The sequence below is a fragment of the Nocardioides iriomotensis genome (assembly GCF_004168035.1).
Classification (GTDB): Bacteria; Actinomycetota; Actinomycetes; order Propionibacteriales; family Nocardioidaceae; genus Nocardioides_B; species Nocardioides_B iriomotensis.
This window is the reverse complement of the sequence record NZ_SDPU01000001.1, coordinates 224,862-267,367: the sequence shown is the minus strand read 5'-3', so window position 1 is coordinate 267,367 and position 42,506 is coordinate 224,862. Positions and strand designations below refer to the sequence as shown.

At 70.1% G+C, this 42,506-nt stretch carries 42 protein-coding genes (1 of these 42 only partly in view); 33 read left to right on the top strand and 9 right to left on the bottom strand.

Features of this window, described 5'->3' with window-relative positions; all coding sequences use genetic code 11:
* The 11 genes from ETU37_RS01325 to ETU37_RS22990 form a co-directional block, all read left to right on the top strand.
* Positions 1-627: MCE family protein (locus tag ETU37_RS01325; RefSeq protein WP_206053615.1), on the top strand; the 627-nt coding region annotated here is incomplete at its 5' end.
* Positions 624-1,658, top strand: coding sequence for an MCE family protein (locus tag ETU37_RS01320; protein WP_129985061.1), 1,035 nt, complete (start codon positions 624-626; stop codon positions 1,656-1,658). The genes ETU37_RS01325 and ETU37_RS01320, both read left to right, overlap by 4 nt.
* Positions 1,655-2,668, top strand: coding sequence for an MCE family protein (locus tag ETU37_RS01315; protein ID WP_240755464.1), 1,014 nt, complete (start codon positions 1,655-1,657; stop codon positions 2,666-2,668). The genes ETU37_RS01320 and ETU37_RS01315 overlap by 4 nt, the downstream gene beginning before the upstream one ends.
* 1 nt (position 2,669) lies before the next feature.
* Positions 2,670-3,842, top strand: coding sequence for an MCE family protein (locus ETU37_RS01310; protein ID WP_129985060.1), 1,173 nt, complete (start codon positions 2,670-2,672; stop codon positions 3,840-3,842).
* Entirely contained in the window at positions 3,839-5,305 is a 1,467-nt protein-coding gene (locus tag ETU37_RS01305; protein ID WP_129985059.1) for an MCE family protein, read from the top strand. Before ETU37_RS01310 ends, ETU37_RS01305 begins: the two co-directional genes overlap by 4 nt.
* A complete protein-coding gene (locus ETU37_RS01300) occupies positions 5,302-6,585 on the top strand; it encodes an MCE family protein (protein WP_129985058.1) in 1,284 nt (427 codons plus the stop codon). The genes ETU37_RS01305 and ETU37_RS01300 overlap by 4 nt, the downstream gene beginning before the upstream one ends.
* Before the next feature lie 28 nt (positions 6,586-6,613).
* On the top strand, positions 6,614-7,147 hold the full coding sequence (locus tag ETU37_RS01295) for a hypothetical protein (protein ID WP_129985057.1): 534 nt from the start codon (positions 6,614-6,616) through the stop codon (positions 7,145-7,147).
* A 13-nt stretch (positions 7,148-7,160) separates the two neighbouring features.
* On the top strand, positions 7,161-7,877 hold the full coding sequence (locus tag ETU37_RS22995) for a hypothetical protein (RefSeq protein ID WP_165372348.1): 717 nt from the start codon (positions 7,161-7,163) through the stop codon (positions 7,875-7,877).
* Positions 7,878-8,411: 534 nt separating this feature from the next.
* On the top strand, positions 8,412-11,879 hold the full coding sequence (gene rpoB, locus ETU37_RS01280; protein WP_129985054.1) for a DNA-directed RNA polymerase subunit beta: 3,468 nt from the start codon (positions 8,412-8,414) through the stop codon (positions 11,877-11,879).
* A gap of 97 nt (positions 11,880-11,976) precedes the next feature.
* Positions 11,977-15,858, top strand: a complete 3,882-nt coding sequence (locus tag ETU37_RS01275) for a DNA-directed RNA polymerase subunit beta' (protein ID WP_129985053.1) — start codon at positions 11,977-11,979, stop codon at positions 15,856-15,858.
* Between the two features lie 155 nt (positions 15,859-16,013).
* Entirely contained in the window at positions 16,014-16,778 is a 765-nt protein-coding gene (locus tag ETU37_RS22990) for a lysophospholipid acyltransferase family protein (RefSeq protein ID WP_165372347.1), read from the top strand.
* A 15-nt stretch (positions 16,779-16,793) separates the two neighbouring features.
* Here ETU37_RS22990 and ETU37_RS01265 read toward each other — a convergent pair whose 3' ends face one another.
* Together ETU37_RS01265 and ETU37_RS01260 are read right to left on the bottom strand one after the other, a co-directional pair.
* Positions 16,794-18,749 carry a family 43 glycosylhydrolase gene (locus ETU37_RS01265; RefSeq protein WP_129985051.1) on the bottom strand — a complete coding sequence of 652 codons (1,956 nt, stop codon included), beginning with the start codon at positions 18,747-18,749 and terminating at the stop codon, positions 16,794-16,796.
* Positions 18,750-18,825: 76 nt separating this feature from the next.
* On the bottom strand, positions 18,826-19,953 hold the full coding sequence (locus tag ETU37_RS01260; RefSeq protein ID WP_165372346.1) for an acyltransferase family protein: 1,128 nt from the start codon (positions 19,951-19,953) through the stop codon (positions 18,826-18,828).
* Positions 19,954-20,074: 121 nt separating this feature from the next.
* Here ETU37_RS01260 and ETU37_RS01255 point away from each other — a divergent pair, with 121 nt between their 5' ends.
* From ETU37_RS01255 to trmB, 8 genes are all read left to right on the top strand, one after another.
* Positions 20,075-20,575 carry an NUDIX hydrolase gene (locus tag ETU37_RS01255; RefSeq protein WP_129985049.1) on the top strand — a complete coding sequence of 167 codons (501 nt, stop codon included), beginning with the start codon at positions 20,075-20,077 and terminating at the stop codon, positions 20,573-20,575.
* On the top strand, positions 20,575-21,843 hold the full coding sequence (locus ETU37_RS01250; RefSeq protein WP_129985048.1) for a hydroxyacid-oxoacid transhydrogenase: 1,269 nt from the start codon (positions 20,575-20,577) through the stop codon (positions 21,841-21,843). Before ETU37_RS01255 ends, ETU37_RS01250 begins: the two co-directional genes overlap by 1 nt.
* A complete protein-coding gene (locus ETU37_RS01245; RefSeq protein WP_240755463.1) occupies positions 21,840-24,629 on the top strand; it encodes an FAD-binding and (Fe-S)-binding domain-containing protein in 2,790 nt (929 codons plus the stop codon). The genes ETU37_RS01250 and ETU37_RS01245 overlap by 4 nt, the downstream gene beginning before the upstream one ends.
* Positions 24,630-24,910: 281 nt before the next feature.
* Entirely contained in the window at positions 24,911-25,285 is a 375-nt protein-coding gene (gene rpsL / locus ETU37_RS01240; RefSeq protein ID WP_027860526.1) for a 30S ribosomal protein S12, read from the top strand.
* On the top strand, positions 25,285-25,755 hold the full coding sequence (gene rpsG / locus ETU37_RS01235) for a 30S ribosomal protein S7 (RefSeq protein WP_129985047.1): 471 nt from the start codon (positions 25,285-25,287) through the stop codon (positions 25,753-25,755). The genes rpsL and rpsG overlap by 1 nt, the downstream gene beginning before the upstream one ends.
* Before the next feature lie 107 nt (positions 25,756-25,862).
* Positions 25,863-27,974 carry an elongation factor G gene (gene fusA, locus ETU37_RS01230; RefSeq protein ID WP_129985046.1) on the top strand — a complete coding sequence of 704 codons (2,112 nt, stop codon included), beginning with the start codon at positions 25,863-25,865 and terminating at the stop codon, positions 27,972-27,974.
* 66 nt (positions 27,975-28,040) lie between these two features.
* Positions 28,041-29,234 carry an elongation factor Tu gene (tuf, locus tag ETU37_RS01225; RefSeq protein WP_129985045.1) on the top strand — a complete coding sequence of 398 codons (1,194 nt, stop codon included), beginning with the start codon at positions 28,041-28,043 and terminating at the stop codon, positions 29,232-29,234.
* 181 nt (positions 29,235-29,415) lie between these two features.
* The gene (gene trmB, locus ETU37_RS01220; RefSeq protein WP_129985044.1) at positions 29,416-30,135 is read left to right on the top strand and encodes a tRNA (guanosine(46)-N7)-methyltransferase TrmB; all 720 of its coding nucleotides are present in this window, start codon (positions 29,416-29,418) and stop codon (positions 30,133-30,135) included.
* 94 nt (positions 30,136-30,229) lie between these two features.
* Here trmB and ETU37_RS01215 read toward each other — a convergent pair whose 3' ends face one another.
* The 7 genes from ETU37_RS01215 to ETU37_RS01185 form a co-directional block, all read right to left on the bottom strand.
* Positions 30,230-30,676 carry a VOC family protein gene (locus ETU37_RS01215; RefSeq protein ID WP_129985043.1) on the bottom strand — a complete coding sequence of 149 codons (447 nt, stop codon included), beginning with the start codon at positions 30,674-30,676 and terminating at the stop codon, positions 30,230-30,232.
* 10 nt (positions 30,677-30,686) lie between these two features.
* Complete coding sequence (locus tag ETU37_RS01210) at positions 30,687-31,151, bottom strand: helix-turn-helix domain-containing protein (protein WP_129985042.1); 465 nt, start codon at positions 31,149-31,151, stop codon at positions 30,687-30,689.
* Positions 31,148-32,410, bottom strand: coding sequence for an MFS transporter (locus ETU37_RS01205; protein ID WP_165372345.1), 1,263 nt, complete (start codon positions 32,408-32,410; stop codon positions 31,148-31,150). Before ETU37_RS01205 ends, ETU37_RS01210 begins: the two co-directional genes overlap by 4 nt.
* Complete coding sequence (locus ETU37_RS01200; protein ID WP_165372344.1) at positions 32,407-33,048, bottom strand: ArsR/SmtB family transcription factor; 642 nt, start codon at positions 33,046-33,048, stop codon at positions 32,407-32,409. The genes ETU37_RS01205 and ETU37_RS01200 overlap by 4 nt, the downstream gene beginning before the upstream one ends.
* Before the next feature lie 72 nt (positions 33,049-33,120).
* Positions 33,121-33,531 carry a hypothetical protein gene (locus ETU37_RS01195; protein WP_129985039.1) on the bottom strand — a complete coding sequence of 137 codons (411 nt, stop codon included), beginning with the start codon at positions 33,529-33,531 and terminating at the stop codon, positions 33,121-33,123.
* 43 nt (positions 33,532-33,574) lie between these two features.
* Complete coding sequence (locus tag ETU37_RS01190) at positions 33,575-34,129, bottom strand: GtrA family protein (RefSeq protein WP_129985038.1); 555 nt, start codon at positions 34,127-34,129, stop codon at positions 33,575-33,577.
* A gap of 9 nt (positions 34,130-34,138) precedes the next feature.
* Positions 34,139-35,524 (bottom strand): transaminase, encoded by a 1,386-nt coding sequence (locus tag ETU37_RS01185; RefSeq protein WP_129985037.1) that lies wholly within the window; start codon positions 35,522-35,524, stop codon positions 34,139-34,141.
* Positions 35,525-35,949: 425 nt separating this feature from the next.
* On the opposite strand from ETU37_RS01185, the gene rpsJ reads away from it, so the two are divergent.
* From rpsJ to rplE, 14 genes are all read left to right on the top strand, one after another.
* Positions 35,950-36,258 carry a 30S ribosomal protein S10 gene (gene rpsJ, locus ETU37_RS01180; RefSeq protein WP_008360994.1) on the top strand — a complete coding sequence of 103 codons (309 nt, stop codon included), beginning with the start codon at positions 35,950-35,952 and terminating at the stop codon, positions 36,256-36,258.
* Between the two features lie 23 nt (positions 36,259-36,281).
* Positions 36,282-36,947, top strand: a complete 666-nt coding sequence (gene rplC, locus ETU37_RS01175; RefSeq protein WP_129985036.1) for a 50S ribosomal protein L3 — start codon at positions 36,282-36,284, stop codon at positions 36,945-36,947.
* A gap of 2 nt (positions 36,948-36,949) precedes the next feature.
* Positions 36,950-37,849 (top strand): 50S ribosomal protein L4, sunset domain variant, encoded by a 900-nt coding sequence (gene rplD / locus ETU37_RS01170; RefSeq protein WP_129985035.1) that lies wholly within the window; start codon positions 36,950-36,952, stop codon positions 37,847-37,849.
* On the top strand, positions 37,846-38,151 hold the full coding sequence (gene rplW, locus ETU37_RS01165) for a 50S ribosomal protein L23 (protein WP_129985034.1): 306 nt from the start codon (positions 37,846-37,848) through the stop codon (positions 38,149-38,151). The genes rplD and rplW overlap by 4 nt, the downstream gene beginning before the upstream one ends.
* 26 nt (positions 38,152-38,177) lie before the next feature.
* A complete protein-coding gene (gene rplB / locus ETU37_RS01160) occupies positions 38,178-39,011 on the top strand; it encodes a 50S ribosomal protein L2 (protein WP_129985033.1) in 834 nt (277 codons plus the stop codon).
* Between the two features lie 24 nt (positions 39,012-39,035).
* Positions 39,036-39,317, top strand: a complete 282-nt coding sequence (gene rpsS / locus ETU37_RS01155) for a 30S ribosomal protein S19 (RefSeq protein WP_129985032.1) — start codon at positions 39,036-39,038, stop codon at positions 39,315-39,317.
* Between the two features lie 40 nt (positions 39,318-39,357).
* A complete protein-coding gene (gene rplV / locus ETU37_RS01150; RefSeq protein WP_129985031.1) occupies positions 39,358-39,777 on the top strand; it encodes a 50S ribosomal protein L22 in 420 nt (139 codons plus the stop codon).
* Positions 39,777-40,598 (top strand): 30S ribosomal protein S3, encoded by an 822-nt coding sequence (gene rpsC, locus ETU37_RS01145; RefSeq protein WP_129985030.1) that lies wholly within the window; start codon positions 39,777-39,779, stop codon positions 40,596-40,598. Before rplV ends, rpsC begins: the two co-directional genes overlap by 1 nt.
* A gap of 5 nt (positions 40,599-40,603) precedes the next feature.
* The gene (gene rplP, locus ETU37_RS01140; RefSeq protein WP_129985029.1) at positions 40,604-41,023 is read left to right on the top strand and encodes a 50S ribosomal protein L16; all 420 of its coding nucleotides are present in this window, start codon (positions 40,604-40,606) and stop codon (positions 41,021-41,023) included.
* Positions 41,020-41,256 carry a 50S ribosomal protein L29 gene (gene rpmC, locus ETU37_RS01135; protein ID WP_476703571.1) on the top strand — a complete coding sequence of 79 codons (237 nt, stop codon included), beginning with the start codon at positions 41,020-41,022 and terminating at the stop codon, positions 41,254-41,256. Before rplP ends, rpmC begins: the two co-directional genes overlap by 4 nt.
* Positions 41,253-41,546 carry a 30S ribosomal protein S17 gene (gene rpsQ, locus ETU37_RS01130; protein ID WP_129985027.1) on the top strand — a complete coding sequence of 98 codons (294 nt, stop codon included), beginning with the start codon at positions 41,253-41,255 and terminating at the stop codon, positions 41,544-41,546. Before rpmC ends, rpsQ begins: the two co-directional genes overlap by 4 nt.
* Before the next feature lie 85 nt (positions 41,547-41,631).
* The gene (rplN, locus tag ETU37_RS01125) at positions 41,632-42,000 is read left to right on the top strand and encodes a 50S ribosomal protein L14 (protein ID WP_011757324.1); all 369 of its coding nucleotides are present in this window, start codon (positions 41,632-41,634) and stop codon (positions 41,998-42,000) included.
* 3 nt (positions 42,001-42,003) lie between these two features.
* Positions 42,004-42,366, top strand: coding sequence for a 50S ribosomal protein L24 (rplX, locus tag ETU37_RS01120; RefSeq protein ID WP_240755462.1), 363 nt, complete (start codon positions 42,004-42,006; stop codon positions 42,364-42,366).
* Between the two features lies 1 nt (position 42,367).
* Positions 42,368-42,506, top strand: partial view of a 50S ribosomal protein L5 gene (rplE, locus tag ETU37_RS01115; RefSeq protein WP_129985026.1) — the 5' portion only. 434 nt of this gene lie beyond the right edge of the window; only the first 139 of its 573 coding nucleotides appear in the window; it begins with the start codon at positions 42,368-42,370; its stop codon lies beyond the right edge, outside the window.

Genomic DNA, 42,506 nt, shown 5'->3' with positions numbered 1-42,506 from the left:
TTCGTGGAGAAGGAGCAGAAGATCCAGGCGTTCTTCTCCGACGTGGCCGGCTTCTCCAACACCAGCCGCGACTTCCTCGAGACCAACGGCGACAACATCATCCGGCTCAGCAACCAGGGCGCAGAGCAGCTCCCGCTCTTCGCGAAGTACTCCCCGGAGTACCCGTGCCTGCTGCAGTCGATGGTCGACTGGACGCCCTCGATGGAGCAGGCCTACCGGGGCTACACCCTGCACATCAACCTCGAGACGATCCCCAAGCAGCCGCGCGGGTACGACGCCGGCGACAGCCCGGTCTTCGACGACAAGCGCGGCCCGATGGCGCCGGCCGAGTGCCAGGCCGCCTCGTCGTACAGCCAGGCGAACCTGCCCGGCACCCGCTACGCCCCGCCGATGTCCGACGGCGTCAGCCGTCCGGTCAACAAGCGCGTCGCCCCGTTCAGCGGCAGTGCCGCCGCTGACGCGCCCTCGGTCGACCTCACGTCCGGCTTCGCCGGCACGTCGTCCGAGCGCGCGGTCGTCAACGCCTTCGCCGCCCCCGCGATGGGAGTCCCCTCCGATGACGTACCCGACGTGGCCACCCTGCTGCTCGGCCCGCTCGCGCGTGGGACGGAGGTGAGCGTGCGATGAAGATCCTGGACAAGCGCACCTCCGCCGACGCGACCAAGCTGCTGATCTTCATCGTCGTGACGACGCTGGCCACCGGCCTGCTCGTCGTCACGATCGGCAACATCAGCTTCGGCGACACCCGCGAGTACAAGGCCGTCTTCAGCAACGCCACCGGCGTCGTGAACGGCGACGACATCCGCGTCGCCGGCGTCAAGGTCGGCAACGTCGAGGACGTCGAGATCGTCGACCGCACCAACGCCCTGGTCACCTTCAAGGTCGACAGCACCCACCAGCTGACCGACAGCACGCACGCGACGATCCGCTACCGCAACCTCGTCGGGCAGCGCTACATCGCGCTGACCCCCGGCGTCGGGCCGAACACCCCGATGCAGGAGGACGAGACGATCCCGATCTCGCGCACCCAGCCGGCCCTCGACCTGACCGTCCTCTTCAACGGCTTCAAGCCGCTGTTCGAGGCGCTGTCCCCGGCCGACGTCAACAAGCTCGCCTACGAGATCGTCACGGTCTTCCAGGGCGAGGGCGGCACGCTCGAGAGCCTGCTGGCGCACACCGCCTCGGTGACCACGACGCTCGCCCAGCGCGACAAGGTCATCGGCGAGCTCATCGACAACCTCAACCAGGTGATGGTGACCCTCGGCAACCGCGACGACGAGCTCTCCTCGCTGCTGGTCAAGCTCCGCCAGTTCGTCGGCGGTCTGTCCCAGGACCGCGAGGCGATCCTCGGCTCGCTGGACTCCGTGTCCGCACTGGCCGTGGAGACCTCCGACCTGGTCACCGGCATCCGGCCCGGGCTGACCCGCGACGTCAAGGAGCTGCGCAAGGTCGCCGGCAACCTCGACGCCGGGAAGGGCGAGATCGACCGCGCCCTGCAGGTGCTGCCGATCAAGCTCGAGAAGGTGGGCCGCACCGCGATCTACGGCTCGTGGTTCAACTTCTACCTCTGCAACTTCAACGGGCGGGTCAAGCTGCCGGCCGGGGTGACCCTGCCGGTCGACTACAAGGCCGGCGCGGAGAGGTGTGATCTCCAGTGAGCAAGCCCTTCCGCGAACGCAACCCGGTCGTCATCGGCGCCGTCTCCCTCGCGGTGATCGCGATGATGATCCTCGCGGCCTTCCGGGCCGAGGACCTGCCGCTCATCGGCGGTGGTGACACCTACTACGCCGCCTTCAGCGAGGCCGGTGGCCTCAAGGCCAACGACGAGGTCAGGGTGGCCGGCGTCCGCGTCGGCAAGGTGAAGTCCGTCGACCTCGCCGGCGACCACGTGCGCGTCGAGTTCCTCGTCGACCGTGGAGTCGACTTCGGCGACCAGACGGGTGCCGACATCCGGGTCAAGACGCTGCTCGGCGCCATGTACCTCTCCCTGGTCCCGCAAGGCGGCGGGCAGCTCGCCGAGGGCAGCGAGATCCCGCGCAGCCGCACCACCTCGCCGTACGACGTGGTCGACGCGTTCTCCGGCCTGGCGGAGCGGTCCGAGCGGATCGACACCGACCAGCTCGCGGAGTCGCTCAACACCGTCGCGGACCTGACCCGCAACACGCCGGAGGAGTTCCAGGCGGCGCTGCGCGGCGTCAGCAGCCTGTCGGCCAACATCGCGGCTCGGGACCAACAGCTCAACACGCTGCTCACCAACCTGCACAAGGTCTCCGGCGTGCTCGGCGACCGCCGCCAGGACCTCGTCAAGCTGATGAAGGACGGCGACACGCTCTTCCGGGCGCTCGTCGCCCGGCGCGAGGCGGTCAGCAACCTGCTCGACGCGACCAGCCAGCTCTCGGTGCAGCTCTCCGGCCTGGTGCGTGACACCCGCGCCGACCTCAAGCCGGCACTCGACCACCTCGACGGCGTCGTCGACGTCCTCAACAAGAACCAGGAGAACCTCGACGCCAGCCTCCGGCTGATGGCGCCGTTCTACCGGGTCTTCGCCAGCACGCTCGGCAACGGCCCGTGGTTCGACACCTACATCCAGAACCTCCCGCCGGTGCCCAACCTGGGCAACGGGGGCGGCCTCGGGGTTCCGGGCCTGACCGACCAGGGAGGTCGCTGACATGGCCGCGCGCAGCAGGGGCCGGACCGGGTTCACCCGCGTGCTCTCGATCGTCGCGGTGCTCGCGATCGTCGCGGCGTTCGGGCTCGCCCTGTTCCAGCAAGGACCCGAGCAGAAGACCCTGACGGCGAAGTTCCCGCGCACCGTCTCGCTCTACGAGGGCTCCGACGTCCGCATCCTCGGCGTCCCCGTCGGCACGGTCACCTCGGTCACCCCGACCGGCACCGACGTCACGGTGACGATGGAGTACGACGCGAAGTACAAGGTGCCCGCCGACGCCGACGCGGTGATCATCACCCCGGCCATCGTGGGGGACCGCTTCGTCCAGCTGACACCCGTCTACCAGGGCGGCGAGGTGATGGCCGACGGCGCCGAGCTGACCGTCGACGACACCTCGACGCCGCTCGAGCTCGACGAGATCTACCAGAGCATCGACGACCTGATGGTGGCGCTCGGCCCCGACGGCGCCAACAGCAAGGGCGCGCTGACCAACCTGCTCGACTCGACCGCCGCGAACTTCGCCGGCCAGGGCGAGCAGTTCAACCGGACGCTGAAGAACCTCGGCAGGTTCACCGGCACGCTGGAGAACAACAAGGAGGAGCTGTTCGGCACCGCCCGTGAGATGCAGCGGTTCGTGCACGCCCTCGCCGCCAACGACCAGACGGTCCGCGACTTCAACGACTCGCTGACCGGTGCCGCCGACCTGCTCGACGACGAGCGTGAGGACCTCGCCGCCGCGCTGAGGAACCTCTCGGTGGCGATGCGCGACGTGTCGTCGTTCGTCAAGGAGAACCGCGACTCGCTGTCGGAGAACATCAAGGGCCTCAACCAGGTGTCCAAGATCCTCGTGAAGCAGCGGGCCGCGCTCGACGAGACGCTCAGCGTCGCCCCGGTCGCGCTGTCGAACCTGTACCACACCTACAACCCCAAGACCGGCACGCTCGACACCCGCACCAACCTCGGCGAGAACATCGGCGACCTCGAGAACGACCCGGCGACCGTGCTCTGCTCGATGCTCGCGCAGACGCCGTCCCCCAAGCAGGCGTGCAACCTGATCCAGCAGGCGCTGCCGCGCACCGCGGCGCTACAGGGCTCAGGCCGCAGCTCGACGGTGTCCGACGTCGAGGTCGTCGACCGGTCGCTCGCCGGCATCGTGGAGGTGGAGGACCGATGAGCCTGCGATCCCGGATGGTCAAGGCCGCGACCCTCGTCGCCGTCGGCGCGCTCGCGCTGACCGGCTGCGACTTCGACGTCTACAGCGTGCCGCTGCCCGGCGGCGCCGACCTCGGCGACGACCCCTATGAGGTCACCGTCGAGTTCCGCGACGTGCTCGACCTCGTGCCGCAGTCCGCGGTCAAGGTCGACGACGTCACCGTCGGCCGCGTCGACGACATCACGCTCGACGGCTACACCGCCCAGGTGACCGTCCTGCTCCGCGACGACGTGAAGCTTCCGGACAACGCCGAGGCGCAGATCCGGCAGACCAGCCTCCTCGGCGAGAAGTTCGTGTCCCTCGCCGCGCCGGTCTCCGGTGCGAGCCAGGGCCGCCTCGCCGACGGCGACCGCATCCCGCTCGAGCGGAGCGGCCGCAACCCCGAGGTCGAGGAGGTCCTCGGCGCGATGTCGCTGCTGCTCAACGGTGGTGGTGTCGCCCAGCTCAAGACGATCTCGACCGAGCTCAACAAGGCGCTCGAGGGCCGTGAGAGCAACGTCAAGGGCGTGCTCGACCAGATCGACACCTTCATGGGCCAGATCGACGACAACAAGGCGTCGATCGTCGAGGCCATCGAGAGCCTCAACCGGCTGTCGAAGTCGCTCAACGAGCAGGAGGGCACGATCAAGTCGGCCCTCGACAACCTGCCCCAGGCGCTCGCCTCGATCGACAGCCAACGCGACGACCTGGTCAAGATGCTCAAGGCGCTCACCGAGCTGAGCTCGGTCGGCACCCGGGTGATCCGCGACTCCAAGGCCGCGACGATCCAGAGCCTCGAGTCGCTCGCGCCGACCCTGAACAAGCTGGCCGAGGCCGGCGACGCGCTGCCGAAGTCGCTGCAGGTGTTCCTCACCTACCCGTTCGTCGACGCCGTGGTCGGCAAGAACCCCGCGCAGGCCCGCAACCTGCACATGGGCGACTACACCAACCTCGCGATCCAGCTCGACCTCGACTTCAGCGGGCAGAACCAGCCGACCCTCCCGGAGCCCCCGGACGTGTGCGCGGAGACCCCGCTCGACCCGGTGTGCGACGCCCTTCCCAACCCACCCGAGACGATCTCGGACGTGCAGAAGTGCCTGGAGTCCGGGGACATCACCAGCGACGCCTGCCGGCGGGTGCTGAAGGACATCAACCTGTACGAGCGGTTGAAGAACCAGTGCGCCAAGCCGGAGAACGCCGACAACCCGGTCTGCAAGGTCGTGAACCCGCTGCCTCCGTTGCCGGCGAATCCCGACCCGAGCGACCTGCCGCCGCTCCCGACCCTGCCGACGCCGTCGATGGCTCTCCCGACCATCCCGGGCATCCTCGGCCGGGCGCCGTACGGCGGGGGCGGAGGCTCCGGCGGAGCTGACGGGGTCTCGACCGACAAGCGCTACGACAGCGACCTCGCGCCGCTGCTCGTGTGGGGAATGGTGGACCGATGATCACCCGTCGCACCAAGGTGCAGCTCATGATCTTCGCGCTGATCACGATGGTCGGCGTGGCCTACGTCGGCGCGCGCTACGCCCGCCTCGACCGGCTCTTCTTCGACGACTCCTACCGCGTCGCCGCGCACTTCGCGGAGTCCGGAGGCATCTTCGAGGGCGCCCAGGTGTCCTACCGCGGGGTGACGATCGGCCAGGTCGGGGAGCTCGAGCTCACCGACGAGGGCGTCGACGTGATGCTCGACATCGACAACGACGTCGAGCAGATCCCGGCCGACACCAAGGCCGTCGTGGCGAACCGTTCCGCGGTCGGCGAGCAGTACGTCGACCTCCAGCCGCAGACCAAGCAGGGCCCGTACCTCGGTGACGGCGACGACATCGCGCTGGCGATGACCGAGACGCCGATCCCGACGACCAAGCTGCTGGTGGACCTCGACACCACGGTCAACTCCGTCAACAAGGAGAGCCTGACCACGGTCGTCAGCGAGATGGGCAAGGCGTTCAACGGCACCGGCCGCGACCTCGGTCAGATCATCGACACGTCGAACTCCTTCATCCGGACGGCCAACGACAACTTCGACATGACGACCGCGCTGCTCGAGGACGGCAACACCGTGCTCACGACGCAGCTCGACAAGGCGTCGGCCATCCGCAGCTTCGCCAAGGACCTGTCGTCGTTCTCCGACACCCTGGTGCGGTCCGACAAGGACCTGCGCTCGGTGATCGAGAACGGCTCGGCGACCGCCAACCAGCTGCGCACGTTCCTCGAGGAGAACCAGGTCGACCTCGGCGAGCTGATCAACAACCTCGTCACCACCGGCGAGGTCACCGGCCGCCACATCGACGGCACCGAGATGATCCTGGTCGTCTACCCGTACGTCGTCGCCGGCGGCTACACCGTCGTCGACAAGGACGCCGGCTCCGGCCTGTACGACGCCCACTTCGGCCTCATCCTGACCCAGGACCCGCACGTGTGCACCGGCGGCTACGACCAGGGGGAGCGTCGCCCGCCGCAGGACGGCTCGAACAAGCCGATGAACGAGAACGCCCGCTGCACCGAGCCGGCCTCGACCAGCAACGCCCGTGGCGGACAGCACGCCCCGGGCCGCGCCGGCGCCGCTTACCGGGCCCCCGTGGTGGGCACCTATGACAGGGAGAGCAAGACCGTCGACCTCGGGGCCGACGTACCGAGCGTGACCTATTCGGGGGGTGCCGCGTTGACGTTCGGGGAGGAGTCGTGGAAGTGGCTCCTGCTGGGGCCGCTGTCCAGCGGCAAGTAGTGATGCAAGTCGTCAGAGGGAGGACGATGTGAGTGTGCTCGGAACGGCGAGGCTTCCTCGCCGCCAGGGGAGTCTGGAGTTCAGCCGAGGTGCCGCCGCCACGCTGGCGGTGGTGGCGGTGGTCGCCCTGGTCGCGCTGGTCGTCCAGCTGTTCACGGTCCGCCCCGACTACACGGCCGCGGAGGACCTCGACGCCAACCGGGGAGAGGTCGTCCGGACCGCGGAGCAGTTCACCCTGCTGGTGAACACCTTCGACGCGAAGAACATCGACGCGATGAAGAGCAGCGTCACACCGCTGCTCACCACCAAGTTCCAGGACAGCTTCGAGAAGACCGCCGACGAGCTGCTGACCCAGGTCAGCAGCCTGAACCTGACGTCGAAGGGGGAGGTGCTCCAGTCGGCCGTCGCCAGCCAGGACACCGACTCCGCCCAGGTCCTCGTGGTCGCCGACGCGCGCGCCGAGTCGGACCTCGGGACGAGGGCGCGCCACTTCCGCTGGCAGGTCGACCTCGTGAAGGTCGATGGTCAGTGGCTCGTCGACAACTTCAGCCCGGTGGCGTGAGGAGGGCCTGGCCATGACACAGACACCCACCACGTCCACCCGTCGCCGGCGGATCGCCGGAGAGCGGCGGCCCGCGACCGAGCAGGTCGCCCCGCCGACGAAGAAGCCGTCCGCCCCCAAGCGCCCGGCCGAGAAGGTCGAGAAGGTCGAGAAGGCCGAGCGCGCCCGCCGGGCTCCGGCGCCCGCGCGCACCGAACCGACACCGGAGGCCACCCCCAAGCGCCCCGTCGGCCGCTGGCAGCTCACCGTCCTCGCCCTGGTCGCCGCGGTCGCGGTGACCCTGGCGGCGGGGCCGATCATCCCGGGCGTCGGCATCGCGGCGATCCGGCAGAACTCCGAGCACGACGCGGTCGCCGCCGCCTCCCGCACCGCCCCGGCCGCCGCGGAGCGCGCCGCGGCCGCGATCCTCGCCTACGACTACGAGACGCTCGAGGCCGACCGCGACAACGCGGCCCGGTTCATGACGAGCGACTACCGCAAGGAGTACCTCGACACCTTCGGCCTGGTCCTCGACAACGCCCCCGAGGTGAAGGCCGTCGTGGAGGCCCAGGTCCGCGCCAGCGGAGTCATCCACGCCGACGCCGACCGGGTCGACGTGCTGCTGTTCGTCAACCAGACCACCACCAGCACCGCCAACGAGGGCGAGCCGCAGACCGCGCTGAACCGGGTCCGGATGACCATGGAGCAGCAGAACGGCACGTGGCTGGTCGACGGCATCACCAGCTACTGAGCACGAAAGGCTGGTTACCCGGGCAGAGAGCCAGCTAAGCACGGAGCCACCGCCCCAGCACGATCACGTCGCGGACTCGCGTGGAATGACGACCGAGGGGTCAGTTGTGCACCAACACGCCGACCACGAGCAGGAAGATCTGACCCCGCAGCGCTCCGGCGGAACGCCTCGGGCGCGTGCACAACTGACCCGTCGGTACCAACAGGTCTGACCTCGGGACCGCGCGACAGGGGCTGCGCACCCGGGCAGGGACCCGGCCACGGGGCCAACTCAGCCCCAGAGATCAGGACATTCCACGTGTACGGGGTGGTTTATTGCGGATCTTTCGGAAGGGCGCGAAGTGCTTGACTCCGGTCTCGGGAGCGATCATGCTTCCAGGTGCGGAACGGGGCTGCACTGCTGGGTTGTGCCCTGAAGCCTGAGTCGGTATCGTTGGTCTTTGCGTCTGCCCTCAGATACTTCCAGCCTGCCCGGTGAGCTGGTCTGTGGTGGGCACGCGCTCGAGTCCCCGCGAAGCCCTCGGAAGGACCCCTCTTGGCCGCCTCGCGCAGCACCAAGTCCAGCACTGATCTCCACCCGCACCGCATCTCGTTCGCAAAGATCTCCGAGCCCCTCGAGGTTCCCAAGCTCCTCGACCTCCAGACCACCAGCTTCGACTGGCTGGTCGGCAACGATGCCTGGCAGGCCGCAGCCGCCGCCCGCATCGACTCCGGCGAGGACGTCTCCCTGAAGTCCGGCCTCGAGGAGATCTTCGAGGAGATCTCCCCGATCGAGGACTTCTCCGGCACCATGTCGCTCTCGTTCGAGAACCCGGTGTTCTACGACCCGAAGAACACCGTCGACGAGTGCAAGGAGAAGGACTTCACCTACTCCGCCCCGCTCTACGTCTCCGCCGAGTTCACCAACAACGAGACCGGTGAGATCAAGGGCCAGACCGTGTTCATGGGCGACTTCCCGCTCATGACCGACAAGGGCACCTTCGTCATCAACGGCACCGAGCGCGTCGTCGTGTCGCAGCTCGTCCGTTCGCCGGGTGTCTACTTCGAGCGCACCGCCGACAAGACGTCCGACAAGGACATCTACACCGCCAAGGTGATCCCCTCGCGCGGCGCCTGGCTCGAGTTCGAGATCGACAAGCGCGACATGGTCGGCGTCCGCCTCGACCGCAAGCGCAAGCAGAACGTCACGGTGCTGCTCAAGGCGCTCGGCTGGACCGAGGAGCAGATCCGCGAGGAGTTCGGCGAGTACGAGTCGATGATGCTCACCCTGGAGAAGGACCACACGTCCGGCCAGGACGACGCGCTGCTCGACATCTACCGCAAGCTGCGCCCGGGCGAGCCGCCGACGCGTGAGGCCGCGCAGACGCTGCTCGACAACTACTACTTCAACGGCAAGCGCTACGACCTGGCCAAGGTCGGCCGCTACAAGCTGAACAAGAAGCTCGGCCTGCAGGAGGCCTTCGACCAGCAGACGCTGACGATCGACGACATCGTCGCCACGATCAGGTTCATCGTCGCGCTGCACGACGGCAAGACCGAGCTCGAGGCGCCGGCCGGCACGCTGGAGATCCAGGCCGACGACATCGACCACTTCGGCAACCGCCGCATGCGCACGGTCGGCGAGCTGATCCAGAACCAGCTCCGCACCGGCCTGGCCCGCATGGAGCGTGTGGTCCGCGAGCGGATGACGACCCAGGACGTCGAGGCCATCACGCCGCAGTCCCTGATCAACATCCGCCCCGTGGTCGCGGCGCTGAAGGAGTTCTTCGGTACGTCGCAGCTGTCGCAGTTCATGGACCAGACCAACCCGATCGCCGGTCTGACCCACAAGCGCCGCCTGTCGGCCCTCGGCCCGGGTGGTCTCTCGCGTGACCGCGCCGGCTTCGAGGTCCGCGACGTCCACCCCTCGCACTACGGCCGCATGTGCCCGATCGAGACCCCTGAGGGTCCGAACATCGGTCTGATCGGCTCGCTGGCGACGTTCGGCCGGATCAACCCGTTCGGCTTCGTCGAGACGCCGTACCGCAAGGTCGAGAAGGGCCGCGTCACCGACAAGGTCGAGTACCTCACCGCCGACGAGGAGGACCGGTTCGTCATCGCGCAGGCCAACGCCGCGCTCGACGACAAGGGCCGCTTCGCCGAGGAGCGCGTGCTCGTCCGGCAGCGTCACGGTGAGGTCGACGTCGTCCCCGCCGACGAGGTGGACTACATGGACGTCTCGCCGCGCCAGATGGTGTCGGTCGCGACGGCCCTGATCCCGTTCCTCGAGCACGACGACGCCAACCGCGCGCTCATGGGCTCGAACATGCAGCGCCAGGCCGTCCCGCTGATCCGCAGCGACGCCCCGCTCGTCGGCACCGGCATGGAGTTCCGTGCCGCCGTCGACGCCGGTGACGTCGTCACGGCGTCCGGGGCCGGCGTGGTCACCGAGGTGTCCGCCGACGCCGTCGAGGTCATGCAGGACGACGGCACGCACAAGACCTACAAGATGCAGAAGTTCAGCCGCTCCAACCAGGGCACCTGCATCAACCAGCGTCCGCTGGTGTCCGAGGGTCAGCGTCTGGAGGTCGGCTCGCCGATCGCCGACGGTCCGTGCACCGACGAGGGCGAGATGGCCCTCGGCACGAACCTCCTCGTGGCGTTCATGCCGTGGCAGGGCCACAACTACGAGGACGCGATCATCCTGTCGCAGCGCCTCGTGCAGCAGGACGTCCTCACCTCGATCCACATCGAGGAGCACGAGGTCGACGCCCGCGACACCAAGCTGGGTCCGGAGGAGATCACCCGCGACATCCCGAACGTCAGCGAGGAGATGCTCGCCGACCTCGACGAGCGCGGCATCATCCGGATCGGCGCGGAGGTCACCACCGGTGACATCCTCGTCGGCAAGGTGACCCCCAAGGGCGAGACCGAGCTGACCCCCGAGGAGCGGCTGCTCCGCGCGATCTTCGGTGAGAAGGCGCGCGAGGTCCGCGACACCTCGATGAAGGTCCCGCACGGTGAGTCCGGCACGGTCATCGGCGTCCGCGTGTTCGACCGCGAGGACGGCGACGAGCTGCCCCCGGGCGTCAACCAGCTGGTCCGCGTGTACGTCGCGCAGAAGCGCAAGATCTCCGTGGGTGACAAGCTCGCCGGCCGTCACGGCAACAAGGGCGTCATCTCGAAGATCCTGCCCGTCGAGGACATGCCGTTCCTCGAGGACGGCACCCCGGTCGACGTCGTGCTCAACCCGCTCGGTGTCCCGGGCCGGATGAACATCGGCCAGATCCTCGAGATCCACCTCGGCTGGCTGGCCAAGACCGGCTGGGAGGTCGAGGGCAACGACGAGGACTGGAAGAAGCGCCTCATCGCGATCCACGCCGAGTCCGCCGCGTCCGACACCAACGTCGCCACCCCGGTGTTCGACGGTGCCAAGGAGGACGAGATCGTCGGTCTGCTCGGCTCCGCACTGCCCAACCGCGACGGGGTCCGCCTCGTCGGCGAGAACGGCAAGGCGCAGCTGTTCGACGGTCGCTCCGGCGAGCCGTTCCCGGACCCGGTCGCGATCGGCTACATGTACATCCTGAAGCTGCACCACCTCGTGGACGACAAGATCCACGCGCGGTCGACGGGTCCGTACTCGATGATCACCCAGCAGCCGCTCGGCGGTAAGGCCCAGTTCGGTGGCCAGCGCTTCGGTGAGATGGAGGTCTGGGCGATGGAGGCGTACGGCGCCGCCTACGCCCTCCAGGAGCTCCTGACCATCAAGTCGGACGACGTGCCGGGCCGCGTGAAGGTCTACGAGGCCATCGTGAAGGGCGAGAACATCCCCGACTCCGGCATCCCCGAGTCGTTCAAGGTGCTCGTCAAGGAGATGCAGTCGCTCTGCCTCAACGTCGAGGTGCTGTCCCAGGACGGCACGGCGATCGAGATGCGCGACGCGGAGGAGGACGTCTTCCGCGCCGCCGAGGAGCTCGGCATCGACCTGTCCCGCCGCGAGCCCAGCAGCGTCGAAGAAGTCTGAGGACGGCGGCCGGCGCCCCGCATGAGCGGTGGCGCCGGCACCGCCCCTCAGTCCCTCTGACTATTCAGGCAAGAACTACCGAAGGATTGCAGCCACCGTGCTCGACGTGAACTTCTTCGACAAGCTCAAGATCGGCCTGGCTACCGCGGACGACATCCGCGAGTGGAGCCACGGCGAGGTCAAGAAGCCGGAGACGATCAACTACCGCACGCTCAAGCCCGAGCGTGACGGTCTCTTCTGCGAGAAGATCTTCGGTCCCACCCGGGACTGGGAGTGCTACTGCGGCAAGTACAAGCGCGTGCGCTTCAAGGGCATCATCTGCGAGCGGTGCGGCGTGGAGGTCACCCGCTCCAAGGTCCGCCGTGAGCGGATGGGTCACATCGAGCTCGCCGCTCCCGTGACCCACATCTGGTACTTCAAGGGCGTGCCGAGCCGTCTCGGCTACCTGCTCGACCTGGCGCCGAAGGACCTGGAGAAGGTCATCTACTTCGCCGCCTACATGGTCACCCACGTCGACGAGGAGGCGCGTCACCGCGACCTCTCGTCGCTCGAGGGCAAGATCGGGCTGGAGCGCGAGCGCCTCGAGAAGCGCCGCGACGGCCAGCTCGACGAGCGCGCCAAGAAGCTCGAGGAGGACCTCGCGGCCCTGGAGGCCGAGGGTGCCAAGGCCGACGCGCGTCGCAAGGTCAAGGACGGCGCGGAGCGCGAGATGAAGCAGGTCCGCGACCGCGCCCAGCGTGAGCTGGACCGCCTCGAGGAGGTGTGGACCCGGTTCAAGAACCTCAAGGTCCAGGACCTCGAGGGCGACGAGCTGCTCTACCGCGAGATGAAGAACTGGTTCGGCAAGTACTTCGAGGGCCACATGGGCGCCGCGGCGATCCAGAAGCGCCTCGAGTCCTTCGACCTCGACGCCGAGGTGGACTCGCTGAGGGAGACCATCGCGACGGGCAAGGGCCAGCGCAAGGTCCGCGCCCTCAAGCGCCTCAAGGTGGTCGACGCCTTCCGCAAGACCGGCAACAGCCCCCGGGGCATGGTCCTCGACGCCGTCCCGGTGATCCCGCCGGACCTGCGTCCGATGGTGCAGCTCGACGGTGGCCGCTTCGCGACCTCCGACCTGAACGACCTGTACCGCCGCGTGATCAACCGCAACAACCGGCTCAAGCGCCTGCTCGACCTCGGCGCCCCGGAGATCATCGTCAACAACGAGAAGCGGATGCTCCAGGAGGCCGTCGACTCGCTGTTCGACAACGGCCGTCGTGGCCGTCCGGTCACCGGGCCAGGCAACCGGCCGCTGAAGTCGCTGTCCGACATGCTCAAGGGCAAGCAGGGCCGCTTCCGGCAGAACCTCCTCGGCAAGCGCGTCGACTACTCCGGCCGTTCGGTCATCGTGGTCGGCCCGCAGCTGAAGCTGCACCAGTGCGGTCTGCCCAAGCAGATGGCGCTGGAGCTGTTCAAGCCGTTCGTGATGAAGCGGCTCGTGGACCTCAACCACGCGCAGAACATCAAGAGCGCCAAGCGCATGGTCGAGCGGGCCCGCCCGGTCGTGTGGGACGTGCTCGAGGAGGTCATCACCGAGCACCCGGTGCTGCTGAACCGTGCGCCCACGCTGCACCGTCTCGGCATCCAGGCGTTCGAGCCGCAGCTGATCGAGGGCAAGGCCATCCAGATCCACCCGCTGGTCTGCACGGCCTTCAACGCCGACTTCGACGGTGACCAGATGGCGGTGCACCTGCCGCTGTCCGCCGAGGCTCAGGCCGAGGCCCGGATCCTGATGCTGTCGACGAACAACATCCTCAAGCCGTCCGACGGCCGCCCGGTCACCATGCCGACGCAGGACATGATCATCGGTCTGTTCTTCCTGACCCGTGACATGGAGCAGGACCTGCCCGGCGACGGTCGCGTCTTCGGCTCGACGGCCGAGGCGATCATGGCCTTCGACCGCGGCGAGGTCACGCTGCAGAGCACGGTCCGGATCCGGATGCCCGAGGTCGTGGACTCCGAGAGCATCGCGCTGCCGGAGGGCTGGGAGCCGGGTCAGCCGGCGACCATCGAGACGACGCTGGGTCGCGCGCTCTTCAACGAGACGCTCCCGGCCGACTACCCGTACGTCAACTACGAGGTCGGCAAGAAGCAGCTCGGCACGATCGTCAACGACCTGGCCGAGCGCTACACCAAGGTCGAGGTCGCCGCGGCGCTCGACGCGCTGAAGGACGCCGGCTTCCACTGGGCCACCCGGTCCGGAGTGACGGTCTCCATCGACGACGTCGTCACCCCGGAGAAGAAGGCCTCGATCCTGGAGAGCTTCGAGGAGCAGGCCAAGAAGGTCCAGACGCAGTTCGAGCGCGGTCTGATCACCGACGACGAGCGCCGTCAGGAGCTCATCGAGATCTGGACGCAGGCCTCCAACAAGGTGGCCGACGAGCTCGAGACGACGTTCGACAAGATGAACCCGATCTGGATGATGGTCCACTCGGGTGCCCGCGGAAACATGATGCAGGTCCGCCAGATCGCCGCCATGCGAGGCCTGGTGGCGAACCCGAAGGGCGACATCATCCCGCGGCCGATCAAGTCGAACTTCCGCGAGGGTCTGACCGTCCTGGAGTACTTCATCGCGACGCACGGCGCCCGCAAGGGTCTGGCGGACACCGCGCTGCGGACCGCCGACTCGGGCTACCTGACCCGTCGTCTGGTGGACGTCTCGCAGGACGTGATCATCCGCGAGGACGACTGCGGCACGGAGCGCGGCCTGCCCAAGCGCATCGGCGTCAAGCTCGACGACGGTCGCGTGGTCAAGGACGAGAACGCCGAGACCGCGGCGTACGCCCGCTCGGCGGCCGTGGAGGTCACGCACCCGGAGACCGGCGAGGTGCTGGCCACCGCGGGTGAGGACCTCGGCGACGTCAAGATCGACGAGCTCGTGGCCGCCGGCATCGAGGAGGTGAAGGTCCGCTCGGTGCTCACCTGTGACGCCAAGACCGGCACCTGCGCCAAGTGCTACGGCCGCTCGCTGGCCACCGGCAAGCTGGTCGACATCGGTGAGGCGGTCGGCATCATCGCCGCCCAGTCCATCGGTGAGCCCGGCACGCAGCTGACGATGCGTACGTTCCACACCGGTGGTGTGGCCTCCGCGGACGACATCACGCAGGGTCTGCCCCGCGTGGTCGAGCTCTTCGAGGCCCGCCAGCCCAAGGGTCGTGCGCCGATCACCGAGGCGGCCGGTCGCATCGAGATCGAGGAGACCGACAAGGCAAAGAAGGTCCTGGTCACCCCGGACGACGGATCCGACGTCCAGGAGTACCCCATCAGCAAGCGCTCGCGCCTGCTGGTCGGCGACGGTGACCACGTCGAGGTCGGCCAGAAGCTCACCCAGGGCACCGAGGACCCGCAGGACGTGCTTCGCGTCCTCGGCGTCCGCCGCGCCCAGGAGCACCTGGTCGACGAGGTCCAGCAGGTCTACCGCAGCCAGGGCGTGTCGATCCACGACAAGCACATCGAGATCATCGTGCGGCAGATGCTGCGCCGCGTTCTCGTGCTCGAGCAGGGCGACACGCACATGCTGCCGTCGGAGCTCGTGGACCGGATCTCCTTCGAGGAGGAGAACCGCCGCGTCGTGTCCGAGGGTGGCAGGCCGGCGGCCGGCCGTCCGCAGCTGATGGGCATCACCAAGGCGTCGCTGGCCACCGAGTCGTGGCTGTCGGCGGCGTCGTTCCAGGAGACCACGCGCGTCCTCACCGACGCGGCGATCCACGGCAAGTCCGACTCGCTGCGCGGCCTGAAGGAGAACGTGATCATCGGAAAGCTGATCCCGGCCGGCACCGGCCTGGAGCGGTACCGCAACATCCGGGTCGAGCCGACCGAGGAGGCGCGTGCCAACGCGTACTCCGTGACCGGCTACGGCGACTACGACTACGACTTCGGCACCGCCGGAGGCCAGGCCGTGGCGCTGGACGACTTCGACTTCGGTTCGTACCAGAACTGACGACGTCGGGTCTGGTCGTCACGAACCAGATCGAGCATGGAAGGGCCCGCACTCGCGCAGCGAGTGCGGGCCCTTCCGCGTCGAGAGCCGTCCTGCCTCGTGAGCGTCGGGGCGAGGCTCCCAACCGCGTGGCCGTCGTGTGCGAACGTGCAGGTGTGGAGGGCACCTACACCGCGGCGACCGGCGCGGCCCGGATCGTGCTGCGTGCACTCGGGCTGCGCATCGACCTGCTCGGCGACGAGCAGGTGCCGGCGTCGGGGCCGGTGCTGCTGGTCAGCAACCACGTGAGCTTCCTGGACTTCGTGCTCGTCGGGCTCGCCGCCCGGCGCAGCCGCCGGCACGTCCGCTTCCTCACGCGGTACGACGTGTGGCGCCACCCGCTGGTGGGCCGCGCGATGACCGCGATGGGTCACGTGCCGGTCGACCGGGCCGCCCCGGCCGGTGCCTACCTGCACGCCCGGTCGCTGCTGCGACGCGGCGAGGCCGTGGGGGTCTTCCCCGAGGCCGGGATCAGCCTGTCGTGGACGGTGCGCGGCCTGCTGCCCGGCGCGGTCGCGCTGGCCGCGGACACGGGCGCGCCGATCGTGCCGGTGACGATCTGGGGGCCGCAGCGGGTCGCGACCGCGCTGCACCGGCCCGACCTGCGACGTGGGCGGCCGGTGTCGATCAGCGTCGGGGCGCCGTACACCGTCGCGCCCGACGCGGACCGCACGGCCGAGCTGCACCGGCTCGGCGGGCGGCTGCAGCGGATGCTCGACGAGCTCCAGGAGCGGCCCGAGCACCAGCCGCCTGCGGGAGAGGAGCCGTGGTGGCACCCCGCGCACCTCGGCGGCGGGGCGCCGACGCCGCTGGACGCGCGAGCGCGGGAGCGGACCGTGCACCCGCGGGCCGTGACCCCGTCGTGGGCGCCGCCGGCCTGACGCCGCCCGACGGGGTCACTCCAGGCGCCACACCCGCACGTGGTCGAAGGTCGCCGTGAAGCCGGCGCCGCCCATCGAGACCAGGCCGATGCGGGCGCCCGGGCCAAGCTCGTGGGTCCACACGCCCCCGCGCACCCAGCGCCGACCGCCCTGGGAGGTGTAGGCGGTGTAGTGCTCCGCGCCGTCCCGGGTGCGACGAACGATGCGCAGCCAGGTCTCGTCACCGGGCGCCCCGACGACGCTGTTGCCGTAGCGCGGGAAGGACGGCGGCGCGGCCGGCACCTCCTTGGCCCACTCGGTCTGCCGCGTCTCCCAGATGGAGGCGTGCCCGAGCTTGACGAAGGCGTCGTCGGACCTGCGGACCACGAGGCCCGCCTGCACGTAGTTGTGGCAGCAGCCCTCCGCCGGCACGTCGAGCGACACCTTCGTCTGCACGACGTAGTCGCCGGTCGGAGCGGGCTCGGTGAGCACGGAGGCGGTGTTCGAGTCGACGTACAGGTCCGCGGCCTGGGTCGCGAAGCGGAACCGTCCGCCGGCGACGCGGTACGTGGCGGGGTCGGGCCGGCGCACCCAGGTCCAGCGGTCGGCCAGCCGCTCACCCCCGAACTCGTCGGAGTACGCCGGGAGGAGGCGACCGGTGCGGTCGGGATCCACCGGGTCGGGACGGTACGCCGACACCTGCCCGGGCTGCGCGGCCGGGCCGGGGACCGGCTCGTCGGAGGCCCACCGGCCGGAGCGCACCGACGGCCAGCCGTCGACCCAGGCGAGCGGGTCGAGCAGCGCGGGTCGCTTGGTGAAGCCGGGTCGGCCGGCGAAGTACGGGTCGTCGCGGTCGACGGCGTGGTACGCGAGCCACCACCGGCCGGACGTGTCGCGGAACGCCGAGCTGTGGCCGGTGCCGACCCAGCGGTTGCCGTTCATGCTGATGACCGGCGTGCCGCCGACGCGGCCGGCGAGCAGCGAGCTCCCCTCGCGGTCGACGAACGGCCCGAGCGGGCTGCGCGACCGGCCCGCGAAGACGGTGTACCCGGTGAGCGGACCGGCGCAGCAGTTGGTCGCGGAGCCGAAGAGGTAGTACCAGTCGCCGCGTCGCACGACGTTGGTGCCCTCGTAGCGGTTGCCGATCGACACCTGGGTGGCGGCGCCCTGCTCGGCGGCGTCGAGGTCGGGCTGAGTGGGCCGGCGCAGGTCGGCGGGGTCGACCTTCGGCTCGACCCGCTGGCCGAGCGTGACCCGGGTGGGCTGTCCGGTCGTGCTGATGCCGTCGGCCGTCAGAGCGACGTGCTGGCCGAAGACGCCGCCGTAGTAGCTGCCGAAGTACAGCACCGCGGTGTCGTCGACGCTGTCGCCGAGCACGTCGGGGTCGTAGGTCCAGTAGAAGTCGCAGCCCGGGCCGGCGCGCCGCGGCCCGACAAGCGGCTCGTCGCTGGGTGTCCACGGGCCGGTGGGGGAGTCGCTCACCGCGACGCCGATCGCGCTGTCGCTGGTGCAGCCGGGCTCGCCACTGACCGCGTCAGCGGTGTCTGTCACGACGTAGGTCAGGTAGTAGCGGTCGTGGGTCCGCGAGTGGACGACGTCCGGCGCCCACAGGAAGGCCGACGGCGCCGCCCAGGCCGGCCTCTGCGGCAGCGCGTCGCCGACGTACTCCCACGAGACCAGGTCGTCCGACCGCATCGTCGGGACGGGGTGGAACACAGGGTCGCCGGGGCCGGACGTCTCCGCGTCGTTGAGCGGGTCGGTGGTGCAGTAGAGGTACCAGGAGCCCGCCTCGTCGCCCTGCCCCTGGAGCACGGCCGGGTCGGCGCACGAGTCGACAGTGCCGCCGTCGGCGACGGTCGGGGCCAGCGGGTTGCTGTACGTCGGTGGCGGCTCGGAGGTCTCCGCGGTCGCGGAGGTCGCGGGGGTGGCGGCGCCGACCGCGAGCAGGGGAGCGAGCAGGAGCACGGCGGAAAGAGGTGTGACCCGAGTCATGTCCGGCACTCTGCCCGACGATTTACAACGTTGCAATAGGCGGAGGCGCCGGGACGACCGGCCGGTGGGCCGCTGGTCAGCGGCGGTTCACCGGGTGGCGGTGGGTGAGCGCCAGCCGCTGCTCCACGCCGACCCGGTGGTGGTGCGGCTCGAGCATCCCCGGGGTGTCCTCGGTGGCGGTGCTGATCGGGTCGACCAGCTTGTTGAGCCGCCGCGCGACCGGCGTCGCCGCCAGCGCCAGGGCGAGCAGCACGGCGGCACCGGTGATGAGCACGAACGCGGTGACCTCGTCGTGCTCGACCAGGCCGCCGACCCCGGCGTACTGCGCGGCCTTCACGAAGAACCCGTGGCAGAGGTAGACGACCAGGCTCGCGGCGCCGAGCGGCGTGAACCAGCGGTAGGACCGCGGCATCAGCGACAGCGCGGCCAGGGCCAGCGCGCCGGCGACCAGGATCATCCCGAGACGTCCGGCGAAGCCCTCCCAGACGGTGGCGTTCATCGCGGCGTACGACGAGCGCCAGTACAGCCACTCGACGTTCATCGGCTTCGCCACGACCGCGGAGACGACGAACGCGAGGACGAGCGCCGCGAACGCCCACACCCGCACGCGGGTCTCGGCCAGTCGGTCGAAGTGCTCGCGGGTCAACACCAGGCCCAGCACGAAGAACGGCAGCAGCCCGGTGGCGCGCGAGATGTCGAGGACGTCGCTCTCGACGAGCCCGCCGAGCAGGCTGACGACGACGGCGACGACGAGCGGCTTCGGCACCCGCAGCAGCAACGGTTTCGCGAGCCGCCAGAGGAACAGGACGGCGAGGTACCACATCGGCCAGTGCGGGTCGATGTAGAGCGGGCTGCCCATCGACTCCTTGCCGATGACGATGCGGAACGTCGCGAGCAGCGTCTCGAACACGAGGTACGGCGCCACCACGGTGGTGACCAGCTTGCGCAGGTGCGGCCGGGTGAACCGGAAGCTGCGGGAGAGGTAGCCGGTCACGATCACGAAGGCCGGCACGTGCCAGGCGTACAGGAAGGTGTAGGCCGGGAACGACGACGGCGCGTCCGGCATCATCACCCAGGCGTGGCCGATGACCACCAGCGTCACCAGCAGCAGCTTGGCGTTGTCGAAGAACGGGTCGCGCGAGCTCGCCGGGGCTGGCGCGTCCGTGGTCTCGGTCGCTGTCGCGGGGGCGGTGGTGGTGCTCATCGTCCTCGTGGGTGGTGTCGTCGCCGTCGGTCCCATGGTCCCCACCGCGTTCACGGGCGAAACGACGTGGCGGTCACACCGCGCCGCGCCCGGGTGCCGCCGGTTTCCCTAGAGTGGCCCCATGCCCGCCGAGCCCGCCGAGCCCGCCGACGCCGCCGACGCCGCCCTGCCGCGGCGCCAGCGCGTCGCGGCGTACGCCCTGCTGCGGCGCGGCCACGAGGTGCTGCTGACCCGGATGTCGGACCGCACCCGGATCCCCGGTCGCTGGACGCTGCCGGGGGGTGGCATCGACCATGGCGAGGAGCCGCGGGCGGCGCTGGTCCGCGAGGTCTACGAGGAGACCGGGCTGCGCGTCGAGCCCGGCGTGCTCGCGGACGTGCACTCCACGCACTTCACCGGCGCGCGGGCCGACGGACTGGTCGAGGACTACCACGGCATCCACCTGATCTTCCGCGCCACGATCGCGCCGGAGTCGCACGACGTCGAGCCGCACGTCGTCGAGGACGACAGCTCCACGGACCTGGCCGCCTGGGTCGACGTCGACGAGGCGCTCGGCCTGGACCTCCTCTCGGCCGCGCGGCACGCCCTGACCCACATCCACCACGACGAGGTGAGCCGTTGATGCAGGAGACCGTCTTCACGTACGGCGCGCCCCAGCTGAAGTTCGGCCCGGGCGCGTCCGACGAGATCGGCTACGACCTGTCGCAGTCCGGGGCGAAGCGCGTCCTGGTCGTGACCGACGCCGGCGTCGCCGCGACCGGTCACCCGCAACGGGTCGCCGACCAGATGGCGGAGTTCGGCATCGAGGCCGTCGTGTACGACGGGTCGCGGGTCGAGCCGACCGACGCGAGCCTCCAGGCCGCGGTCGACCACGCGCGGGAGACCGGGCCGTGGGACGCCTTCGTGGCCGTCGGCGGCGGGTCCGCGATCGACACCGCCAAGGCCGTCGACCTGCTGTGCACCAACCCGGGCGACCTCATCGACTACGTCAACGCACCCGTCGGTGGCGGACGGTCGCCCGCCCACCCGCTCGCGCCGCTCGTCGCCGTGCCCACCACCACCGGCACCGGCAGCGAGAGCACCACCGTCTGCGTGCTCGACGTGCTGGCCCAGCAGGTCAAGAGCGGGATCAGCCACCCGCGGCTGCGGCCGACCATGGCGGTCGTCGACCCGCGGCTCACGATGACGCAGCCCGCCGGCGTCACCGCGGCCGCCGGCATGGACATCCTGTGCCACGCCCTCGAGTCGTGGACGGCGCGCCCGTACACGTCGTACCCCCGCAAGCAGCCGGAGGAGCGCGTCCCCTACTGCGGCGCCAACCCGATCGCGGACATGTGGGCCGAGAAGTCCCTGCGCCTGCTCGCCACGTCGTTCCGGCAGGCCGTGAAGAACGGCGACGACGAGGACGCCCGCACCCAGATGTCGTTGGCCGCGACCTTCGCCGGGATGGGGTTCGGCAACGCGGGCGTGCACATCCCGCACGCCAACGCCTACCCGGTCGCCGGTCGGGTCCGAGACTTCCGGCCCGAGGGCTACCCCGACGACCACGCGATGGTGCCGCACGGCATGGCGGTGGCGCTGACCGCGCCCGAGGCCTTCAGGTTCACCTTCGACGCCGACCCCGAGCGGCACGTGCGCGCCGCCGAGCTGCTCGCGCCCGGCTCCGACCGGCCCGACGATCTGCGCGAGTACCTCCCCGGCGTGCTCGCCGACCTGATGCGCGACATCGGCATCCCCAACGGTCTCGGCGCCGTCGGGTACGCCGAGTCCGACGTGCCGGCGCTGGCCGAGGGCACGCTGAAGCAGCAGCGGCTGCTGGCCACGGCGCCCAAGGACGTCACCGAGGACGACGCGACCGCGATCCTGACCCGGTCGCTGGAGCTCTGGTGACCGCTGACCTCGTCGCGGCCCTGCACGAGGCGGGCGTCGCCGACGTCGACGACTCCTCGCTCACCCGCGCGCTGTACTCCTCCGACGCCTCGCTCTACCGCGTGCCGCCGCTCGCCGTGGCCCGGCCGCGCGACGTCGACGAGCTGCTCGCCGTGGTCGCCACCGCGCGCGAGACCGGCACGCCGTTGACCATGCGCGGCACGGGTACGTCGATCGCCGGCAACGCCGTGGGGCCCGGCCTGGTCGTCGACACCCGCCGGTACCTCGGCCGGGTGCGGTCGATCGACCCGGAGGCCGGCACGGCCGAGGTCGACCCCGGCGTCGTGCACGCCGACCTGCAGCGCGCGGCGGCCCCGCACGGCCTGCGGTTCGGCCCCGACCCGTCGACGCACACCCGCTGCACGATCGGCGGGATGATCGGCAACAACGCCTGCGGCTCCCGGGCGTTGGGCTACGGCCGCACCTCCGACAACGTCGAGGCCCTCGACGTCGTGACCGGCGCGGGCGAGCGGATCGCCACCGGCACGCCCTCCCGCGCCGGCGCCGCGCTCGACGAGCTGGTCGGCCGGCACCTCGCGACGATCCGCACCCACCTCGGCCGGTTCCCGCGGCAGGTCTCCGGCTACGCCCTCGAGCAGCTGCTGCCCGAGCACGGCCGGCGGCTCGACCGCTTCCTCGTCGGCAGCGAGGGCACGCTGGCCGTCGTGCTCGGCGCCACCGTCCGGCTGGTGCGCGACCCGGCGCACCGCGTGCTGGCGGTGCTCGGGTACGCCGACATGTTCGAGGCGGCGGACGCCGTACCCGGGCTGCTGGGGCACCCGCTCGTCGCCTGTGAGGGCCTCGACCAGCGGATCACCGACGTCATCAGGGCGGGCGGCGGCACCGTGCCCGACCTCCCCCGCGGGGGCGGCTGGCTGTTCGCCGAGGTCACGGGGGACAGCGAGGCCGAGGCGGTCGCACTGGCCGAGGCCGTGGTGGCCGACGCGGGTGCGCTGGACGCGCGGGTGGTCGCGGACCCCCGCGAGCAGGCGACGCTGTGGCGGATCCGCGAGGACGGTGCCGGCCTGGCCGCACGCAGCCTCGGCCGTCCCGCGCACGCCGGGTGGGAGGACGCCGCCGTGCCGCCCGACCGGCTGGGCCGCTACCTGCGGGACTTCGACGCGCTGCTCCGCGAGCACGGCCTCGACGGCGTCCCCTACGGCCACTTCGGCGACGGCTGCGTCCACGTGCGCATCGACTTCGGCCTGCGCGAGCCCGACGGCCCGGCGGCGTTCCGGCGCTTCCTCGACGACGGCGCCCGCCTCGTCGCGTCGTACGGCGGCACCCTGTCCGGCGAGCACGGCGACGGCCGCGCGCGGTCGGCGCTGCTGCCGCTGATGTACCCCGCCGAGGTCGTCGACCTGTTCGCGCAGGCCAAGGGCGTCCTCGACCCCGACGGGCTGCTCAACCCCGGCGTGCTCGTCGACCCCCGGCCGGCCGAGTCCGACCTCAAGCTCGCCGGTCCGCTGCGGGAGCCGTCCCGCGCGCTGCGCTGGGCGCACGACGGCGGCTCGGTCGTCGAGGCGGTCCACCGCTGCACTGGCGTGGGCAAGTGCGTCGCCACCCCGGTGGGCGGCGTGATGTGCCCGTCGTTCGAGGCCACCCGCGACGAGAAGGACTCCACCCGCGGCCGCGCCCGCGTCCTCCAGGAGATGGTCGACGGACGGCTCGTCCGCGACGGCTGGCGCTCGCCCGAGCTGCACGAGGCGCTCGACCTCTGCCTGGCGTGCAAGGGCTGCGCCAGCGACTGCCCGACCGGCATCGACATGGCGACCTACAAGGTCGAGGCGCTGCACCAGCGCTACCGCGGCCGGCTGCGGCCGCGCAGCCACTACGCCCTGGGCGCGCTGCCGCGCTGGCTGCGGCTCGCGTCGCGCACCGGGGGCGCCGGCCTGCTCCGCAGCGGGCTGGTGCAGCGGGTCGCCAAGGCGGCGGCCGGAGTCGACCGCCGCCGGTCGATCCCCGCGCCGGTCTCCGCCGGAGCGCGCTCCCGGCTCGCCGCCGTCGACCGCCCCGACGTGGTCGTGTGGGCCGACACGTTCACCGAGCACTTCACACCTGACCACGCCACGGCCGCCGTCGACCTGCTCACCCGGGCCGGCCTGCGCGTCGGGTACGTCGAGGACCCCGCCTGCTGCGGCCTCACCTGGGTCAGCACCGGCCAGCTCGCTCCCGCCCGCCGGCAGCTGCGGCGGACGGTGGACGTTCTGCACCCGTACGCCGCCGCCGGCACGCGCATCCTGGCGCTCGAGCCGTCCTGCCTGGCGACGCTGCGCACCGACGCCGCCGAGCTGCTCGACGACGCGCGGCTGCCCGTCGTCGTCGCGCACACCCGGACGCTGGCCGAGCTGCTCGCGGAGACGGACGACTGGACCCCGCCCGACCTCACCGGCGTCGAGGTGGTCGCGCAGCCGCACTGCCACCACGCCAGCGTCATCGGCTGGCAGGCCGACGCGGCCCTGCTCGCGCGCACCGGCGCGACCGTCACGAAGGTGGCCGGCTGCTGCGGGCTCGCCGGCAACTTCGGCGTCGAGCAGGGGCACTACGAGGTCTCCGTGGCGGTCGCCGAGACGCACCTGCTGCCCGCCGTACGGCAGGCGGGGGAGGGGGCCGTCGTGCTCGCCGACGGGTTCTCCTGCCGCACCCAGCTGGCCGACCTGGCCGGGGTGCGGTCGATGCACCTCGCCGAGCTTCTCGCCGGCGGCAGGGAGACCGTCCGAACGGGACGAATCCCCTATACCGCATGACGCTCGGGGCCGTTTTGACCCTGCCTCGGCGAGCCGGTAATCTCTTTCATCGTGCCTGGGACAGCCAGGCCATCATGCGTGCCCCCGGACATCGCGAGGGTCGCGTGACTGCGTGAGCAGCTCCATCCGGCTCCGCCGCCCACACTTTGAAACCCGGTCGGCGTGCCATGGGCAGGGCGACACGCCCGACCGCGGGGGTGAGCGCAGGCAGCAGGACCCAGCTCCACCCGGCAGCGTCAACAGAAGCAAACTCAGTCTCGAAAGCGAAGGGGAACCACGCGGTGCCCACCATCAACCAGTTGGTCCGCAAGGGCCGCCAGGACAAGGTGTCGAAGAACAAGACGCCCGCCCTGAAGGGTTCTCCCCAGCGGCGCGGCGTGTGCACGCGTGTCTACACGACCACCCCGAAGAAGCCGAACTCCGCCCTCCGCAAGGTCGCCCGTGTGCGCCTGTCGAGCGGCATCGAGGTCACGGCGTACATCCCGGGCGTCGGCCACAACCTTCAGGAGCACTCGATCGTGCTCGTCCGCGGCGGTCGTGTGAAGGACCTCCCCGGTGTTCGCTACAAGATCATCCGCGGTTCCCTCGACACCCAGGGTGTGAAGAACCGCAAGCAGGCTCGCAGCCGGTACGGCGCGAAGAAGGAGAAGAGCTAGTGCCTCGCAAGGGTCCCGCCCCCAAGCGTCCGCTCGACGTCGACCCGGTCTACGGCTCCCAGGTCGTGACCCAGCTGGTCAGCAAGGTCCTCAAGGACGGCAAGAAGCAGACCGCGCAGCGCATCGTCTACACCGCGCTGGAGGGCTGCCGCGAGAAGACCGGCACCGACCCCGTCGTCACGCTGAAGCGCGCGCTCGACAACGTGAAGCCGGCCCTCGAGGTCCGCAGCCGCCGTGTCGGTGGCGCGACCTACCAGGTCCCGGTCGAGGTGCGCGGCCCGCGCTCCATGACGCTCGCCCTGCGCTGGCTCGTCGGCTACTCGTCGCAGCGTCGCGAGAAGACGATGGCCGAGCGCCTCATGAACGAGATCCTCGACGCCTCCAACGGCCTCGGTGCCGCGGTCAAGCGTCGCGAGGACGTTCACAAGATGGCCGAGTCCAACAAGGCCTTCGCCCACTACCGCTGGTGACGCCCGGCCCGGTCCGTCGCGGGTGACCCCCGCCCGACGTACCGGGCTGATCGCCGCTCCGGCGGCGAACCACCAGCTCCAAGCACCGATCCCAAAGGGAAACTCCAGTGGCTGTCGACATCACCACCGACCTCAACAAGGTCCGCAACATCGGCATCATGGCGCACATCGACGCCGGCAAGACCACCACCACCGAGCGGATCCTGTTCTACACCGGCATCACCTACAAGATCGGTGAGGTCCACGAGGGCGCCGCCACGATGGACTGGATGGAGCAGGAGCAGGAGCGCGGCATCACGATCACGTCCGCCGCGACGACCTGCTGGTGGAAGGACCACCAGATCAACATCATCGACACGCCCGGCCACGTGGACTTCACGGCCGAGGTCGAGCGCTCGCTGCGCGTCCTCGACGGCGCCGTCGCGGTGTTCGACGGTGTCGCGGGCGTCGAGCCGCAGACGATGACCGTGTGGCGCCAGGCCAACAAGTACTCCGTGCCGCGCATGTGCTTCGTCAACAAGCTCGACCGCACCGGTGCCGACTTCTTCCGCTGCGTCGACATGATGGTCGACCGCCTCAACTCCACCCCGCTGGTCCTCCAGCTCCCGATCGGCGCCGAGGCCGACTTCCTCGGTGTCGTCGACCTGGTCGGCATGCGCGCCCTCACCTGGCGCGGCGAGACCAAGATGGGCGAGGACTACGACGTCGAGGAGATCCCCGCGGCGATGGCCGACCAGGCCGCCGAGTGGCGCGAGCGCTTCCTCGAGACGCTGGCCGAGGCCGACGACGAGGTCATGGAGAAGTACCTCGAGGGTGAGGAGTTCACCGTCGAGGAGCTCGAGGCCGCCATCCGTCGCGCCACCCTGGCCGACAAGCTCAACCCCGTCCTCTGCGGCACCGCCTTCAAGAACAAGGGCGTGCAGCCGCTGCTCGACGCCGTCGTGAAGTACCTGCCCTCGCCGCTCGACATCGACGGCATCCAGGGTCACGACGTCAAGGACGAGGAGAAGGTGATCGTCCGCCAGCCGAGCGACGACGAGCCGTTCTCCGGCCTGGCCTACAAGATCGCCGCCGACCCGCACCTCGGCAAGCTGACCTACGTGCGCGTCTACTCCGGCAAGCTCGAGGCCGGCTCGACCGTGGTCAACTCGGTCAACGGCCGCAAGGAGCGGATCGGCAAGGTCTACCAGATGCACGCCAACAAGCGTGAGGAGATCGCGTCGGTCGGCGCCGGCCAGATCGTGGCCGTCATGGGCCTCAAGGACACCAAGACCGGTCACACCCTGTGCGACCCGAGCAACCAGGTCATCCTCGAGTCGATGACGTTCCCGGCCCCGGTGATCGAGGTCGCGATCGAGCCCAAGACCAAGGGTGACCAGGAGAAGCTCGGCACCGCGATCCAGCGGCTGTCCGACGAGGACCCCACGTTCACCGTCAAGGCGGACGAGGAGACCGGCCAGACGATCATCGCCGGCATGGGCGAGCTCCACCTGGAGATCCTCGTCGACCGGATGAAGCGCGAGTTCCGCGTCGAGGCCACCGTCGGCAAGCCGCAGGTCGCCTACCGCGAGACCATCCGCAAGCGCGTGGAGAAGCACGGCTACACCCACAAGAAGCAGACCGGTGGGTCGGGCCAGTTCGCGAAGGTGCTGATCTCCCTCGAGCCGAACGTCGACCCCGAGACGGGTGCCGGCGCGGGCTACGAGTTCGTGAACAACGTGACCGGCGGTCGCGTGCCGAAGGAGTACATCCCCTCGGTCGACCAGGGTGGCCAGGAGGCCATGGAGTTCGGCGTGCTGGCCGGCTACCCGATGGTGGACGTGAAGTTCACCCTCGAGGACGGTGCCTACCACGACGTCGACTCGTCCGAGCTCGCCTTCAAGATCGCCGGTAACCAGGCGTTCAAGGAGGCCGCGCGGATGGCCAAGCCGGTGCTGCTCGAGCCCATGTTCGCGGTCGAGGTGACCACCCCGGAGAACTTCCTGGGCGACGTCATCGGCGACATCAACTCGCGGCGTGGCCAGGTGCAGTCCATGTTCGAACGGTCCGGCGACCGCGTCGTCGAGGCCCTCGTTCCTCTCTCCGAGATGTTCGGGTACGTTGGCGATCTGAGGTCCAAGACCTCCGGCCAGGCGTCGTACTCGATGGAGTTCGACTCGTACGCCGAGGTTCCGCAGAACGTCGCCGACGAGATCATCAAGAAGGTCCGCGGCGAGTAGTTCCGTCGGGCGCGCGTCAAACCCATCAGCAACGAGTCAGAGAAAACTAGCTAGGAGGAGCCCCAAGTGGCTAAGGCGAAGTTCGAGCGGACTAAGCCGCACGTCAACATCGGCACGATCGGTCACATCGACCACGGCAAGACGACGTTGACCGCAGCGATCACCAAGGTGCTGCACGACAAGTACCCGGACCTCAACCCGTTCACGCCGTTCGACGAGATCGACAAGGCTCCGGAGGAGCGTCAGCGCGGTATCACCATCTCGATCGCGCACGTCGAGTACCAGACCGAGGCTCGTCACTACGCTCACGTCGACTGCCCGGGTCACGCCGACTACATCAAGAACATGATCACCGGCGCGGCTCAGATGGACGGCGCGATCCTCGTGGTCGCCGCCACCGACGGCCCGATGCCGCAGACCCGTGAGCACGTGCTGCTCGCGCGTCAGGTCGGCGTGCCGGCGATCGTGGTCGCGCTGAACAAGTGCGACATGGTCGACGACGAGGAGCTCATCGAGCTCGTCGAGATGGAGGTGCGCGAGCTCCTCTCCGAGTACGAGTTCCCGGGCGACGACATCCCCGTCGTGCGCGTGGCGGCCTTCCCGGCCCTCAACGGCGACGCCAAGTGGGGCGAGTCGGTCCTCGAGCTCATGCAGGCCGTGGACGACTACATCCCGCAGCCGGAGCGCGACATCGACAAGCCGTTCCTGATGCCGGTCGAGGACGTCTTCACCATCACCGGTCGCGGCACGGTCATCACCGGCCGTATCGAGCGCGGCATCGTGAAGGTCAACGAGGAGGTCGAGATCATCGGCATCCGCGAGAAGTCGCAGAAGTCGACGGTCACCGGTGTCGAGATGTTCCGCAAGCTCCTCGACGAGGGCCAGGCGGGCGAGAACGTCGGTCTGCTCCTCCGCGGCACCAAGCGCGAGGACGTCGAGCGCGGCATGGTCGTCATCAAGCCGGGCACCACGACCCCGCACACCGACTTCGAGGCCTCCGTCTACATCCTCTCGAAGGAGGAGGGCGGCCGTCACACGCCGTTCTTCAACAACTACCGTCCGCAGTTCTACTTCCGCACCACGGACGTGACGGGCGTCGTGACCCTTCCCGAGGGCACCGAGATGGTCATGCCGGGCGACAACACCGACATGTCGGTCCAGCTGATCCAGCCGATCGCGATGGAGGACGGCCTCCGCTTCGCGATCCGCGAGGGTGGCCGCACCGTCGGCGCCGGCCGCGTCACCAAGATCAACAAGTAGTCACAGTCGAAGGCCCCGCAGCGCCGCTGGCGCTGCGGGGCCTTCGTGCTGTGACTACTTGTCCACGCTGACCCGGCTCTTACCTCCCGATTCCTCTGCTCCGCTCCTCCATCGGGAGGTAAGAGCCGGGTCAGCGGACTGCCATGCTGTACCTCGACCGCAGTCTTCACCGGAGATCGTCATGACTGTCCGCCCTGCGCGGCCGCACCAGAAGCTCACCGCCGACGGCCGCCGGATGCGCGAGGTGCTGACCTATTCCCGCCGCGGCGCGCGCTTCACCCCGTCGCGCCAGGTGGCGTGGGACGCGTACGGCGAGCGCTACTGGATCCCCGACGAGGTCGTCGACGACCCCGGCTTCCGGCTGGCCGACTGGTTCGGCCGTGAGGCGCCGCTCGTGGTCGAGATCGGTCCCGGCATCGGCGAGGCTACGGCCGCGCTCGCCGCGACCCGGCCGGCGACGAACGTGCTGGCCATCGAGGTCTGGCGCCCCGGCGTCGCCGACATCGTCGGCCGCGTCGGCGAGGCCGGCCTCGACAACGTCCGCGTGCTCGGCGTCGACGCCGTGTGGTCGCTGGAGAACCTCGTCGACCCCGCCGGCCTGGCCGGGCTCTGGACGTTCTTCCCCGACCCGTGGCCGAAGAAGAAGCACCACAAGCGCCGGATCGTGAACCCCGCCTTCGCGCGTCTGGCCGCGAGCCGGCTCGCGCCGGGGGCGCAGTGGCGGCTCGCGACCGACTGGGCGGAGTACGCCGAGGTGATGCGCGAGGTGCTCGACGCGGAGCCGCTGCTCGACGGCGGCGAGGTGCCGCGCTGGGACGAGCGGCCGGTCACGAAGTTCGAGCGCAAGGGTCTGCAGGCGGGTCGCGCCATCCACGACTTCGCCTACACGCGCGTCGGCTGAGACCGGCACTTCCAGGCCAAGTCATGCACTTCCAGGGCGTCGTGCTGCCCTGGAGGTGCAGGAGTCCCTGGTGAACCAGGGACTCCCGCAGCCCTCACCCCGAGAAGTCGACGCCGGCGAAGTCCTCGGGCGTGTAGTCGTGCGGCTCGACCAGGACCATCCAGTTCCCGGAGGTGTCGCGCATCAGCGCCTCCACGCCGTACGGGCGCTCCTCGGGCTCCTGGAGGAACTCGACGCCCTTGGCCTTGAGCTCCTGGTACGTCGCGCGGCAGTCGTCGACGTGCAGGCCGACGCCGGGGAGGCCGCCCTCGTCCTGGGCGCGGCGCATCGCGGCGATCATGTCGTCGCTGAGCGGTTTGCTCGGGGTGGTCAGGTGGAGATGCAGCTCGGGCTGCTTGGGGTGGAAGACCGTGCACCAGCGGAAGTCCTCACCCATGCGGATGTCGTCGCCGGGCTCGAAGCCCAGGACCTCGGTGTAGAAGGCGAGGGACTCGTCGATGTCCTTCACCCAGACGCTGACCAGAGAGACGTTGGTGATCATGCGGTCGAGCCTAGGAAGGCTCGGGGTCGGTCCGCTTCTCCTCGCTTGCTGAGTCGGTACGGCGTTCGGCGAGGCCGGCCATGAACACCCAGCAGCCCGGGATGCGCGGCGCGCCCGCGGCGGCGTACCGCGCCTGGAACGCGCTCGGCGTCTCGCCGACCAGGTCGCGGAAGCGCGAGCTGAACGAGCCGAGGCTGGTGAAGCCGACGGCGTGGCACACCTCTGTCACGCTGAGGTTGGTGGTGCGCAGCAGGTCCTGCGCCCGCTCGACCCGACGCTCGGAGACGTAGAGCGCCGGGGTGATCCGGTAGGTGGCGGTGAACATCCGGTGGAAGTGGTACTTGCTCATCCCGGCCACCGCCGCGAGGTCGTCGAGCACGAGCGGCTCGGCGTAGTGCCGGTCGGCGTGGTCGCGGGCACGACGCAGCCAGACGAGGTTGTCCGCGGGGACGCGCTGCTCGGGCCGGGTGGTCACGCCCCCATCGTGCCGGAGCGGACCGACGGCTGCGCGACGGCGCGGATCACCGGGCGGCTGGCACCCCAGAGGCCGGCCACGGCCATGCAGGCACCGAACACCGCAGCGGTCGTCCTGACGGACGTCGTCGCGGCGAGCCAGCCGAAGAAGGGGGTCGCCAGGGGGAGCAGGGTGTAGTCCGACAGCATCGTCATCGACGACACCCGGCCGAGCTGGTCCTCACGGACCACCCGCTGGAAGCAGGCCGACAGGATCACCGAGGCCCACCCGGCAGTCAGCCCGATCACGACGGCACCACCGAGCGTGGCGGGCAGCCAGGCGACGCCGAGCGCGACGATCGCGCCGCCCTGCAGCACCAGCGACACGAAGCCGGACACCGCCGGCCGCCGCGGCCTCACGTGCATCGCGGCCAGGGCGCCGACGGCGGCACCGACCCCGACGCAGGCGTTGGCCGCGCCGACCACCCCCGCGCCCCAGCCGGACGCGTCCGCGCGCAGGGCGACGCCGAGCGACAGCGCGGGCCCGACGAACACGTTGAGCCCGGACAGCGTGACGACGAAGGTGCGGACCGTCGCGTCGCCGCGGACGTAGGAGACGCCGGTCCGGATCGCCCGGACCACCGGCTCGGCCGCGCTGCGGGCCAGGGGGAACCGGGGCCGCAGCACCACCGCGACCACCACGCTGATCGTCACGAAGCCGACGGCGTCGACGACCATCGCGGTGACCAGCCCCTGCGTCGCGGCGATCCAGCCGCCGAGGGCGGAGCCGGCGAGCACCGCGGCCCGCCGGACCACCTGGAAGAGGCCGCCCAGCGTGGCGAGGTCGTCGGCGTGCACCATCTGGCGCGGCATCGTCGAGGTGGCCGGGAGGTAGAAGGCGTCGGCGGCGCCGAAGACGCAGGCCACGGCGATCAGCAGCGGGACCGGCGCGACGCCGGCGTTCCAGAGGGCGGCGCCGACGAGCAGCGTCGTCACGCGTACGGCGTTCGCCGCCACCATCACGAGGCGGGTGTCGAGCCGGTCCGCGATCGTGCCGCCCACGAGCAGCAGCACTGCCTGCGGCACCATCCCGACCGCTACGACCACGCCGGCGACGCCAGGTGAGGCGACGTTCACCGCGGCCCAGGCGACCCCGACGAACCAGATGCTGTCGCCCACGAAGGCCAGGAACGACGCGGCCGCCCACACCCACACCACGCGGTCGCGGGTGGGCGGGGGCAGGGTGCGCCCGGCGGAGTCAGGGATCAGCGTCTCGGTCACCGGGTGCCGCCCTCGACGCTCGGCACCACGTGGGCGAAGGCGAGCACGTGCCGCCGGTCGGCGTCGGGGTGGACCTGCTGGTCGTCGTGCACCTCGTAGGCCCAGGTGCGGAAGACCTCGTTGACCCGGGTGAGCAGGTCCTCGACCTGCTCGGCCGTCGCCGCGATGCCGGTGTCGCTCGAGCCGCCCGCCCGCCGCCACGCCCCGGGCAGCTCGTGCCGCCGGGTCCGCCACGTGCGCATCGCGGCGACGTGTCGGTCGTCGTTGGCCTTCTCGGCCAGACCGACCACCTCGCGCGCGCGGCTGCCGGGCGGGTAGTCGAGGGCGTCGTAGGACACGCTCGTCCGGGCCAGCCGCCACCAGCTCGCGCGGGTGTCGGCGGCGAGCTCGGGGGCGGGCTCGACGAAGCCGGCGCGGTGCAGCGGCTTGAGATGGTGGCTCACGCTGCCCGGGGCGATGCCGAGGCGGTCGGCGATCATCCCGACGCTCGCCGGGCCGTGCACCGAGATCGTCTCGAGGATCTTCTGGCGGGTCGGGTGGTAGTAGGCGATCAGCTGCTCGATGACCTCGGGCCCCTCGGGCGAGGGCGCGGTGTCGGCGTGGCGCTGGTCGGCGGTGCGGCGGGTCCGTCGTGTCACAGCCAGGACGCTAGAGACCCGGCCCGACTCTCACAAGCGCACTTGTATAACTCGGGGTACGGCGGCCGGGGGTCAGGCAGCGTCGTCGACGTCGAGCCCGGCCTGGTACAGCAGCCACTCCACGCGTCGGCGCTCAGCGTCGAGCTCCGGTCCGGGCGGCAGCACGCCGAGCAGGTGCTCGATGCCGAGCGCGCGGCAGCCCTCGGCGAGGACCTTGTCGTAGGCCCAGCGGGTGCTCTCGTACTTCACGAACGTCAGCCCGCGGTGCGGGTGGTGGAAGCGGTGGCCGAGACGCCGCGCGTCGTGGGCGATCACCTCGATGGGCCGGCTGTCGGCCGTGGGGCGCACCCGCCGGGGCACCAGCGCCCAGAGGCGCCGGCCGACGCGCTCGCCCGTCCGCAGCACCCGCCGGCGGACACGGACGTTGAGCGCCGCACCGATCGCGGCGATGACGAAGGCCAGCACGGCCCAGTCCGCGGCCACGACCAGAGAGTAAGCCCGGGACGCGGGCGGCGTCACCGGGGTATCAGCGCGACAGCAGGGACGCGCGCCGGGCGGCCCGGACGGCGCGGAACGCCCAGAACTTGTTGGTCACGAACGACACCGGGGTGATCATGACGACCGCGATGAAGTTCGCCCAGAGCAGGCGCGAGCGGAAGGCCGAGCTGTCGTCGAACACGGACTCCGGGAGCGACAACGGGGAGTGCGGGTGGATCAGCAGCGTGACGATCAGCAGGTTGAGCCCGAGCGCGAGCAGGCCGACGGTCAGGAACGGGAGGTACTCCGAGAGCCACGGCCGCTTGTGCACGGCGCTGCGGAACGCCCACGAGCGGTTGAGCTGGAAGTTCCACAGGTTGGCGACGAGGAACGCGAACGCCGTGTAGAGGTGGTACCAGCGCACGTTGTAGTCGGTGAGCGGCAGGTCCAGCCACACCTGCGTGTACGTCGGGCCGAGCTGCTCGACCAGACGCAGCGTCACGAGGTTCACGACCACGCCCGACGCGCCGACCAGCGCGAACCGCCCCAGCAGCACCCAGTTGTGGCCGTGCCGCTCGACCATCACGCGGCGCCACCAGCTCATGCAGAAAGGCTACCGACCGAGCAGAGCGGCCACGGCGTCTCCGAACACCTCGGTGTGCAGGTCCACGTCCGCCTCGGTGTGGTGCGGCGAGAACAGCGCCATGTTGTGGAACGGCGTGAGCAGGATGCCCCGGTTCAGCGCCCACAGGTGCATGAACGCCTCGAGCTCCTCGTCGACCGCGGCCGCGGCGGCGGCCCCGTCGCGCGGCGGCGGGCAGAACCAGTACTCCGCGCGGGCGCCCAGGCGCTGGACGTGCCATGGCAGCCCGTGCTCGGCGATCCCCCGGGCCACGCCGTCGGCCCAGCGCTGCGCCAGCGGGATCGCCACCGCGAAGTCCTCCTCGCGCAGCGCCACCGACAGCGTCCGGCGCACCGCGGCCAGCGCCAGCGCGTTGCCGGTGAGGGTGCCGCCGACGCCCGCCACGTCGATGTCGTGGGACAGCATCTGCGGGCCGAGCCGGTCCGCGACCTCCTGGCTGACGCCGTACGCCGCGGCGGGGACGCCGCCACCGATCGGCTTGCCGACGACCAGGATGTCCGGGACGAGGCCCCACGCCCGGGTGGCTCCGCCGGGGCCGGCGCACAGCGTGTGCGTCTCGTCGATCACCAGGAGGGTGCCGGCCTCGCGGGTCAGGCGACGGACCTCGTCGAGGTAGCCCTCCTCGGGGAGCACGATGCCGATGTTGGTCAGCGCCGGCTCCATCAGCAGGCAGGCGACGTCGCCGTGGGCCAGGGCGGCCTCGAGGGCGGCCAGGTCGTTGAACGGCACCACCCGGGTGGTCAGCGCGACGTCGACCTGCGGGCCGAGCGCCCCGGGCCGGGGGACCACCTTGTCGCCGTCGAGGACGGCCAGGGTCTCGTCGACGGTGCCGTGGTAGCACCAGTCCATCACCGCGACCTTCGGGCGGCCGGTCAGGTGCCGGGCGAAGCGCAGGACGAACCGGTTCGCGTCCGTGGCCGACATCGCCATCTGCCAGCGCGCCAGCCCGAACCGGCGGCGCAGCTCCTCGGCGACCCAGGCCGCGTCGGTGCTGGGCAGCATGGTGGTGATCCCGGTGCTTGCGCGCTCGGTGATCGCCTCGGTGACGGCCGGCAGGGCGTGCCCCGTCATCGCTCCCGTGTCGCCGAGGCAGAGGTCGACGTACTCCCGGCCGTCGACGTCGGTGAACCGGGCCCCGGACGCCGTCTCGAAGAACACCGGGAACGCCCCCGGCCAGCGAGTCATCCAGGGCATCGGGACGCCGGCGAGCAGCGCGTCGGCGGCCTCGGCGGCCAACGCGGCCGAGCGCGGCCGGTCCGCGACGAACCGGGACTCCTCCTCGGCGTGCAGCGCCCGCAAGCGGTCGCGGTCGACCGGTGAGGACGCGGACGAGGCGGCGGAGGCGGGTTCGCTCATGCGCCGAAACTAGGGCATCGTGGGTGCGCGGGGACACGCCTCGATCGGGTCATTCCGCCTCGGTCCGGGGCCGATTTGATAAGGCACCACGACCTCTGACAAGATAGTCCGGTTGCTCCGGCGGGGTCGCCGGGGCGCAGCGCACTTTGACTCCTGAATCGGTTCCACCTGGTTGCCAGTGAGTCGCGTGCGCCGCGCCGCACCAGGAGACCCTTTCAGGCCCGACCGTGCGTCGGGTAGCCACTCCAACATCGCGAGATCGGTCTCGTGTTGCGCCCAGCATGCGCGACACGCCCGACCGCGGGGGTCGGAGGAGGCAGTGCCAAGGGGCAGCGTGACCGACCGGGTCCTCCCGGAACGGCCACTGGACTTGGCGGTACGACGAGCCCGGCGGGCTCAGGACTAGTAAAGGACGACGAGGAGCTATGGCGGGACAGAAGATCCGCATCCGGCTCAAGGCCTACGACCACGAGGTGATCGACACCTCCGCCCGCAAGATCGTTGACACGGTCACGCGCACGGGCGCAAAGGTCGCTGGCCCTGTGCCGCTGCCCACGGAGAAGAACGTCTACTGCGTCATCCGTTCGCCGCACAAGTACAAGGACAGCCGCGAGCACTTCGAGATGCGCACCCACAAGCGTCTCATCGACATCATCGACCCCACGCCGAAGACGGTTGACTCGCTCATGCGTCTCGACCTCCCGGCCGGTGTCGACATCGAGATCAAGCTCTGAGTCGCGACGAGGCCTGATAACCAATGAGCACTCTTGAACGCAACGTCCGTGGGCTGCTGGGCACCAAGCTCGGCATGACCCAGACCTGGGACGAGAACAACCGCATCGTGCCCGTGACCGTGATCGCGGCCGGCACCAACGTGGTCACGCAGGTCCGCCAGCCCGAGACCGACGGCTACAACGCCGTCCAGATCGGCTTCGGCGAGATCGACGGCCGCAAGGTGACCAAGCCGCAGGCCGGCCACTTCGCCAAGGCGGGCACCACGCCCCGTCGCCACGTCGTCGAGATCCGCACCGCGGACGCCGCGTCGTACTCCGTCGGCCAGGAGCTCTCCCCGGAGGTCTTCGCCGCGGGCGAGGAGGTCGACGTGACCGGCACCAGCAAGGGCAAGGGCTTCGCCGGAACGATGAAGCGTCACGGCTTCTCCGGCGTGGGCGCCTCCCACGGTGCGCACCGCAACCACCGCAAGCCCGGTTCCATCGGCGCCTGCGCGACCCCGGGTCGCGTCTTCAAGGGCGTCCGGATGGCCGGCCGCATGGGTGGGGACACCGTCACCACGCAGAACGTCTCGATCCACGCCGTGGACGTCGAGAAGGGCCTGATCCTGCTCAAGGGCGCCGTCCCCGGCCCCAAGGGCGGCCTCGTGGTCATCCGTTCCGCCGCCAAGTCGACCGTCAAGGAGGGCTGACCATGGCTTCCGTCAAGACCGTCAAGGTCGACCTGCCTGCGGAGATCTTCGACGTGCAGGTCAACATCCCGCTGATCCACCAGGTCGTCGTCGCCCAGCAGGCCGCGGCCCGCCAGGGCACCCACGACACCAAGTCCCGCGGCGAGGTCCGCGGTGGTGGCCGCAAGCCCTACAAGCAGAAGGGCACCGGTCGCGCCCGCCAGGGCTCGACCCGCGCGCCGCAGTTCGCCGGTGGTGGCACCGTGCACGGCCCGACGCCGCGCAGCTACGACCAGCGCACGCCCAAGAAGATGAAGGCCGCCGCCCTGCGCGGTGCCCTCTCCGACCGGGCCCGCGCCGGCCGCGTGCACGTCGTGGAGTCGTTCGTCTCCGGCGACAAGCCGTCGACGAAGAACGCCCTCGCCGCGCTGTCCAGCCTCAGCGACCGCCCGCGCGCCCTCGTGGTGCTCGAGCGGGGCGACGACCTGACCTGGCTGTCGCTGCGCAACGTCGACACCGTGCACATCCTGGCCGTCGACCAGCTCAACACCTACGACGTGCTGCTCTCCGACGACGTGGTCTTCACCAAGGGCGCGTACGACGCGTTCGTGGCGGGCCCGTCGACCGGCAAGTCGGTCAAGGCCGTCGCGACCTCCACCGAGGCCGCCGACATCGAGGACGACAAGGTCGGCGTCGTCGCCGAGGCGCCGTTCGAGGGTGCCGCTGCGGCGCTCGAGGACGGCAGCGCGCCTGCCGGCTACGAGATCAAGGGCAAGTCCGACTCGAAGAAGTACCACGCCCCCGGTGGCCGCTGGTACGACAACACGACCGCTGACGTCTGGTTCAAGACGGCTGCCGACGCCGAGGCCGCGGGCTTCGTGGAGGCCGGCGCCAAGGCCAGCACCGAGGAGGCTGACCAGTGAGCACGTTCCACAAGGACCACCGCGACGTGCTGATCGCGCCGGTCGTCTCCGAGAAGAGCTACGGCCTGCTCGACGCCAACAAGTACACCTTCCTGGTGCACCCGGACGCCAACAAGACCGAGATCAAGATCGCGGTCGAGAAGGTGTTCAACGTCAAGGTCACGTCCGTCAACACCCTCAACCGGCAGGGCAAGGCTCGTCGCACCCGCTTCGGTGTCGGCCGCCGCGCCAACACCAAGCGCGCGATCGTCTCGCTCGCCGAGGGCCAGCGCATCGACATCTTCGGAGGTCCGGTCTCCTGACCGGGCAGTAGAAGGACTGAGAAGACATGGGCATCCGTAAGTACAAGCCGACCACCCCGGGCCGTCGTGGCTCGTCGGTCGCGGACTTCGTCGAGGTCACGCGTTCGACGCCGGAGAAGTCGCTGGTGCGTCCGCTCCCCAAGAAGGGCGGCCGCAACAACCAGGGCCGGATCACGACGCGCCACCAGGGCGGTGGCCACAAGCGCGCCTACCGCGTCGTCGACTTCCGTCGCTACGACAAGGACGGCGTGCCGGCCAAGGTCGCGCACATCGAGTACGACCCCAACCGCACCGCGCGCATCGCGCTCCTGCACTACGCCGACGGCGAGAAGCGCTACATCATCGCGCCGCAGGGCCTGCGTCAGGGCGCCACGGTCGAGGCCGGTCCCAAGGCCGACATCAAGCCGGGCAACAACCTGCCGCTGCGCAACATCCCGGTCGGTACCACGATCCACTGCATCGAGCTCCGTCCCGGCGGCGGCGCCAAGATCGCCCGGTCCGCCGGCATCTCGGCCCAGCTCGTCGCCCGCGAGGGCAGCCGCGCCCAGCTGCGCATGCCCTCCGGTGAGATGCGGTACGTCGACGTGCGCTGCCGCGCCACGGTCGGCGAGGTCGGCAACGCCGAGCAGTCGAACATCAACTGGGGCAAGGCCGGGCGCATGCGCTGGAAGGGCAAGCGTCCGACCGTCCGCGGTGTCGTCATGAACCCGGTCGACCACCCGCACGGTGGTGGTGAGGGCAAGACGTCCGGTGGTCGTCACCCCGTGTCCCCGTGGGGCAAGCCGGAGGGCCGCACGCGCAAGCGCAAGTCCTCCGACGCCCTCATCGTCCGTCGCCGCCGCACCGGCAAGAAGCGCTGAACAGGCTAGGGAAGGAAGAACACGATGCCTCGCAGCCTGAAGAAGGGCCCCTTCGTCGACGACCACCTGCAGAAGAAGGTGGACGCGCAGAACGAGAAGGGCACGCACAACGTCATCAAGACGTGGTCGCGTCGCTCCATGATCGTGCCCGACATGATCGGCCACACGATCGCCGTGCACGACGGCCGGAAGCACGTCCCGGTGTTCGTGACCGACTCCATGGTCGGCCACAAGCTCGGGGAGTTCGCGCCGACCCGCACCTACCGCGGGCACGTCAAGGACGACCGGAAGAGCCGCCGCCGCTGACCGCGGGTGGCAGCCGACCGAACGAGAGAGATCGAAGGTTATGAGCGTTACCGAGCGTAGGCGCGTGAGCGCCCGACGCGAGAGCCTGCTGGGCGAGGAGCCCGGCGCTTTCGCCAGCGCCCGCTTCGTCCGGATCACCCCGATGAAGGCGCGTCGTGTCGTCGACATGGTCCGCGGCATGCAGGTCGACGAGGCCCTGGCCCTGCTCCAGTTCGCCCCCCAGGCGGCGGCGCAGACGGTCTACAAGGTCCTCGAGAGCGCGGTCGCCAACGCGGAGACCACCGAGGACCTCGACCGCGGCACGCTGGTCGTGTCCAAGGCGATGGTCGACGAGGGTCCCACGATGAAGCGCTGGCGCCCCCGCGCCCAGGGCCGTGCGTCCCGCATCAACAAGCGGACCAGCCACATCACCCTCGTGGTGCAGCCGGCCGCCGACGACAACCGGAAGGGTCAGAAGTAATGGGTCAGAAGATCAACCCGAACGGCTTCCGTCTGGGCATCTCGACCGACCACCGGAGCCGTTGGTACGCCGACAAGCTCTACAAGTCGTACGTCGGTGAGGACGTCGCCATCCGTCGCCTGCTGTCCAAGGGCATGGAGCGCGCGGGCATCTCCCGCGTCGAGATCGAGCGCACCCGCGACCGCGTCCGCGTTGACATCCACACGGCGCGTCCGGGCATCGTCATCGGTCGGCGTGGCGCCGAGGCGGACCGCATCCGCGGCGAGCTCGAGAAGCTCACCGGCAAGCAGGTCCAGCTCAACATCCTCGAGGTGAAGAGCCCCGAGACCGACGCGCAGCTCGTCGCGCAGGGCGTGGCCGAGCAGCTCGCCGGCCGCGTGGCCTTCCGTCGCGCGATGCGCAAGGCGATGCAGACCACCATGCGGTCCGGCGCCAAGGGCGTCCGCATCCAGTGCTCGGGTCGCCTCGGTGGCGCCGAGATGTCGCGCTCGGAGTTCTACCGCGAGGGCCGCGTGCCCCTGCACACGCTCCGTGCGGACATCGACTACGGCTTCTACGAGGCCAAGACGACCTTCGGCCGCATCGGCGTGAAGGTCTGGATCTACAAGGGCGAGGTCGCGGGCACCCGCGCCGAGCGTGAGGCCCAGGCGGCCGCGCGCGCCGGTGCGCCGAGCCGCGGTCGCGGCGGTGCCCGTGGCGGCGACCGTCCCGGCCGGGGCAACCGTCCGTCGCGTGCGGACCGCGCACCGCAGACCGAGGCGCCGGCCGAGGCCGCCGCTCCGGCCGCCCCCGCCGGTGACAACAGCGGACAGGAGGCCTGAGTCCCATGCTGATGCCCCGCAGGGTCAAGCACCGCAAGCAGCACCACCCCAAGCGGACGGGTGCGGCCAAGGGTGGCACGAGTCTCGCCTTCGGCGACTTCGGCATCCAGGCGGTCGAGGGCCACTACGTCACCAACCGTCAGATCGAGTCGGCGCGTATCGCGATGACCCGGCACATCAAGCGTGGCGGAAAGGTGTGGATCAACATCTACCCCGACCGTCCGCTGACCAAGAAGCCGGCCGAGACCCGCATGGGTTCCGGCAAGGGCTCGCCGGAGTGGTGGATCGCGAACGTCAAGCCCGGTCGCGTGATGTTCGAGCTCTCCGGTGTTCCGGAGGACATCGCTCGCGAGGCCATGCGCCGCGCGATGCACAAGCTCCCCATGAAGTGCAAGTTCGTCACGCGCGAGGCAGGTGACTTCTGATGGCGACCACAGCCCACGAGCTGGACGACATGACCAACGTCGACCTCGAGCAGAAGCTGCGGGAGGCCAAGGAGGAGCTGTTCAACCTCCGCTTCCAGGCCGCCACCGGGCAGCTCGAGAGCCACGGCCGTCTCCGCACGGTCAAGCGTGACATCGCGCGCATCTACACCGTGGTGCGCGAGCGTGAGCTCGGGATCCGTCAGGCCCCGGGCAGTGAGGACGGTGCCGCATGAGCGAGAAGGCTGCAGAGAAGACCGTGAGCAACGAGCAGGCACGCAATTCCCGCAAGGTCCGCGAGGGCCTCGTGGTCAGCGACAAGATGGAGAAGACCGTGGTCGTCTCCGTCGAGGACCGTGTGAAGCACGCCCTCTACGGCAAGGTCATGCGCCGCACCAGCAAGCTCAAGGTGCACGACGAGCAGAACCAGTGCGGCGTCGGCGACCGGGTCCTGATTCAGGAGACCCGTCCGCTGTCGGCCACCAAGCGCTGGCGCGTCGTCGAGGTGCTCGAGAAGGCCAAGTAAGCAACGTCAAACGGCGGCTCCGGCCGCCACCGAGTTCCGCCAGGCTCAGCAATGAGAACCGGCGCGACAACCAGGAGAAGAACCGATGATCCAGCAGGAGTCGCGACTCAAGGTCGCCGACAACACCGGTGCGAAGGAGATCCTCTGCATCCGTGTTCTCGGCGGTTCGGGCCGTCGCTACGCCGGCATCGGCGACGTCATCGTCGCCACCGTCAAGGACGCGATCCCCGGTGGCAACGTCAAGAAGGGTGATGTCGTCAAGGCCGTCGTCGTACGCACCGTCAAGGAGCGCCGCCGTCCGGACGGCTCGTACATCCGCTTCGACGAGAACGCCGCGGTGATTCTCAAGAACGACGGCGAGCCGCGCGGCACCCGCATCTTCGGCCCCGTGGGCCGCGAGCTGCGGGAGAAGAAGTTCATGAAGATCATCTCGCTGGCGCCGGAGGTGCTCTGAACCATGGCGAAGAACCTGAACATCAAGAAGGGCGACGTCGTCCGCGTCATCGCCGGCAAGGACAAGGGCGTCGAGGGCAAGGTCATCGCCGTCCAGGCCGAGCAGGACCGGGTGATCGTCGAGGGCGTCAACCGCATCAAGCGGCACACCAAGGTCGTCAACCAGGGCGGCCGCGCCGGCACGACCGGCGGCATCGTGACGCAGGAGGCGGCCATCCACGTCTCCAACGTGATGCTGGTCGACGGCAAGGGCACCACCCGCGTGGGCTTCAAGCGCGTCGAGACCAAGAAGCGCCGTTCCGACGGGTCCGAGTACACCGCTCAGCGCAGTGTCCGCATCTCGCGCAAGACCGGTGAGGAGATCTGACATGAGCACCACCAGCACCGAGACCCGCGAGCTTCCGCGCCTCAAGCAGAAGTACCGCGACGAGGTCATCGCCGGGATGCAGAGCGAGTTCAGCTACGCCAACGTCATGCAGGTGCCCGGCCTGACCAAGATCGTGGTCA

Excerpts from the sequence above, each read along its gene's own strand:
- ETU37_RS01320 (WP_129985061.1), top strand. The coding sequence starts at position 624 with ATGAAGATCCTGGACAAGCGCACCTCCGCCGACGCGACCAAGCTGCTG.
- ETU37_RS01310 (WP_129985060.1), top strand. The coding sequence starts at position 2,670 with ATGGCCGCGCGCAGCAGGGGCCGGACCGGGTTCACCCGCGTGCTCTCG.
- ETU37_RS01305 (WP_129985059.1), top strand. The coding sequence starts at position 3,839 with ATGAGCCTGCGATCCCGGATGGTCAAGGCCGCGACCCTCGTCGCCGTC.
- ETU37_RS01300 (WP_129985058.1), top strand. The coding sequence starts at position 5,302 with ATGATCACCCGTCGCACCAAGGTGCAGCTCATGATCTTCGCGCTGATC.
- ETU37_RS22995 (WP_165372348.1), top strand. The coding sequence starts at position 7,161 with ATGACACAGACACCCACCACGTCCACCCGTCGCCGGCGGATCGCCGGA.
- ETU37_RS01265 (WP_129985051.1), bottom strand. The coding sequence starts at position 18,749 with ATGACTCGGGTCACACCTCTTTCCGCCGTGCTCCTGCTCGCTCCCCTG.
- ETU37_RS01260 (WP_165372346.1), bottom strand. The coding sequence starts at position 19,953 with ATGAGCACCACCACCGCCCCCGCGACAGCGACCGAGACCACGGACGCG.
- ETU37_RS01255 (WP_129985049.1), top strand. The coding sequence starts at position 20,075 with ATGCCCGCCGAGCCCGCCGAGCCCGCCGACGCCGCCGACGCCGCCCTG.
- ETU37_RS01250 (WP_129985048.1), top strand. The coding sequence starts at position 20,575 with ATGCAGGAGACCGTCTTCACGTACGGCGCGCCCCAGCTGAAGTTCGGC.
- trmB (WP_129985044.1), top strand. The coding sequence starts at position 29,416 with ATGACTGTCCGCCCTGCGCGGCCGCACCAGAAGCTCACCGCCGACGGC.
- ETU37_RS01215 (WP_129985043.1), bottom strand. The coding sequence starts at position 30,676 with ATGATCACCAACGTCTCTCTGGTCAGCGTCTGGGTGAAGGACATCGAC.
- ETU37_RS01190 (WP_129985038.1), bottom strand. The coding sequence starts at position 34,129 with ATGAGCTGGTGGCGCCGCGTGATGGTCGAGCGGCACGGCCACAACTGG.
- ETU37_RS01185 (WP_129985037.1), bottom strand. The coding sequence starts at position 35,524 with ATGAGCGAACCCGCCTCCGCCGCCTCGTCCGCGTCCTCACCGGTCGAC.
- rpsJ (WP_008360994.1), top strand. The coding sequence starts at position 35,950 with ATGGCGGGACAGAAGATCCGCATCCGGCTCAAGGCCTACGACCACGAG.
- rplC (WP_129985036.1), top strand. The coding sequence starts at position 36,282 with ATGAGCACTCTTGAACGCAACGTCCGTGGGCTGCTGGGCACCAAGCTC.
- rplD (WP_129985035.1), top strand. The coding sequence starts at position 36,950 with ATGGCTTCCGTCAAGACCGTCAAGGTCGACCTGCCTGCGGAGATCTTC.
- rplB (WP_129985033.1), top strand. The coding sequence starts at position 38,178 with ATGGGCATCCGTAAGTACAAGCCGACCACCCCGGGCCGTCGTGGCTCG.
- rpsS (WP_129985032.1), top strand. The coding sequence starts at position 39,036 with ATGCCTCGCAGCCTGAAGAAGGGCCCCTTCGTCGACGACCACCTGCAG.
- rplV (WP_129985031.1), top strand. The coding sequence starts at position 39,358 with ATGAGCGTTACCGAGCGTAGGCGCGTGAGCGCCCGACGCGAGAGCCTG.
- rpsC (WP_129985030.1), top strand. The coding sequence starts at position 39,777 with ATGGGTCAGAAGATCAACCCGAACGGCTTCCGTCTGGGCATCTCGACC.
- rplP (WP_129985029.1), top strand. The coding sequence starts at position 40,604 with ATGCTGATGCCCCGCAGGGTCAAGCACCGCAAGCAGCACCACCCCAAG.
- rpsQ (WP_129985027.1), top strand. The coding sequence starts at position 41,253 with ATGAGCGAGAAGGCTGCAGAGAAGACCGTGAGCAACGAGCAGGCACGC.
- rplN (WP_011757324.1), top strand. The coding sequence starts at position 41,632 with ATGATCCAGCAGGAGTCGCGACTCAAGGTCGCCGACAACACCGGTGCG.
- rplX (WP_240755462.1), top strand. The coding sequence starts at position 42,004 with ATGGCGAAGAACCTGAACATCAAGAAGGGCGACGTCGTCCGCGTCATC.